The organism is Streptomyces ipomoeae 91-03 (genome assembly GCF_000317595.1).
In the GTDB taxonomy this organism is placed as follows: domain Bacteria; phylum Actinomycetota; class Actinomycetes; order Streptomycetales; family Streptomycetaceae; genus Streptomyces; species Streptomyces ipomoeae.
This window is the reverse complement of the sequence record NZ_AEJC01000415.1, coordinates 1-57,146: the sequence shown is the minus strand read 5'-3', so window position 1 is coordinate 57,146 and position 57,146 is coordinate 1. Positions and strand designations below refer to the sequence as shown.

Below are 57,146 nucleotides of genomic sequence, written 5' to 3'. Positions count from 1 at the left end.
CGCCCCGCCGCCACCGACCGGCTCGCCGGGCCCACCCCGGGCGCCGAGTCCCTGTACCGAGTCGAGTGGCACAAGGCCGTCACGAACCCCATCCAGGCCGAGCCGGCCGCCGTACCCGTCGACGGCCCGCAGGACATCGCCGACCTCGCGAAGGCGACGGCCGCCGGATCACCCGCACCCGAGCTGATCGTCCTGGAAGTCGCCGGCACGACAGAGGAGACCGGCGACCGCCCCGAAACCGTGCACGCGCTCACCACGCACGTCCTCTCCGTCGTACAGGCATGGCTGGCCGAACCGTCCCTCGACGGCACCCGGCTGCTCGCCGTCACCCGGGGCGCGGTCGGTGTCGACACACACGACCCCGTCACCGACCTGGCGGCCTCGGCCGTATGGGGCCTGCTGCGGGCCGCCCAGTCCGAGCACCCCGGCCGTGTCGTCCTCGTGGACCTCGACGACGACGCGCCCGACTGGTCCACGGCGGCCGTACTGCCGGCCGCCCTGTCGACCGGAGAACCGCAAGTCGCCCTGCGCGGCGGCACGGCATACGTCCCCCGTTTCGTCCGAGGAGCCGCACACGCCCCGCACCCGCAGACCGGCGGCACCGGAACCGAGGACAACACCACCGGTACGGCCGTGACCCTCGACCCGAACGGCACCGTCCTCGTCACCGGCGGCACCGGTTCCCTCGGCGCACTCGTCGCCCGGCGCCTGGTCACCGCGCACGGCATCCGTCACCTCCTCCTGACCAGCCGCAGCGGACCGGGCGCTCCCGGAGCCGCCGAGCTCAAGGCCGAGCTGACCGAACTCGGCGCGCGGGTACGGATCGAGGCCTGTGACGCCACCGACCGCGAGGCGCTGGCGGCGCTGCTCGGCACCGTCCCGGACAGCGTGCCGCTCACCGCTGTCGTCCACACGGCCGGCGTACTCGACGACGGTGTGCTCACCGCGCTCACCCCGGAGCGGCTGTCGACCGTCCTCGCGCCGAAGGTCGACGCGGCCTGGAACCTCCATGAACTCACCAAGGACCGGGAGTTGGGCGCGTTCGTCCTGTTCTCGTCCGTGTCGGGGCTCATGGGCGGTGCCGGGCAGGGCAACTACGCGGCGGCCAACGCCTACCTCAACGCGCTCGCCCACCACCGCCGCACCGAGGGCCGGGCCGCGCTCACCCTCGCATGGGGCCTCTGGGACCAGGCGGGCGGTATGACGACCGGGCTCACCGAGACCGACCGCAAGCGGCTGGCCCGTGGCGGACTCGCGCCGCTCGGCACCGACGAGGGGCTCGCCCTGTTCGACGCCGCGCTGCGCGACGGCGACACCGCGCTCGCCGTACCCGTACGGCTCGACTACACGGCCCTGCGCGCGCAGGCGTCCGACGGCACGCTGCCGCATCTGCTGCACGGGCTCGTCCGGCGGGTACGACGCGCGGCGATCGCCCCGGCCGGCGCGGCGCCGGTCGAGGAACCGCTCGCCGTACGGCTGGCCGGGCTGTCCGCCGAGGAGCAGGAGGCGACGCTGCTGACGCTGATCAGGGGCACCGCCGCCCAGGTCCTGGGCCTGCCCGCCGCGGAGAGCTTCCCCGCCGACGCGTTCTTCTTCGAGGCGGGCTTCGACTCGCTGACCGCCGTCGAGTTGCGGAACCGGCTGAGCGAGGCCACCGCCGTACGGCTGTCGTCGACGTTCGTGTTCGACCACCCGACCGCGCAGTTGCTCGCCGAGCAACTGCGGCAGGAAATCACCCAACAGAGCACACAAAGCGCACAGAGCACACAGACCGCACAGATCGCTCAGGAGGATTAGGCGTGTTCGACGTGGATCGGTATCTGCGGACCCTCGGTCACGCGGGACCGGCGACGGCCACCCTGGAAACGCTCACCCGGCTGCACCGCGGCCATCTCCAGGCGATCCCGTACGACAACGGTCATGTCACCGAGCTCGACCTCGACAACATCGCCGTCATCGACGTCGAGAAGACGTTCGAGACGGTGGTGTGCGGCCGGAGAGGCGGCATCTGCACCCAGCTCAACGGCATGTTCCGGCGGCTGCTCGCGGAGCTGGGCTTCGAGACGGAACTCATCGCGGCCAGCACGCTGTTCCCCGGCAATGTGTTCGGCCCGTCGATCGAGCACATGCTTGTACGGGTCCGGCTCGACGGGGAGGACTGGCTGGCCGACGTCGGATTCGGCGGGCTGTCCTTCGTCGAGCCCCTGCGGGTCTGCGCCGACGTGCAGACCCAGGACGGCGTCGACTACCGGCTCGTGCGCGAGGGCGAGTACCACGTGCTGCGGTACCGCAGCCGGGACGCGGACTGGCGGACGTCGTACCGGTTCGTGCTCAAGCCGCGGAGCGTCGACGAGTGGGCGGGCGCGTTCGACGCGATGGTCGGGCCGGACGCGGGGCGGGACGCCATCGACCCCATCATCCGGCGCCGGCGTCTCGTGGGGGACGAACAGCTCACGCAGACCGGCAAGTTGTGCTCGACCGTGCGGGACGGGAAGGAACAGATCGTGCACGCCATGGTCCATCCCGCCGCGTACCGAAGTGTCGTGGCCGCCATCACCGCGCCCGAGAACCCCGTGGAATGAAACTCTTCGGCAAGAACGGACAAAGAAACGGGGGCGTTCTCTGAATTCTTTTACCCAACGGTCACGACAGCACCAAGACATGGCGACGAGGTGCTTCCTCGTGCGGAAACGCTCTTAAGGTCGTGGCTGTGGAAGAAAGCTGTCGAATCAGCGTTCATCGGCGTATCCGTGTACGGGGACGAGCAGGAACACGGAGCCGGATCGCCCCCCGCGTTCCCTGACATCCTGGAGTCCCGGGCAGCGGGAAGCGGCCCGCTCGGTTCACTGGTCGAGCGGGCGGACGCGGTGGCGATGCTCAACCGGCTTCTGGTCGACGCGGCGGCGGGCCACGGCAGGCTCGCCATCGTCCAGGGCTGCCGGGGCACGGGCAAGAGCAGACTCGTCCACGACTACCTCGACGCCGTCGCGGGCCCCGGCGTCCGCACCGTCGCCGTCACGGCCGTGGCGGACGACGCCGCGGTGCCCTTCGGGGCGCTGCGGCGGCTGCTCGCCGGAACGCCCCTGCCGCCTCCTCTGCGTGACCGGCGGGATGTGCCGTCCGAGGAGGAGATGGCGGCGGACGCCCACCGTCTCGCCGAGGAGATCACCGCGCTGGCCGAGCACGAGGTCCTGGTGATCGCGATCGACGACGCCCACCACGTCGACCCCGAGTCACTGTGCTACCTCACCCAGGTCCTCTCCCGGCTGCGGACCGCCCGTGTCCTCGGCGTCCTCACCCACGACCTGAGCCACGGTGCCACGGAACCGGGGCGCCTGCTCGCGCTCTACCGCACGCCAGGTCTGGGCCACATCACCCTGCACCCCCTGTCCCTCGACGGCGTGGCCACCCTCGCCGCACACCACTTCGGCGACACCCCCGTACACCCCCATGTGGCGGAACTGTTCCTCCGCAGCGGCGGCAACCCGCTGATCCTGCAGACCATGCTCCTCGGCAGGGCAGGGGCCGACGGCGCCCCTGGGCCGAGCCCTCGCACGGACGGCTCGCGGGCCCTTCGCACAGCGGCCACGCCGACCGTCGAGGTCGCCACCGAGGCGGCGGCGCTGCACCGGCGGACCGCCGAGTTCCTGTACGAGCGCGGGGCGTCCGCCGGGGCCGTCGCGAAGCACCTCGTCAGCGCCGCCTGGGCGAACGCCCCCTGGGCCGTGGCCACGCTGCGGGCCGCGGCGCGCGAAGCGGTGTTCGACGGGCGGGTGCCCCGGGCGCTGCGCTGCCTCGACCTGGCGCTCGGCGGCAGCGCGGACGCTCGTGAACGCGCCGCCGTGCGGGCTACCGCCGCGCAGTTGGAGTGGCGGTACTCGCCCACCACCGCCGCCCGCCATCTCGCCGACCAGCGGGCCGACTTCTTCGCCGGCCACCTCGGGGACACCGAGGTGAGCGACCTCCTGTGGCGGCTCGCCTGGTACGGGCACGCCGACGACGCGGTCGCGGTACTGGAGGCCCTGCGCGGCACCCATCCCCAGTACCGTCACCTCGCCGACTGGCTGCGGCACGTGTACCCGGAGCACGCCGCACGGCTCGACGCGCCACGGCGACCGACCTCATCGACCCTGCGGCCGGACGGCGCGGAGACCGGCGACCCCGCCGTGGTGTTCACCGCCGACCTGGTCCGGGCGATGAGGACGGGCCCGAGCCGGGCGGCGGCCTCGGTCGCCGAACTCACCCTGCAGACCACCTGCCTGGACGCGGACTCGGTGTGGAGCGGTACGGCCACGACGATCGCCGTCCTGGTCCTCATCCAGGCCGATCAGTTGGGCACCGCCCAGGCCTGGTGCGACAAACTGCTCGACGATCCGGCGCTCGACGACATCGGCACCGTCTGGCGTGCCGTGCTCACCGCGCTGCGCGCCGAAGTGGCCCTGCGCAGGGGCGATCTGACCACCGCGCACGACCACGCCCGACGCGCGCTCGACCTCGTCCCGGCGCAGGGCTGGGGCGCGCTGCTCGGCCTGCCCGTCGCATGCGCCGTCCGCGCCGCCGTCCGCCTCGGCCGGATCGATGACGCCGCCGGGTACCTGAGGACCGTCGTACCGGACGCGATGGCGCACAGCCGCCACGAACTCGGCTACCTGTACGCGCGCGGCGAGTACCGACTCGCCGCCGGCCGACCGCACGCCGCGCTGGCCGACTTCCGCGCCTGCGAGGGGCTCCTCACCCAGCTGGGCCCCGACTTCACCGGACGCGTGCCCTGGGAACTCGGCGCCGCCGTCGCATGGCTGGTCCAAGGCGACAAGAAGGAGGTGAGGGCGTTGCTGAGACCGCTGCTCGACCGGCACTCGCTGACCGGAAGGGAGCGGGGGATCGCCCTGCGCCTGCTGGGCCGAGCGGTCCGTCCCGAGCGCGGCGTCCATCTGCTCATCCGGGCGGTGGGCGTCCTGGAGGACCACGGGGACAAGTTCGAGCTGGCGGCGGCCCTGGCCGACCTCGGCGACGTGCACGAACAACTCGGCAACCAGCGCCTCGCCCGCGACACCGCCCGCAGGGCCTGGGCCCTCGCCCGGGAGGCGGGCGCGCTGTGGCTGTGCCACCGGGTCATGCCCGACGGCACGACGGCGGAGCCCTGCCGGGGGCGGGTCGCCGCGCTCACCGAACAGGAACGCCGGGTCGCGATCCTCGCCGGGGGCGGCGCCACCAACCGGGAGATATCCGAACGCCTCCACATCACCGCGAGCACGGTCGAACAGCATCTGACCCGCGTCTACCGCAAGCTGCGCATCAGCGGACGCCGCGAACTGCCCCCGTGGCTCCCGACGGACGAGCGACCAACCCCATGAGCCTCTCAGACCCCATGGATCTCATGAGCCGGAAATTCCCCGCGCCCCACGCGCCGCCTCCCCGACGAGCCGCGTGATCTCCGCGAGGTGCGGCGCCAGGAAGAAGTGCCCGCCGCTGAACGTCCGCACCTCGCACCCGGCGGTCGTGTGCGCCTTCCACGCGGCGGCCTCCTCGGCCGTCACCTTCGGGTCGCGGTCGCCGGTCAGCACGGTGATCGGGCAGGACAGCGGCTCGCCCGGGTGGTACCGGTAGGTCTCGGCGGCCCTGTAGTCGTTGCGGATCGCCGGGAGCATCATCCGCACCAGCTCCTCGTCGGGGAGCTCCATGTCGTCGCCGGCCATCCGGAACACATCGGCGACCAGGGCGTCGTCGTCGAGCAGATATGTCGACTCGTCGCGATGCGTCGACGGCGCCCGCCGCCCCGACGCGAACAGCCTCAGCGGTACGACGCCGCGTCGCCGCAGCCGGGTCGCCACCTCGAAGGCGAGCGTCGCGCCCATGCTGTGCCCGAAGAGCACCAGCGGCCGGTCGAGCCACGGCGCCAGCTCGTCCACCACGAGGTCCGCGAGCTTGCCCAGTTCGTCCACGCACGGTTCGGCATGCCGGTCCTGCCGCCCCGGGTACTGCACGGCCAACACGTCCAGCGACGGCGTCAGCGCCCGGGACAACGGAAAGTAGAAACTCGCCGAACCCCCCGCGTGCGGAAGGCACACGACGCGGGCCGTCGCCTCCTCGGCCGGATGAAATCTGCGAATCCACTGGGAACCTGCCGGCATCACGTACCTCATCACTTTCGCGCGAAACCATGCCAGCTTTCACCACCACGGCGTTCCGCGACAGGGCTCGGGGGCGAATTCACCGGTGATTAGGGGGCCGTTCGAGGGAAATCGTCCGGAACGCCCCGGCGACAAGGGGGGTGACACAGGGGCCAGGGAGATTTTCACAGGCGAGTAGGGGGTCGTTCAGGGGGGTCCGAGAGCTTGATCAATGCGAACCTGGCGGAGGTACCGGCTCGGTCGAAGAGCCGCGGCGACGGCGTGGTCCCGACGGCTCCCGGGCTTCGGTGGGCTCATTCGGTTCGGTGGGCTCGTTCGGACATCTGGCAGGTGACTCATGCGACTGGTCGAGCGGGACGACAGTGTCTTGCGGCTCCGTACCCTCTTCGAGGAGTGCGCGAGAGGACAGGGACGGCACGTACTGCTCGACGGTCCACCGGGCAGCGGCCGGACCGCGCTCCTGCTCGACCTCGTCCGGCACGCCGAGCAGTCGGGTGCCCTGGTGCTCCGTGCCGCAGCCACCCCGGTCGAGCAGTCCCTCCCGTACGGGGTGCTCACCCAGCTGTTCGACAGCCCCGGAGTACCGGCGGACATGAACGGCCTGCCGACCGTCCCTTCCGGGCGGGACGGCATCCCCGAGAGCCGTCGGGAAGTCCAGGACGCGTTCCGGCGCCTCGCCGGTGACGGACGCCCGGTCGTGATCACCATCGACGACCTCTCCACGGGCGACGAACCCTCGCTGCACTGTCTGTCGTACCTCGCCCTGAGGATCAAGACGGCGCCCGTCCTGCTGCTGGTCACCGACCACGCCGAGACCTATGCCGCCCAGAACCCGCTGTGCGCCGAGCTGTACCGGCAGCCCTTCTTCCACCGCGTTCCGCTCCGGCCGCTCACCCGGCACGGCGTACGCCAGGTGCTGGCCGCGGAACTCGGCGAGCGCGAGGCCGACCGGCTGGCCGCCGACTTCACCGACCTCAGCGGAGGCAACCTTCGGCTACTGCACGCGCTGATCTCCGACGAACGTCGTGGGAGCGCTCCCCAGCAGGCCTACGCACGCGAGTTGTTGAGCTGCGTACGGCGCGGCCAACCCGAAGGGCTCGCCGTCGCCCGGGCCCTCGCCGTCCTCGGTGACGGAGCCCGCCCCGAGCACATCGCCCGCCTCACCGGCCTGGGCGTCGGCACCACCACCGGCGCCCTCGACGCGCTGACCACGGCCGGACTGCTGGACGGCGACCGCTTCCGGCACCCCGCCGCCGCCCGCACCCTCGTCGACGACCTGCCGCCCGGGCAGACGGCCGACCTGCACCGCAAGGCCGCCGAACTGCTCCACCAGGACGGCGCCCCCGCCACCGTCGTGGCCGACCGGCTGGCCCGCGCCGGTGAGGCCGGGGAGAGCTGGGAGTGCGAAGTACTCCGCGAGGCCGCGCGCCAACTGCTCGCCGAGGGCCGGGCACGCGAGGCCGTCGACCATCTGACCATCGCCGAGGCGTCCTGCCGCGAACCCGTGCTCCGCGCGACCGTCCGCGCCGAACTCGCCGACGCCCAGTGGCAGGTCACCCCCTTCGCCGCCGCCGCACACCTCGCGTCCTCGGTCACCGCCGTACTCGCCGACCGGCTCGGCACCCGCGAGTGGACCGATGTCGTACGCCGCCTCGCCTGGCACGGCCGCGCCGACGAACTGTCCCGCGTCCTCGCCCATATGAGAAAGCGTCAGATCGTCGCGGAGGAAGAGGAGTTCCGCGACCTGTCGACCTGGCTGGCCGGAACGTACCCGGGCCTCGTCCCCCGCACCCAGCCCCGTGTCGCCGCCGACGCCCGCCGTCTCACCACCGAACCCTCCCTGTCCGCCGCCGCCGAGGTCGCCGGGCACCTCATCAGCGGACTCGACCGGGACGCCCTGCCCCGTATCGACGCCGTCATCGGCGACTTCCGCTGGGCCGGCGACTCGCCCTGGGGCGGCGAGGCCTGTCTGCTGGCCCTGCTCGCACAGCTCTACGCCGGACAGCCCCAGACGGCCCTCGACTGGTGCGACAAACTCCTCGCCGACCCGCGCTGCGGCAACACCCCGGCCTGGCAGGCCGCGCTCACCGCCGCTCGCGCCGAGGCATGCCTGCGCCTCGGTGACCTGACGCGGGCCGCCGAACAGGCCGAGAACGCGCTGTCCCTCATCACCCCGGAGAGCTGGGGCGTCGTCATCGGACTGCCGCTCGGCACCGCGATCGCCGCCGCCGTCCGCATCGGCCGCCTCGAATTCGCCGCCCGCCACGTCAACCGTCCCGTGCCCGACGCACTCCTCCAGACCCGCTACGGCCTGCACTATCTGCACGCCCGAGGCGAGTACGCCGCCGCGGCCGGCCGCCACCGGGCCGCCCTCGCCGACTTCCTGCTCTGCGGGGAGCGCATCCGGGCCTGGGGCCTGGGTGGCGCCCACATCGTGCCCTGGTGCACCAGCGCCGCCGAGGCCTGGCTGCACCTGGGCAACCGCGACCAGGCCAAGTGGCTGCTCGACGAACACCTCGCCCGGCTCGGCGGCGGCGACTCCCCGTACCGGGGCCTCGCCCTCCGCGTCGCCGCCGCCCTCGGCCCGGCGGCCCGCCGTACGAAACTGCTCGGTGAGGCCGCCGACATCCTCGGCCGGCACGGCGGCCGGTACGAACTCGCCCTCGTCCTCACCGAACTCGCCGACGCCCACACCGCGGCGGGCGAACGCCGCAGCGCCCAACGCCTCGTCCGTCGCGCCTGGCACGTCGCGAAGTCCTGCGGCGCCGAGCGACTGTGCGAGCAGCTGGTCCCCGAGGGCAACGCCGGACTGCTGGAACGGTCGGCCGCCACCGTCCTGACCATGGCCGAGCGCCGGGTCGCCGCCCTCGCCGTCGTCGGCCACACCAACCGCGAGATCGCCGCCATGCTCCACGTCACCCCCAGCACCGTGGAACAGCATCTGACCCGTGTGTTCCGCAAGCTCGACGTCAAACGCCGCGAGGACCTGCCCGCCGAACTCCACGCCCGCCACCCGGAAAGCCTGGTCGGCTGACCCGGCCCCCACCACCGCAAGCCCCCTGACCGCCACCACGGCCGCGGCCGTGCGAGGAGTACGCATGACAACCGACAAGAGCGACAAGAGCGACAAGAGCGACCATGGGACGGGAACGGGCCGGGTCCGCGTCGAACTGGGCGAGCGCTCCTACGACGTGCACATCGGTGCCGGGGTCCGCCATCGACTCGCCGAGACCGTGGACGGGCTGGGCGCGAGCCGTGCCGTGATCGTCTCGGCCCGCCCCGCCGCTCTCGTCCCGGACCCCGGCGTCCCGTACCGGCTGATCGAGGCACAGGACGGCGAACCCCACAAGACCCTGGCCACCGTCGGCGAACTGTGCCGCCGTTTCGCCGACGCCGGCCTCAGCCGCAGCGACGTCGTCGTCTCCTGCGGCGGCGGCACCACCACCGACACCGTGGGCCTGGCCGCCGCCCTCTATCACCGGGGCGTCCCGGTGATCCATCTGCCGACCTCCCTGCTCGCCCAGGTCGACGCCAGCACCGGCGGCAAGACCGCCGTCAACCTGCCCGAGGGCAAGAACCTCGTCGGCGCCTACTGGCAGCCCAAGGCCGTGTTCTGCGACACCGACCACCTCGCCACCCTGCCCGAGCGCGAATGGCGCAACGGCTACGGCGAGATCGCCCGCTGCCACTTCATCGGCGCCGGCGACCTGCGGGAGCGCACCACCGTCGAACAGATCACGGCGAGCGTGCGGCGCAAGGCCGAGATCGTCTCCGCCGACGAACGCGACACCGGACTACGGCACCTGCTCAACTACGGCCACACCCTGGCCCACGCCCTGGAGACCGAGACCGGTTTCGACCTCCGCCACGGCGAGGCGGTCGCCATCGGCACGGTCTTCGCCGGCCGCCTCGCGGGCGCCCTCGGCCGGATCGACCAGGCCCGCGTCGACGAACACCTCACCGTCGTACGGCACTACGGACTGCCCTGGCAGCTCCCGGCCACCGCCGACATCGACGACCTGATCAGCCTGATGCGGCTCGACAAGAAGGCCGCCGGGACCGCGCCGGGCCATCTCACCTTCGTCCTCGACGGCCCGAACGGCGCCGAACTCGTCCGCGATGTCCCGGAACAGCTCGTGAAGGACTGCCTGGCCGAGATGCCCCGCGGCTGACCCGGGGCGTATCGGCTCACGGCGACGCCGCCCGCGCGAGGCGTCGCCGTACGGCTTCTCCGCCGTCAGGGTGTTTCGCGCATGCCGGGGAACAGGACGCGGGCGCGGTCCGGGTCGGGCGAGACGAAGACACCGTCGGCGGTGACCAAGGGGGTGGCCGACTGCCCGTCCGTGCTGATCGAGCCCTCCACGAGGATCCTGCGGTCCTCGGTGCCCGTGACCCGGGCGACGACTCGCAGGGGCGTCTCCACCGGGACGGGCCGGTGGTAGTGCACCTGGAGGGAGGCGGTCATGGCGTGCAGACCGGCGGCGCCGCAGGCCCGGCCCATGAGTTCGTCCAGCAGCATCGCGCTCATCCCGCCGTGCACGTAGCCGGGCGGCCCCTCGTGGGCGATACCGGGGGTGCACAGTCCGACGAGGCCGCCGTCGCCCGGTGTCACGAGCATGGGCGGTGCGAGGGGACTGCCGGCGCCGGTGACGGGGCTGTACATCCGCACCTCTCCGGGGAACTCGTCCACGGCCGGGACCTCCGCCCTCGCCCGCGGTCGGCCGGTCAGCCGTCCGGTGATCCGGCGCACGCCGTCCGCCACACGGTGCAGCACCTCCGCCGGGGCCGTCGTCCGCACGGCGGCGTCCACCAGGACCCGCAGCTCATGGCCGAGCGCGGCGATCGCCGCCCGCTGCCGCTCCAGTTCTCCTTCCGTCGGTCGAGGGGTGCCGCCGTTCGTCGTCGGCGGGTCGCTGAGGGATGTGTTCATGGGGTTTCCCGGTGGGTGATGCGGTGGGCCGAAGCCCGGGGTCGGTCAGTCGGTGGTCCGAGGGGTGGCGAGTCGGTGGCCCGAGGGGCGGTGAGCCCGTGCCCGAGGGGCGGTGAGCCCGTGCCCGAGGGGCGGTCACTCCGTGGCGCGTACGAAGACGGGCTTGAGGTGCTTCTCGGGGAGCGCTTCCGGGAGTTGCTCCCAGTCGAGGACATGGGAGACGACCCGACGGGGGTCGACGTCGCCGGAGCGGGCCAGGCCGAGAGCGTCCGGGATGTGGCTGCGGACGTTGTCCCGGGCGATGCGCAGGGTGACACCGGTGAGGTACATGTCCAGCAGGGGCAGTTCGCCCGGCCGGAAGTGGTTGCCCGCCGACTCGCAGATGCCCTCCGGGGCGAGGCGCTTCAGGGCGGCGGCGAGCTGGTCCACGCGGCCGGTCGCCTCGACGGCGATGTCGAAGCCGGGCGGGACCGGGTCGACCGACTCGGCCGTGCGGGCGCCGAACCCCTCGGCCAGCTCGCGGTGCTCGGGGTCGGGGTCGACGTACAGCACATCGGAGGCGCCGAGCGCGCGGGCGATGTCGCACACGTACAGGCCTATGCTGCCGCGCGCGACGACCAGGACGCGCGCGCCGGGCCTGGCCTTGAGATGGGGTGCGACCAGCCGCCACGACAGGGACCAGTTGTCGCTGGCCGAGGCCATGGCGACCGGGTCGAGATCGGCGGGCAGCGGCACCAGCATGGCGTCCGCCCAGGGCACCCGGACCAGATCGGAGAAGAGACCGCCCCAGTCACCGCCGATCGGCGCGCCGTACATGGCCATGTAGGGAACGGCCGAGCAGTGCGCGGTCAGCCCGGCACGGCACTTGTCGCAGGTCCCGCAGTTGATGGACCAGGGCACGACCACCAGATCACCGGGGGACACGGCGGTCACCGCGTCACCGGCCTCGACGACCCGGGCCACGCACTCGTGGCCGAGGGCGAACGGCGGGTCCAGGAAGCCATGGCCTGCCAGGATCGCGGTGTCGACGTCGCACGAGGTCGCGGCCACGGGGGCGACGATCGCCTCCTGGTCCGACTGGAGTTTCGGGTCGGGTGCCTCGCGCCACTCGACGGTGTCACGGGCGACGTAGGTCAGCTCACGCATCGCCCCGCTGCCCCTTCGCCAGCGCCACGAGGTCGGCGTAGCGGATCACGGAGCCACCGGCGCCCCAGGTGCCGTCGGGCTGCTCGTGCACCAGCACCCACACGCGCAGGGCGTCGTCCTGGGAGAGCCCGGCGGCGCCGAGGACCGTCTTCGTGGCCTCCTCGACCAGCCCGGCCTTGCGCCGCTCGGACAGCGCCCCCTGCGGCACCGTCACCTCCACCAGGAACCGTGGCGCGTCGTCCTCGGCGGTGGTCTGGGCCCCCTCGGGCAGCTCCACCAGATAGCTCCACGCCTGGGCGCGGAAGAACGCCGTGTCGGGCGCCCCCTCCCAGCGCAGCAGCACACCGGCCAGCTCGCGCCGGACCTTCTCGCGGCCCTCCTCGGTCAGCGAACCAGCGGGGGCGGTGAGCCGGATCATCGGCATGACGAAGTCTCCCTCGGTCTTCCTGTGTTTCGGAGATCGTCCTATGACGATCGTTATAAGCAGCGATCACGCTAGACTATGACGGTCGATATAGCCAGAAGGGAGCACGGTCTTGGCCGAACCCAGCGCGCCGTCCCGTGAGCGCATCGTGGCCGGTGCCGCCGACATGATCAGCAGGCGCGGCCTGAACGCCACGAGCATCCGGGAGCTGGCCAAACACGCCAAGGCGCCCCTCGGCTCGACCTACCACTACTTCCCCGGGGGCAAGCAGCAGGTGGCCACCGAGGCGGTGCGCCACGGGGGCACGACCGTCGCCCGCATACTGCGCGAAGAGCTGGAAGCCGGCCCCGTCCAGGGACTGCGCGCCTTCCTCGCCCTCTGGCGCGGCATCGTCGTGAAGAGCGAGTTCCGCGCCGGCTGCCCCGTACTGGCCGTCTCCGTCGAGGAACCCCCGGCCGACGAGATCCCCCCGGCCGTCCTCGCCGCCGCCGAGGCGTTCGACAGCTGGGAGCGGCTTCTCGCCGACGCCCTGCGCGCCCACGGCGCCGACCCCGCACAGGCCCCCGCCCTCGCCACCCTCGTCGTGGCCTCGGCCGAGGGCGCCATCGCCATGTGCCGCGCCAAGCGCGACATCCGGCCCCTGGACCACGTGGCACAGCAGATGGAAGCCCTGCTCACCGCGGCGCTGAACCGCCAAGCCTGACGAGAGCGGCACTGAACCGCCCGGCCCGACGAGAGCCGACCGCCCGGGCCGCGCCCGGGCTCAGTCGGCGTGCCCCGGTCCCTCCTCGGCCAGCTCCCGTCGGTAGTCCGCGTACATGGCCCGGAGCCCGGGGCCCGGCCAGTCGGCGGGCAGGAGCTCGGTGGGCAGAACGGGGTCGGCCAGCAGGTGCCGTACGGCTGCCGCGAGGGCGGTGAAGCGGTCGGCGGGTCGGCGGGTGTGCTCGATGTGCGCGAGCAGCGCTTCGGCGGTGGCGGCCCAGGTGTCCAGGGGCCACAGGCTCGCGGCCAGCTCGTCGGCGGGCCGGCCGGGGCGGGTGGTGAAGTGCTGGACCGTCGGGCCCAGGGCCGGCGGCCGGTCGCGGCGCAGATTGACGGGGCGCAGCCAGACGCCCTCGCGCAGTTCGGCGAGCCGTAGCGCGGTCAGCCGGGCGCGGAGTTCGGCGCGCTCGGCGGCTTCGCGGCCGGTGCCGGTGACGACGACCATCTCCCAGTCGCCGTTCCACGGCAGGGTCTCGGGATGCACGGCCTCGTCCTGGCGCCGCTGGCGCTCCAGCAGCCGGTCGCTGAGGCGGTAGACGGTGTCCGTGCGCCGCAGATCCCCGGCCGACACCATCCGGCTGAGCGCCGCCCGCACGGTGGACCCGGCGACACCGAAGGGCTCCACACGGCGCACCAGCTCCTTGACCGGCAGCTCGGGCGGATGCGTGCCCAGCAGAAGACTCAGGACGACCGACCGCGCGGAAAGCGGCCGCAGTTGGAGCTCGGCCGGCCGCCGCGGTGCCTTCATCTGCATGACTCCGTACTGTACGGGCCTTCCATGCGTGTTACATGATGGCGTCAGTCGCAGAGATGGTGTAATACTCGCCGTATGGTCTCGATACTCGCGCACGACCGGCCGCAGTACGCCACGCACGACGTCACCAACCAGCCCCCGCCCCTGACCCCCTACGACGCGTCCGACGACGCGGCCCTGCTGGAGGGGCTGCGCAGGGAGGGCGCTCAGTGGGCCGAGGACGACGTCCGACGCCTGGGCCGCACCGCCGGCAGCGCCGAGGCACAGGAGTGGGCCGAGCAGGCCAACCGGTACGAACCGGAGCTGCGCACCCACGACCGCTACGGCAACCGGATCGACGAGGTCGACTTCCACCCCAGCTGGCACCATCTGATGCGGGTCGCGGTGGGCGAGGGCCTGGCGGGCGCGCCCTGGGCGGACGGCCGCCCCGGCGCGCATGTCGCCCGTATCGCGGGCGCGCTGGTCTGGGGACACACCGACGCCGGGCACAGCTGCCCCACGGCGATGACGTACGCGGTGGTGCCCGCGCTGCGCCGGCAGCCGGAGCTGGCCGCCGTGTACGAACCCCTGCTGACCGGCCGGGAGTACGACCCCGGCCTGCGGGTGCCCACCGAGAAGCGCGGGCTGCTCGCCGGGATGGGGATGACCGAGAAGCAGGGCGGCAGCGACGTCCGTACGAACACCACGACGGCCACGCCCGGCGCCGAGCCCGGCATGTACACCCTGCGCGGGCACAAGTGGTTCACGTCGGCACCCATGTGCGACCTGTTCCTCGTGCTCGCCCAGGCGCCGGACGGCCTGACCTGCTTCCTGGTGCCGCGCGTCCTGCCCGACGGCAGCCGCAACACCTTCCGCATCCAGCGCCTCAAGGACAAGCTGGGCAACCGTTCCAACGCGTCCTCGGAGCCGGAGTTCGACGGCACCGTCGCCTGGCGCGTGGGGCCCGAGGGGCAGGGGGTGAAGACCATCATCGAGATGGTCAACTGCACCCGGCTCGACTGTGTGATGGGCACGGCGGCGCTGATGCGCAAGACCCTCGTCGAGGCGGGCCACCACGCCGGCCACCGCAGTGCTTTCGGTGCCCGGCTGTTGGACCAGCCGCTGATGCGCAACGTTCTGGCCGATCTCGCGCTGGAGTCCGAGGCGGCCACGACCCTGACCCTGCGGCTGGCCGGCGCGGCCGATCGGGGTCTGCGCGGGGACGCGGGCGAGAGGATGTTCCGGCGGATCGCCACCGCCGTCGCCAAGTACTGGGTGACCAAGCGCGGCCCGGCCTTCACCGCGGAGGCCCTGGAGTGCTTCGGCGGCAACGGCTACGTCGAGGAGTCGGGCATGCCCCGCCACTACCGGGAGGCACCCCTGGCGTCGATCTGGGAGGGCTCCGGCAACGTCAACGCCCTCGACGTCCTGCGGGCGTTGACCCGTGAGCCCGGCACCGCCGACGCCCTGTTCGCCGAACTCGCGGTGCCTCAGGGCGCGGACACCCGCCTGGATGCCGCTGTGGCCCGCCTGAAGGACGAGTTGCGCGGGGCCGACCAGACGGGCGCCCGCCGCCTGGTGGAGCACATGGCCCTGACCCTGCAGGCCTCCCTGCTGGTCCGGCACGCCCCGGCCGCCGTCGCCGACGCCTTCTGCGCGACTCGACTCGGCGGCGACTGGGGCCATTCCTTCGGCACCCTGCCGAACACCGCCGACCTGAACGGGATCCTGGGGCGCGCGCTGCCGGCCTGAAGGTGACCGGGGGGTGCGCGCCGCCGGCCTGAGGGTGATCGTGGGGCGGTCGTTGTCGGCCTGAGGATGATCGTGGCCGTGCGCCACCGCCGTGCGCCACCCGCCGTGCGTCACCCGCCAGGCGCGGTGCCTCAGGCGCCGACGGCCGCCCGGATCGCCCTGGCCTTCTCCTCCGTGAACACGCCGCTGTCGAGAAGGGCCAGGACCGACAGGACGCCGCCGCTGGAACCCCAGCTCCCCTCGTCGATGGTGCGGAAGTTCACCCACCAGGTGGGCAACGGCTTCTCGACCCCGCAGGCGGCGGCCATCGCGGCCAGGACACGCTCGATGACCTCGGTCCGGACCTCCTGGCGCCAGTCCCCGTCCATGACCGCCACATCGATCATCATCACGTCGACCTCCGGCCCGGCGTCCGCCACCAGGCGACCGCCGATGGCCATCATGTCGGCCTCGCGCTCCACGAAGTGCACCTGGAACCCGGGCCGGGCGGCCGGCGCGAACTGGCCGACCTCGGGCACCAGAACGGCGTCCGTCAGGGTCTCGGCCAGCGTCCGGCGCTGCTCGGGGCTCAGACGGCCCTTCGCGGTGTTCACGGTGATGACGGTCACGGCTGCCTCCTAAGGCGATCGTTATAACCGCAGGCTACACCCTCTTATAACGATCGTTCTAACCCTGGTCGGCAGGCGCGGATCAGTCGGGATGCCGACCGCGGTGTACTCGGCGGTGGCACCTCCGCCGCAGCCCGGCCGGGGGTGAGCCGGTCAGGCCGTCGCCGGGTACGGCAGGCAGTCCTCGGGCCGGATCAGCAGGTTGATCTCCTGGCCCTCGTGCCGGACCGGGCTCCCGGCGTGGAGTCAACAGCGCCCCGGCCGGTCTCCAGGCCCGACTGGAGACGCTGGTCGCCGTGTGGATCCGGCAGAACATCCGCGAGCCCGGGGACGGCCGGCCCGGCGAGCACGAGGCCGTCCTGACGGCCGTGAGGACCAAGGACCCCGCGCCGCACGGGCCGCCGTGCCGACCCGTATGGACTCGGCGACCCGCCGGTTGCGGGCCCGGCTCGGCCGCGGCTGAGCCGGGGGCCACGCCCGGCGGTCGACCGAAAACCGGTTCACCGGTTGCTGTGTGGCTCATCGCGGAGGGATCTCCTTTCCCCGCGCACGGCGTTCACGACGAGGCGAGGGCGCGGCGGACCACGTACGGCAGGATGCCCCCGTGCCGGAGGTACTCCAGCTCCTGACGGGAGAAGACCCGCAGCCGCAGTCCCGCGGTGGTGTGCCGGCCGTCCGGTCCGCGCAGGTGGAGGGTGACGCGGTTCGTGCCCACGGTCAGGCCGTCGAGCCCTTCGAAGGAAAGCTCCCGCTCCCCGGTGAACGGGTACGACGACGCGTGGTCGCCCTCGGCGAACTCCAGCGGCAGCACACCCATGCCGATCAGATTGCTGCGGTGGATGCGCTCGTACGACTCGGCGATGACGGCCCGCACCCCCAGCAGCGCCTGGGCCTTGGCCGCCCAGTCCCGGCTGGACCCCGCCCCGTGGTTCCGCCCGGCGACGACGACCAGGTCGTGGCCCGCCTCCCGGTAGGTCGGCGCGGCCTGGTGGACGGGCAGGACGTGGGCGCCGTCCGCCGTGCGGGCGTGGCCGCCCGGCCCCGGCCGCGCAACGGAGTCGTGGTCCAGCAGCAGGTTGGTGACGGCCGCGTTGGTGAAGGCGCCGCGCAGCATGACCTCGTGGTTGCTGCGGCGCGTGGAGTACTGGTTGAGGTCGCGGCGGGCGACTCCACGCTCGGTGAGCCACTGTCCGGCCGCACTGCGGGCGGGAATGGCACCGGCGGGCGAGATGTGATCGGTGGTGACGCCGTCGCCGCAGAACTCGACGAACTTGTTCACCACGCCCGTCGCACGCAGCAGTTCGGTCAGGGTGAGGGCGAGGTCGGTGGCGCCGACGCCCTGCCGGAGCTTTCCGGTGAGGCGGACGCCGACCACGTCCGGGTAGGGGATGGTGACCGGTTCGCCCAGCATGGCGGCCTGGCCTTCGAGACCGCCGACGCCCCAGCCGACCACACCCAGGGCGTTGATCATCGGCGTGTGGCTGTCGGTGGCGACCAGCAGGTCCGGGTGCAGCATCGGCGGGCCGCCGTCGGCCGGGGTGTCCTGCCAGACGACCCGGGCCAGCGCCTCCATGTTGACCTGGTGGATGATGCCGGTTCCCGGCGGCACGACACGGAAGTTCCGCACGCTGCGCTCGGCCCACTTGACCATCTCGTACCGCTCGCCGTTGCGGCGGAAGTCGATCAGCAGATTGCGCTCGACGGCGTCGGCGCGGCCGTACTCCTCGACGATCACGGAGTGGTCGACGGTCAGATCCACGGGGATCGACGGCTGCAGCCGCTCCGGGTCGCCGCCCAGCTCCGCGACGCTGTCGCGCAGGGCGGCGAAGTCGGCGAGGGCGGGCAGACAGGTCGTGTCGTGCAGCATGATCCGGTTCGGACGCACCGGGACCTCGCACGCGCCGCTCCCGGCCCGGGCCCGGCTCACCACGCCCGCGAGTGCCTCCGGCGCCCGACGGGCCACGTTCTCCAGCAGCACGCGTATCGCGTACGGCAGTGCGTCCAGCTCCGCGGTCCGCAGGATCCGGTCGAGGGGCTGATAGCCGTACGAACGGCCCTCGACGGTGAGCACGGCGGTGCGGTCAGCGTTCATGGTCCCCTGCTGTCCTGAGGCGCGGCGAGATGCCGACGAGCTTGCGACGGCCTCATATTGTCTCAATGTGATTGTTGATACAACCGCTGGACGCGTGCTGATTCCACGAGCGGCGTGCGAGGGGATGGGCGGCCTCGGAGTGGAGCCCGGGTGTTCAGATGTCGCTGATGCCCGTCTTGATGATCCGCACCTTGTTCAGGTGCGCGCTCAGGAAGGCGGACGCCTCCTTCAGGTCCCCGCTCTCGATCAGGTCGAGGAGCCTCAGATGCTCACGGGCCTGGTTGGCGAGGCGGGAGCGGTCGACCTGGTGGCGGTACTCGATCAGACGGCGCAGCCGGTTCTGGCGGCGTACGGCGTCGAGCAGGAACTGGTTGCCGGAGCAGCCCACCACCATCTCGTGGAACGAGGCGTTGACCTGGAACAGCTCGCCCCGCGGCAGCAGCAGGATGTCCCCGCGCAACAGGGCCTCCTGCTGCTGCCGATGACGTGCGAAGGCCTCGGCGTCCACGGCGAAGCCCGGTTCGAGGAGCGCGGCGGGCTCGATGATCATCCGGAACCGGTAGCTCTGGTCGTGTGCGTCGACGCCGGCCATGGCGTGCTGGAACTCCCAGCCCCGGCCGCCCGCCTTGCGCCGTACCAGATCCTCGTTCTCCATCCGGGACAGCACCCGGTCGGCCTGACGGGGCGTGAGCCGGTAGCGGCGGCCGATGTCCGCCGCCGTGAAGGAACCGGTGAAACGCCCGCCGACGTAGTCGTCCGCGATCTCGAAGTACGCCGACTGCTCGACGTCGTCGCCTTCGCCCAGCTCCGGCCGGCCGAGGGTGCCCGCGTCCCGGGTGAGGAAGAAACCGCGGTTGGGGACCCGCTCCAGGATGCCGACCTCGGTCAGGAAGAGCATCGCCTTGCGCACCGGCGTACGGGAGACGTCCAGTTCGTCCGCCGCCCACTGCTCGGTGACATGGGCACCCTTCGTGAGGCCGCTGCGGCGCATCAGGTCGAGCAGTCGGGTGGCCATGGCGGTGGTCAGATTGGGCCGCGACATTCGTTCCTGCGCTCTTCACGTGGTGGATCGGCGAAACCTCATCCTACGAACCCCGTCGCACGAAGAGGACGCACACGGGTGAGCCGGTGCGCACCACCCCGCCCGTGGGCGTGAGCCGACCGCTCACCGCGTCGACGTCGTACATGACGACGGTGTGGCTGCGCTCGTTCGCGGCGTACAGCTTCCGGCCGTCCGGGCTCAGACAGAAGAACCGCGGCCGGATCCCCTGGGTGGACGTCCAGCCCACCGGTCGCAGCGTCCCGTCCTTCGGCGACACCCTGAACACGCCGATGGTGTCCGGCTCGGGCCCGCCGGGAGCGGAGTCCCCCGCGCCGCTGCGATTGGAGGCGTACACGAACCGACCGTCCGGGCTGACCGCGATCTCCGCGCCCCGGCTGTCGCCGGTCATGGTGGGCTCGGTGCTGGAGAGGATCTGCAGCGCAGTGAGCTCGCCCTGCCGGGCGTCCCAGTGGTACGCGGTGACCGTCGAGCGCAGTTCGTCGATCGTGTACGCGTACGGCAGGCGCGGGTGGAAGGCGATGTGCCGGGGACCGGCGGCCTCACGGGTCGCGACGGACGGGGTGGCACCGAAGCCCAGCTTCCCGGACCCGGCGTCCAGCGTCAGCGTGAAGATCCTGTCCAGCCCCTTGTCCGCCACGACGACGAAACGGCCGTCGGGTGAGAAGGGCACGTGGTGCGGCTTGGCACCGGTCTGGTCGACGCGGTGCGGTCCCGGTTCGCCGGGCAGCGACAGCAGATCGGCGACGGGGCCGAGCCGGCCGTCGTCCAGCAGGGGCAGGGTCGCCACGGTGCCGGTGGAGTGGTTGGCCAGCACCAGGAAACGGTTCGACGGGTCCACGGCCAGGTGTACGGGGTTGCGGCCACCGGTCTCCTGCCGGCCCAGGGCGGTGAGGCGCCCGCTGTCGGGGTCGATGCGGTAGGCGCTGACGTAGGTGAAGTCGCCGTGCACCGCGTACAGGAAACGCCGGGTGCGGTCGGTCGTCAGGAACGTCGGGTTGTCCAGCTCGACGGTCTGGAGCGGCGTCCAGTCCTCGCCGTCGGGGCCGACCTCGAACACCTCGATGCCCTTGCCCTTGCCTCCGCGGGCGGCGGTGGTCCGGGAGCCGACGTAGGCGACGGTCCCTCGGCGGTGGCGGGTGTGCGCGGCGGTGGGGGATGCGGCGACCGCGGAGGTGGCGTGCGCGGCGCCCAGGGCGGCGACGGGGAGGGTGACCATCGTGCGACGCGACAGCGCCGCGCTCGTCGTCGGCCGGCGGTCGGAACCGCCGGGGCTGTCGGAACTGTTGGCGGGCAGGGTCACATCGGCTCCCGTCCTCGGAGGCTGACTTGGTGTGGTGGCTGATCTGGTGTGGTGGCTGATCTGCGATAGGGATTGTATCGGGAAGTCATTTGATACAACAGTGCGGGAAGTGATACCTCAGGGAGGCCCCGATGCCCGTCACCCCGATCCCCACCGCCGACCTCTTCGACCGGTACGGCGACCAACTGCGCGTCTGCGACATGCGGTTCACCTCGTACGGAGCCGTCCGCTCCTTCGCCGGCCCCGTCCGCACCGTCTCCTGCCACGAGGACAACGCCCTGCTGCACACGCTGCTCAGGGAGCCCGGCGACGGCGCGGTCGTGGTCGTCGACGGCGGAGCCTCCCTGCGCACCGCGCTCCTCGGCGACCTCATGGCCGCCCGAGCCCGGGACAACGGCTGGGCCGGCCTCGTCATCCGCGGAGCCGTCCGGGACGCCGCGCTCCTCGCCGACGTGCGCGTCGGCGTGCGGGCCCTCGGCGCCAATCCGCGCAGGAGCGGCAAGGCCGGAAAGGGCGAGGTCGACGCCCCGGTGACCTTCGGCGGGGTCACTTTCGCCACCGGAGACATCCTGCACGCCGACGAGGACGGGGTCGTGCTGCTCCCCGGCTCCGCGTCGATCGCGAAGGCGTAGGAGGCCCGCTCGCGCACCTTGCGAGGTCTGACGCTCTATCAGGAAAGGGACGGGGACGGCTGTCTGCTCGCATCCGGCCAGGGCGACGACTCCTTCGCCCTGAATGGTGAAGGGGGAGTGGTGGTCAGTCCTCGGCGGTGCGGAGAGGGGCCTCGACGAGGTCGGCCGCGAGCCACTGCTCCACGGCGGCGACATGGACCGTCGCGGCGGAGACCGCCAGCTGCGCGTCGCGGGTGCGGAGGGCACGGAGGATCTCCTCGTGCTCCCGATGGGCGTGTTCGACGGCCCGTTCGGTGCGGGTGCCGCGGACGATGCGGGCCCGCTGGGTGCGGGTGGAGAGTACGCGGAGCAGCATCGACAGCACCGGGTTGCCGACGGCCTCGACGATGCGCAGATGGAAGGCGATGTCGTGGCCCACGAACTCCTCGACCGTGGCGGCGGCCCGGGACCGTTCGAGGACGGCGCCCAGTTCCCGCAGATCCTCCTGGGTGAGCAGCGCGGCGGCCATGCCGGTCGCCTGGGGTTCGAGGAGTCGGCGTACCTGGAGCAGTTGCAGGGCCGTCTGCCCCTGGGAGACGTCCGAGGCGAAGGAGAGCGATTCGAGCAGGAGATGGGGTTCGAGGCTGGACACGTACGTGCCGTCCCCCTGCCTTGTCACCAGGATCCGCATGGCGGTCAGCGCCCGGACCGCCTCACGCAGTGAGCTGCGGGAGAGTCCCAACTGCCCGGCGAGAACCTCCTCCTTGGGCAGCCGGGAGCCCGGTGCCAGATCGCCGGCCACGATCATCGCCTTGATCTTGTCCATCGCCTCGTCCGTCAGCGCCACAAGGGGCCCTCTCTCTGCGCGGCTACTCCTGCTTCTCGCCCGAGGCGAAGCGGGAGATGATCAGCGCGACGATGATGATGGCGCCGTTGAGGAACTGGTTCCACAGCGGCGGCACGCCCGCCAACGTCATGACGTTCACGACGAGTTGCAGTGTCAGCACACCGGTGAGCGCCCCGAACACCGAGCCCTTGCCGCCGTTGAGGCTGACCCCGCCGATGACGGTCGCGGCGAACACCTGGAAGATCCAGCCGCTGCCCTGGGTGGCGGAGATGGAGCCGTAGTGGCCGCTGTAGAGGATCCCGGCGAACGCGGCCAGCAGACTGCCGGTGATCAGCACCACCCATACGATCCGGTCGACCCGGATACCGGCGGTACGGGCCGCCTCCGCGTTGCCGCCGATCGCGTACAGCGCACGCCCGTGCCGCAACCACGCCAGCGCGCTGCCGCCGAGCGCGAAGAGCAGCGCGCAGACCCAGATGGCGGCGGGCACGCCCAGCCAGGACGCCTTGCCCAGGTAGGTGAAGGAGGAGGGCAGTTCGACGATGGACTGGCCCTCGGAGAGCGCGACTTGGAGGCCGCGCAGCATGGTGAGCATGCCGAGGGTGACGATGAACCCGTTCAGGCGCAGCTTGAGGATGAGGAAGCCGTTGACGGCGCCGATCACCACGCCGACCAGGAGGCAGAGCGGGACCGCCATCCACTCGGGGAAGATGCCGAGGCCGGTGAATCGGGCGCCGCTGGTGGGCAGCACCAGCCACACGGCGATCACGGGCGCCACGCCGATGGTGGACTCCAGGGACAGGTCCATCCGTCCGGAGATCAGGATCAGCGCGGTGGCCAGCACCAGCAGGCTGAGTTCGGTGGACTGCTGGGCCACACCGATGAGGTTGTCGGCGGTCAGGAAGGCCGGCGAGACGATGAAGCCGATCAGCCCCAGCACGAGGATGGCCGGGACCAGGGACAGCTCACGGAACCGGCCGAGATCGAGCCCACGGCGGGTGTCCCCGGCTTTCTCCGGTGCCACGCTCGCCGCGGGGTCGGTGACATCAGTGGTGGCGGACATGACTACCTTCCGTGCTCTTCGGTGACGGATACCTCGGTGTGATCGGCCACGCCCTCCATCGCGGCGACCATCTGCTCGTCCTTCCAGCCGCGGCCGAACTCGGCGACGGTCCGCCCGTGGAACATGACGACCACGCGGTCGCATGTCTTCAGGTCGTCCAGCTCGTCGGAGACGATCAGCGCGGCCTTCCCGCCGTCCGCGGCCTCGCGGATCCGGCGCAGCAGGAACTCCTTGGACTTGACGTCCACCCCGTTGGTCGGGCGGATGGCCACCAGCACATGGGGATCGGTGGCCAGGGCACGGGCGACGACGACCTTCTGCTGATTGCCGCCGGACAGCGCGGACACCGGGGTGCCGGCGCCGGGAGTCTTGATGTCGAGATCCCGGATCATGCGCTGGGCGAAGGCCCTGGTCCGGGCGGGCAGCACGGTGCCGAACGGGCCCAGCTGGTCGGTGACGGTGAGCGTCGCGTTCTCGGCCACACTGCGGTTGTCGACCAGCCCCTGGAGATGACGGTCCTCCGGCACCAGACCGACCCCGGCGGCGAGCGCCGACGGGACACTGCCGATGCGTACGCCCCGGCCGGCGACCGAGATGGAGCCCTCCTCGGCGCGGTGCAGTCCGGCGACGGCTTCCCCCACCCGTACGTTCCCGCTGGCCGCCGCCCCGGCGAGGCCGACCACCTCGCCCGCGTGGACCGTCAGCGACAGCTCACGGCAGGCGCCGGACAGCGTCAGACCCTCCACGGTGAGGAGTTCATCGGCGTCGGCCCGCACCGCCGTACGGCTGTCGACGGTCGGTGCCACGGTGCCGGTCGACTCCCCGGTCATGGCCTCCACCAGTGCCTGGTGGCCGAGTTCCGCCACGGGCGCGGTCAGGATGTGCGCCGCGTCGCGGTACACGGTGACGGTGGTGCAGAGGTCGTACACCTCCTGGAGGTGGTGCGAGATGAACAGGAAGGCGACGCCCTGCCGTCGGAGGTCGCGCAGCTTGTCGAAGAGCCGGTTGATGCCGCGGGCGTCGAGCTTCGCGGTGGGCTCGTCGAGGATGATGAAGCGGGCCCCGAACGACAGCGCCCGGGCGATCTCCACGAACTGCCGCTGCTCGACGGTGAGATCCTTCGCCCGCGCGGTGGCGTCGACGTCCACGCCGTACTCGCCGAGCAGTTCCTCGGCCCGGCCCCGCAGCCGCTTCCAGCGGATGGGCCGCAGCGGGCCGTCGCTCTGCCGGTTCAGGAAGAGGTTCTCGGCGACCGTCAGTTCCGGGATGATCGTGGAGTGCTGGTAGACGCAGGCGACCTTCGAGCGCCAGGCGTCGATGTCCCCGACGGCCGGCGCAGGTCGACCGGAGAAGCGCAGGGTGCCGGAGTCGGCGTGTTGCAGTCCGGTCAGGATGGACACGAGCGTCGACTTGCCGGCGCCGTTGCGGCCGACCAGCGCGTGCGACTCGCCCGGGGCGACGGTGATACGGGCGTCGCGCAGGGCGACCGTCGCCCCGAACCGCTTGGTGATGCCGGTGGCCTCGGCCACCGGAACGGTGTTTCCGTCGGCCGGGTTCCCGTCGCCGCTCGCCGGGGCGGTCGCGGTGTCCGCCATGGTGGATACCGTCCTTCGTGGGGTGCGTGGTCCCTTCGCGGGGTGGGTGGTCTCTCGCGGGGCGATTCGGGTCACTGGCCGACGGTGTTGCCCCACAGGGTCTTGTCGTCGACGTTGTCCTTGGTGACCAGCGGCGCGGGCAGCTGGTCCTCCAGGCCGTTGGGGATCTCGATGATCGTGGAGTCGTGGTCGGTCTTGCCCGGCTTGAAGGTCTTGCCCTCCGCCGCGGCCTTGGCGTAGTACAGCGCGTACTTGGCGTACAGGTCGGCGGGCTGGGAGACGGTGGCGTCGATCTGGCCCTTGCGGATGGCGTCGAACTCCTGCGGGATGCCGTCGTTGGAGATGATCGAGATGTGCCCCTTCTCCCCGGCCGGCTTGAGCAGGCCCTTCTGCTCAAGGAGGGCGAGGGTGGGCTGCAGGAAGACACCGCCGGCCTGCATGTAGATGCCGTTCAGATCCGGGTGCTGGGCGAGCAGGCTCTGCAGCTTGGCGGAGGCCACGTCGCCCTTCCAGTCGGTGGGCAGCTCGAACACCTTGATCTTCGGGAACTTCTCCTTCATGCACTCCGCGAACGCCTCGGAGCGGTCACGTCCGTTGATCGAGTCCAGGGCGCCCTGCAGTTCGGCGACCTTGCCCTTGCCGCCCAGCTGCTCGCCGAGGAACTCGCAGGCCTTGGTGCCGTAGGCACGGTTGTCGGCGCGGACCACCATGTAGACGTCGCCCTTGTCGGGCCGGGTGTCGACGCTGACCACGGGGATCTTCTTCGACGCCAGGGTGTCGAGGGTGGAGGCGATGGCGCCGGTGTCCTGCGGGGCCATGACGACGGCCTTGGCACCGGTGTTCTGGAACACCTGCACGTTCGCGACCAGCTTGGTGACGTCGTTCTGCGAGTTGCTGAGCGGCAGCGCGTTGATGCCGTCGGTCTTGATGTCCTTCTTCAGGTAGTCGGCGTAGGAGTTCCAGAAGTCGGAGTCGGACCGGGGCAGGTCGATGCCGATGGCGGGCTGGTCACCGCCGCCCGAGGCGGCCGATCCCGAGCTGTCGCGGTTGCACGCGGTGGCGAGGGACAGGACCGCGAGGGCGCATGCCGCTGCGGCGGTGGAGCGGGTGCGAGCGAGCTTCATGGCCGGGTTCTCTCCTTAACCAGAACGGTTCCTGACCAGAACGGGGGAGCCCCACGAGTCGACCGCGAGCGGGCATGCGCGCAGCGTCGGCGGGGGAGGGATGAGGGTCGACCGGTCGACCGGGTTACGAGAAGCGGATCGTGAAACGGCCACGACTCAGTGATGCGATTCCTCCGATGTATCTCGGGACGCGGAGGACGTTACGGCGGCTGTGACGGAGCTGACAAGAGGTCGTCCCCGACCAATTGCGTAACGGAGTCGTCTGTGCTTGCACCTGATGCTTGCAGCCGACGTGGGGCCAATGACATTCGAGGAACACGTTGTCAGGGCGCCGTCCTGCGCTTAAAGTCACGGTGCGCCATTCCTCCGATGAATGATCGACCCCATGGCAAGGGAGCTGCCCAGTGAAACTGCTACGTGTCGGCGCCCTGGGACAGGAGCGGCCCGCCGTCCGTACCGAGGACGGACGGCTGCTCGATCTGTCCTCCGTGGCCTCCGACATCGACGGCGCCTTCCTCGCTTCCGGCGGAGTCGACCGGGCCCACGCGGCGGTCGAGGCAGGGCGACTGCCCGAGATCGACACCGAAGGCCTCAGGATCGGCGCCCCCGTCGCCCGCCCCGGCAAGATCGTCTGTGTCGGGCTCAACTACCGCGACCACGCCGCCGAGACCGGCGCCCCGATCCCCGAGCGCCCCGTGATCTTCATGAAGGACCCGGGCACCGTCGTCGGCCCGTACGACGAGGTGCTGGTCCCGCGTGGCTCGGTGAAGACCGACTGGGAGGTCGAACTCGGCGTCGTCATCGGCCGCCGCGCCCGCTATCTGGAAGGCCCCGAGGAGGCGGCCGAGGTGATCGCCGGCTACGTGGTCAGCCACGACGTCTCGGAGCGCGAGTTCCAGCTGGAGTACTCCCCGCAGTGGGACCTGGGCAAGTCCTGTGAGACCTTCAACCCGCTCGGCCCCTGGCTCGTCACCGCCGACGAGATCGCCGACCCGCAGAACCTGGAACTCCGCCTCAGCGTCAACGGCGTCGAGCGGCAGCACGGGCACACCCGCGACATGATCTTCCCGGTCCACCAGGTCGTGGCCTACCTCAGCCGCTACATGGTCCTGGAGCCCGGCGACGTCATCAACACCGGTACGCCCGCAGGCGTCGCCCTCGGCCTGCCCGGCACCCCGTATCTCCGCCCCGGCGACACCGTCGAGCTGGAGATCGGCGGACTCGGAGGCCAGCGCCAGACCTTCGGCCAAGCGTGAAAGGCACCCCCTTGACTGCAACCCCCGCCCGGATCACCGCGGTCGACACCTACGACATCCGGTTCCCCACCTCGCGGGAACTGGACGGCTCCGACGCGATGAACCCGGACCCCGACTACTCCGCCGCCTACGTCGTGCTGCGCACCGACGCCGATGACGGACTCGAAGGCCACGGTTTCACCTTCACCATCGGCCGCGGCAACGATGTCCAGGTCGCCGCGATCGGAGCCCTCAGGCCCCACCTCCTGGGACGCCCGGTGGAGGAGCTGTGCGCCGACCCGGGATCGGTCAGCCGCGACCTGATCGGCGACAGCCAGCTGCGCTGGCTCGGCCCCGAGAAGGGCGTGATGCACATGGCCATCGGGGCCGTGGTCAACGCCGTGTGGGACCTGGCCGCCAAACGCGCCGGACAGCCGCTGTGGCGGCTGCTCGCCCACGCCGACCCCGAGTGGCTGGTCTCCCAGGTCGACTTCCGGTACATCGCCGACGCCCTCACCCCCGAGGACGCCCTGGAGCTGTTGCGCGAGGGGCGGAGCGGTCTCGCCGAGCGCGAGGCGAACCTGCTGGAACGCGGCTACCCCGGCTACACCACCTCACCGGGCTGGCTCGGCTACTCCGACGAGAAGCTCACCCGGCTGGCCAAGCAGGCCGTCGCCGACGGCTTCACCCAGATCAAGCTCAAGGTCGGCGCCGACCTCGACGACGACATCCGCCGGATGCGCACCGCCCGCGCCGCCGTCGGCGACGGCATCCGCATCGCCATCGACGCCAACCAGCGCTGGAACGTCGACGAGGCGATCGAGTGGACCCGCGCCCTCGCCGACTTCGACCCGTACTGGATCGAGGAACCCACCAGCCCCGACGACATCCTCGGCCACGCGACCGTCCGCCAAGGGGTCGCCCCGGTGAAGGTCGCCACCGGCGAGCACGTCCAGAACCGCGTCGTCTTCAAGCAGCTCCTCCAGGCCGGCGCCCTCGACGTCCTCCAGATCGACGCCGCCCGGGTCGGCGGCGTCAACGAGAACCTCGCGATCCTGCTGCTCGCCGCCAAGTTCGGCGTACCCGTGTGCCCGCACGCCGGCGGAGTCGGCCTGTGCGAACTCGTCCAGCATCTGTCGATGTTCGACTACCTGGCGCTCTCCGGCACCACCGAGAACCGCGTCATCGAGTACGTCGACCACCTCCACGAGCACTTCACCGCACCCGTGGTGATGCGGGAGGGCCACTACGTCGCCCCCCTGGCACCCGGATTCTCCGCCACCATGCACCCCGCGTCGCTCGCCGAATACCGTTACCCCGACGGCGAGTTCTGGGTCGCCGACCTCGCAGGACGGGAGGAAGTCGCATGACCGAACCGACAGGGCCGACAGAGCCGACAGAGCTGGCGGATCCGACAGGTCCGACGGGTCTCAGGGCGATCGTCACCGGTGGCGCGTCCGGCATCGGGCTGGCCACCGCCCGCATGCTGGCCGCCCGGGGCGCCGCCGTGGCCGTACTCGACGTCGACCCCTCCGGTGTGCCCCAGCCGGTGCTCGCCCTCAAGGCGGACGTCACCGACGACGCCTCGGTACGCGCCGGCGTCGCGGAGGCCGTCGAACGGCTCGGCGGGCTGGACATCCTCGTCAACAACGCGGGCATCGGTGCCCAGGGCACCGTCGAGGACAACCCCGACCTGCAGTGGCAGCGCGTCCTCGACGTCAACGTCCTCGGCATGGTGCGCACCAGCCGCGCCGCCCTGCCGCATCTGCGGAACTCGTCCCACGCCGCGATCGTGAACACCTGCTCGATCGCCGCCACCGCGGGCCTGCCGCAGCGCGCCCTGTACTCCGCCAGCAAGGGCGCCGTCCTCTCCCTGACCCTCGCCATGGCCGCCGACCACGTCCGGGAGGGCATCCGCGTCAACTGCGTCAACCCCGGCACCGCCGACACCCCATGGATCGGCCGGCTCCTCGACGCCGCCGACGACCCCGAGGCCGAGCGCGCCGCCCTCAACGCCCGCCAGCCCATGGGACGCCTGGTCACCGCCGACGAGGTCGCCGCGGCCATCGTCTACCTCGCGAGCCCCGCCGCCGCGTCCGTCACAGGCACCGCCCTCGCGGTGGACGGCGGCATGCAGGGGCTCCGGCTGCGCCCGGCGGCCCAGTCATGAGGACCAGCGCACTGGGCGGCACCGCCGTCCGCGCCACCGAGCTGGCGTTCGGTGCGGCGGGCATCGGCAACCTCTACCGCCCGGTCACGGACGAGGACGCCGCCGCCACCCTGGACGCCGCCTGGGACGCCGGCATCCGCACCTTCGACACGGCACCCCACTACGGCCTCGGCCTCTCCGAACGCCGCCTGGGCGCGGCGCTGCGCGACCGCCCCCGGGACTCCTACACCCTCTCCACCAAGGTCGGACGGCTCCTGGTGCCCGACGGCTCGGGCGGCGACGACCTCGCAGACGGCTTCGCCGTACCCGCGACCCTGCGCCGCGTCTGGGACTTCACCGCCGACGGCGTCCGGCGCTCCCTCGAAGCCAGCCTGGACCGCCTCGGCCTCGACCGGGTCGACATCGTCCTCCTCCACGACCCCGACGACCACGCCGAACAGGCCCTCCGCGAGGCCTACCCCGCTCTGGAACGGCTGCGGGCCGAAGGCGTCGTCGGCGCGATCGGCGTCGGCATGAACCAGTGCGCCCTCCCGGCCCGCTTCCTGCGCGAGACCGACATCGACGTCGTCCTGCTGGCCGGCCGCTACACCCTCCTCGAACAGGAAGGACTCGCCGAACTGCTGCCGGAGGCCGCCGCCCGGGGCCGGAGCGTCCTCATCGGCGGCGTCTTCAACTCCGGCCTGCTCACCGACCCTAAGCCGGGCGCCACGTACGACTACGCGCCCGCCCCGGAAGCCGTACTCCAACGGGCCCAGCGCCTGAAGACGGTCACCGAACGCCACGGCGTGCCTCTGCGCGCCGCAGCCCTGCGCTTCCCGCTCGGGCACCCGGCGGTGGCGAGCGTCCTCACCGGCGCCCGGTCCCCCGAGGAGGTACGCGACACGGTGGAGCAGCTGCGGCGGCCCGTCCCGGCCTCCCTCTGGGACGAGCTGCGGGCGGAGGGGCTGCTGGCGCCGGACGCGCCCGTGCCCACGGCCCGCCCCGAAGCCGTCGCATCCCCTGGACAAACCCCATTGCCGAAGGAGCCGTAGTGAGGGTCGCCCTGCACACCAAGGTCCGCGCCGACCGCATCGCGGAGTACGAGGCCGCGCACCGCGAGGTCCCCGAGGAACTGACCGCCGCCATCCGGGCCGCCGGGGTGAGCGAGTGGACGATCTGGCGCAGCGGTACCGACCTCTTCCACGTCCTGGAGGTCGACGACTACGCGGCGATGATCGCGGAGTTGGAGAAACTGCCGGTCAACATCGCCTGGCAGGCCCGGATGGCCGAACTGCTCGACGTCGTCCACGACTACTCCGCCGAGGGCTCCGACGCCTCACTGCCCGTGGTGTGGGAACTGTGATCGAGAGCCTGCGGGTCATCGACGCCCACCACCACGTCTGGGACCTCTCCGTCCGCGACCAGGACTGGATCAGCGGCCCCGAACTCGCCCCGCTGCGCCGCGACTTCTCCCTCCACGACCTGGAACCGGAGGCGCGCGCGGCCGGGGTCACCGCCACGGTGCTGGTGCAGACGATCACCGTGCCCGAGGAGACCCCCGAGTTCCTGGCCCTGGCCGCCGACAGTGAACTGGTCGCCGGGGTCGTCGGCTGGACCGACCTCACGGCCCCCGATGTCGACGACACCCTGGCCGAACTGCGTGAACGGCCCGGCGGCGAACACCTGGTGGGCATCCGCCACCAGGTACAGGGCGAACCCGACCCCCGCTGGCTGCTGCGCCCGGACGTCCTGCGCGGACTGGCCGCCGTAGCCGACGCCGGACTCGCCTACGACCTCCTGGTCAAACCCCACCAGCTGGCCGCCGCCGTCGAGACCGCTCGACTCGTCCCTCAACTCACCTTCGTCCTGGACCACTTGGCCAAGCCGCCCATCGCCACCGGAAAGCTGGACCCGTGGGCGGAGGAGATCCGCGCCCTGGCCGCCCTGCCGAACACCGTGTGCAAGCTCTCCGGGATGGTCACCGAGGCCGAGTGGGCCTCCTGGACCGTCGCGGACCTCCGCCCGTACGCCGACACCGTGCTGGACGCCTTCGGCCCCGACCGCCTGATGTTCGGCTCCGACTGGCCCGTCTGCCGACTCGCCGCCGACTACGCCCAGGTCCTCGACACGGCCCGCTCACTGGCACAGGACCTGAGCCCGGCCGAACAGCGGGAGGTCTTCGCGGGCACCGCCGCCCGCGCCTACGGCCTCTCCGTCTGAACCCGGCGACGGGGACACCGGCCGACATCACGGGAGGTCACCCTCCGCCGGCCGGTATCGGGGGAGAGACACGCACCCCAGCCATGGCGACCGGCTCCTTCGAAATGCGCGGACCCGGAGCCCGTCGGACAACAGCCCCTGCTCGCATGGAAGAGCCCATCACGGCCGTCCCCTGGGCCGAGCCGAGCACCGTGTGGTCGTCGCTCCGGGCGGAGGCCGCGGCATTGGATGTGCGGCTACCGCCGCGTGGGCGCGACCAGCCATGACGGCGCGGTGGACGAACAACGGCCGCGGTGCTGCGCGGAACTGCGCGACCCGCCCCGACCGCGCCGCAGTGAGCGAACGGCACATCGCGGCACTTCGAGCGGAGCGCTCACGCGGCGAGCGCGGCCGGCTCGCCCAGGTGGGTGGCCGCCGTGCGCCAGGCGGCCGTCACCGCACCGTGGGCCTGCGTCGTGCGGGCCGCACGGTCGCCGGTCAGGGTGAGCGGTGCCCCGATGTGGACGTGCAGATCCGGTCGGCGCAACGGCGCGGTCGCCAGCCCGGCCAGCTGCTTGGCCACGCTGCCCGACGTCACCCGGCGCGCCCCCGCCTGGCCGACCGGGACGACCGGCGCCCCGGTGCGTTCGGCGAGCCGGGCCAGGCCGCTGCGGAAGGCGTGGGGCGCGGCCTCGGCGGCGTCCTTGCGGAGCGGCAGCCCGCCTTCGGCGTAGATGAGGACCAGCCGGCCCTCCTCCAGGGCGGTCGCGGCGAGGTCGAGCGCCCGGGCGGCGCGCCGGTCCCAGCGGTACACGGGGATGTGCCCTTCGCGGGTGAGCGCGCCCCCGAGCACCGGGATGCGCCACAGGCCGGCCGCCGCCATGACGACCGGCCGCACACCGAGACGGTGCAGTGCGGCGAGCACCACGGCTGGGTCGGCGAGCGAGGTGTGGTTCGCGGCGATGACACTGCCCGGCGCCAACTCGGCGTCGGCCTCGGCGGTCACCGTGAGACGCCCGACGGCAGGTACCAGGACGTCGGCGAGTCGGCTGAGCATATGGGTCCCCCGGTCTCATGATGTGATCTTCATCATCGACGGGCGCGTGACAGCCGCCCTGAGTACAGGTACTCAAGTTCGCGGCCTCCCCCTACCCATCCCGCCCCGGGGGCCGTCGGCCTGACCCCGGACCTGCCGAGCCGCCGCCTCCCCCCACACGAAGCCGGCGACGGCCACGACCACCTGACCGGAACACGGCGCCGGCGCGCAGCGACCCCCGGTGTCGCGCCCATGCCTACGAAACGGTCTCGATCCGCGCCCGCGCTTGGGCGGCGTCGGCGCTCACGCAATCATGTGGCCATGCACCGGCCGTCACCGTTCCACCTCCCCACCCCCGAGTGGTTCACGGCCGACGACTCGACCCTGAACGTGGCCCTGGTGTACCCGATGCAGGGCCCCGCCGGCATCTTCGGCCCCACCTGCGGGGCGTGCGCGCGGCTGGCCGCGGAGGAGGTCAACAAGGCCGGGGGAGTGCTGGGCAAGGAGCTGCGGCTGATCGAGGTCGACGGCGGGGCCGAGCCGAGCCGGGTGGCGGAGGACGTCGAGGCCCTGGTGGCCTCGGGCGCGGTGCAGGGGGTCACCGGCTGGCACATCTCCTCGGTGCGCCAGGCCGTGGCCCCGCGGATCGCGCACCGGGTGCCATATGTGTACACCGCCCTGTACGAGGGCGGGGAGCGCACCGAGGGCGTCTTCATGACCAGCGAGACCCCCTCCTGGCAACTCCTGCCCGCGATGCGGCTGCTCGCCGAGTCGCGCGGGGTGCGCCGCTGGTTCGTCGTCGGCAACAACTACGTCTGGCCCCGGCACACCGCCCGCGCCGCCCGCGGCTACGCGCGCGCCTGCCGGGGCCGGGTGTGCGGCGAGGCGTATCTGCCGCTGGGCACCGAGGACTTCGCGCAGGTCCTGCGGCGTATCGAACGGGCGGACGCCGACGGTGTGCTGATGCTCCTGGTGGGCAGCGACGCGGTCCGCTTCAACCGCGCCTTCGCCGCCTTCGGACTCGACCGGCGCTGTCTCAGGCTGAGCACGCTGATGGACGAGAACATGCTGATGGGCAGCGGTCCCGAGGCCACTGTCGACCTCTACAGCACCGCCGGGTTCTTCGCCTCGCTCGCCGACCAGAACACCCTGGACTTCCACGGCCGGTACGCCGGCCGTTTCGGCCTGGAGGCACCCGTCCCGGGCAGCCTCGGCGAGTCCTGCTACGAGGGCGTTCTGCTGCTCGCCGCGCTCATCGAACGGGCGCGCGCCCTGGATGTGTCCGCGATCGGGGCCGCCGCCGACAGCGTCTCGTACGAGGGTCCGCGCGGACTGCTGAGGCTGGACGGCCGGCATGTGCGCCAGCGCATCTACCTGGCCCAGGCGGACGGCTACGACTTCAACGTGCTCGCCCAGCTGCGCCCTCCGCACGACCTCCGCTGACCTTCCCCCGACCCGTCACGGCCGCCCCGTCCTCCAGGGTCCGAGCCAGCCGGTCCAGCAGCAGCTCCAGCCGCTCCCCGTCCTCGTCCGCGAGCAGTGGCTCCAACTCCGCCCAGTCGGCGCGTACTTCACGGGCCAGCAGTTGCCGGCGCTCTCTGCCGCGCGGGGTGAGGTGGGCGAGGACGCGGCGTCGGTCGGTGGGGTCGACGCGCCGGAACACCAGGTTCTGGTCGACGAGTTGGTCGATCAGCTTGGTCAGGCTCGGCGCCGGCAGGAAGGCGTGGTCGGCGAGGGCCGTCATGTTGTGACCCTGTCCGTCGGAGAGCAGGTCGAGGATCCGCCACGCCTCGACGGAGCAGCCGAACTCGTCGAGTACGGACTGGACTCGGCGCACGGACAGGCGCTCGGCCCGGGTCAGCAGATGGAGCAGTTCCTGGGGCCGCCTCGCCATCGCACTCCTCGTTCCCGCATCCGCACATCCCCGCAACAGGGCTGTCTGGAGCCTACCTTCGGTCAGCGGCCCGGTGGCAGCGAGCAAAGAGGGAATCACATCCTTTCCCCAGGAAGCAATATAACGCCGTTGCTCCTCCCTTTTTCGGTCATGGAAATACTTCCCCTGGAAACTGTTCTTCAATTGCGTCGAAACGCAGGTGAAACAGTTTCCTCGCAGGCTGTGGGTGCAGTCTTCGCTCTTGAAGATTCTTCCCTTAATTTCTCCCCGATTCTTCCGCTCCTCTTCACAACGCCCTTCAGGGGCAAGGAGGTATTGCATGTCCGGGCTCAGCATCAGCAGACGCGGTCTCCTCGCGGGCGCGTCCGCGCTCGGCGCGACGGCCGCCCTCAGCGCCTGCGGCGCCAAGACCGGCAGTGCCACGTCGACCTCCGGCGCCAAGGCGGACACCTCCGGCGACACCGTCAAGGTGGGCCTGCTGAACTCGCTCTCGGGCACCATGGCCATCAGCGAGGTGACGGTCCACAACGCGCTGCTGCTCGCCGTGAAGGAGATCAACGCCGCCGGTGGCGTCCTGGGCAAGAAGCTGAAGCCCATCAGCCAGGACGGCGCCTCGGACTGGCCGACCTTCGCCGAGAAGGCGGAGGCGCTGATCACCGACGACAAGGTCGTCGCCACCTTCGGCTGCTGGACCTCCGCCAGCCGCAAGGCCGTCAAGCCGGTCTTCGAGCGCTACAAGTCGCTCCTGTTCTACCCCGTGCAGTACGAGGGGCTGGAGCAGTCCCCGTACATCTTCTACACCGGCGCCACCACCAACCAGCAGATCGTCCCCGCCCTCGACTACCTCAAGAAGCAGGGCCTGACCCGGCTCTATCTGGTGGGCAGCGACTATGTCTTCCCGCGCACCGCCAACAAGATCATCAAGGCGTACGCGAAAGCCAACGGCATGACGGTGGTCGGCGAGGACTACGCGCCGCTCGGCTCCACGGAGTTCGCCACCATCGTCAACAAGGTCAAGGACGCCGGCGCGGACGCCGTGTTCAACACCCTCAACGGTGACAGCAACGTGGCCTTCTTCAAGGAGTACAAGTCCGCCGGGCTCACCGCGAAGAGCCTGCCGGTGCTGTCGGTGTCGATCGCCGAGGAGGAGGTCAAGAGCATCGGCACCCAGTATCTGGAAGGCCAGTTGACCGCCTGGAACTACTACGAGACCACGCCGGGCGCGGCCAACGAGAAGTTCGTGAAGGCGTACCGGGCCGCGTACGGCAAGGACAAGCCGACCAGCGACCCCATGGAGGCCGCCTACATCTCCGTCTACCTGTGGAAGGAGATGGTCGAAAAGTCCGGTTCCTTTGATGTGGCGAAGGTGAAGTCGGCCTCCGACGGCATCGAACTCGACGCCCCCGAGGGCAAGGTCACCGTCGACGGTGCCACACAGCACGTCTACAAAACGGCCCGCATCGGCAAGGTCGGCGCCGACGGTCTGATCACCGAGGTCTGGAACTCGGGCAAGCCGATCAAGCCGGACCCGTATCTGAAGGGCTACGCCTGGGCCTCCGGCCTCTCCTGAACCGAACGGAGCCGGCACCCGAACGGTTCCTCGCCCCCGCCCCCAACCCGGAGCCGCTTCATGACGGTCATCCTCACCCAGTCCTTCACCGGCATCAGCATCGGTGCCGTCCTCCTGCTGATCGCCCTCGGCCTGACCCTGACCTTCGGTCAGATGGGCGTGATCAACATGGCACACGGCGAGTTCATCATGGCCGGCGCCTACACCACGTACGTGCTGCAGAAGTCCATCAGCGGCGCCGGCGTCTCCCTCCTCGTCGCCCTGCCCGTCGCCTTCCTGGTGGCCGGCGCCCTGGGCGCGCTGCTGGAGTGGCTGCTCATCCGGCGCCTGTACACCCGGCCGCTGGACACCCTGCTGGTCACCTGGGGCGTCTCCCTGATGCTCCAGCAGCTGGCCCGCGACATCTTCGGCGCCCCGAACGTCCAGACCCGCGCCCCGGACCTGCTCACCGGCAACGTCTCGGTGGGCGGCATCACCTTGGCGAACAACCGTTTGTTCATCCTCGGCCTCGCCCTGCTGTGCGTTCTCGGCCTCACTCTGATCCTGCGGCTGACGCCGCTCGGCCTCCGTATCCGGGCCGTCGTGCAGAACCGCGACCTCGCCGAGGTGTCCGGCATCGCCACCGGCCGCGTCGACCGCATGACCTTCTTCATCGGCTCGGGCCTCGCGGGCGTGGCCGGTGTCGCGCTGACCCTGGTCGGCCCGATCGGCCCGACGATGGGCACCAACTACATCGTCGACGCCTTCCTCGTCGTGGTCGTCGGCGGAGTCGCCCAGCTCAAGGGCAGCGTCATCACCGCCTTCGCGCTCGGCGTGCTCCAGTCGGTCCTGGAGTACTCGACGACCGTCAGCGTCGCCAAGGTCGCCGTCCTCGTGGCGATCGTCGCCTTCCTCCAGTGGCGACCCCAGGGCCTGTACACACTGCGCACCCGGAGCCTGGCATGACGACAACCCTCCCCCCGACGAAGACGACTCCCGCCGCACAGCCGTCGCCGTCCCGCCTCGAACGCTTCCGCGTCCCCGGCGGTTTCCTCCTCGGCGCGGTCCTGCTCATGGGCGTCGCCCCGCTCGTCCTCTCCGACTTCCGGCTCAACCTCCTCGCCAAGTACCTGTGTTACGCGATCGTCGCGGTCGGCGTCAGCCTCGCCTGGGGCCGCGGTGGACTGCTCGTCCTCGGCCAGGGCGTCTTCTTCGGCCTCGGCGGCTACGCCATGGCCATGCACCTCAAGCTCGCCGACGCCGCCGCCACCGGCCAGACCCTGCCCGACTTCATGCAGCTGTACGGCACCGGCGACACCCTGCCCTGGTGGTGGAAGCCCTTCGCCGACCCGGCCTTCGCCCTCGCCATGACCGTGCTGCTGCCCATGGCGGTCGCCGCGCTGCTCGGTTTCTTCGTCTTCCGCCGTCGGGTGAAGGGCGCGTACTTCGCGATCCTCAGCCAGGCGCTCGCGGCGGCCCTCGCCATCTGGCTCGTCGGCCAGCAGGCCACCACCGGCGGCACCAACGGCCTCACCGACATCCAGGGCTTCTTCGGCTACGACCTGGGCGACCCCGCCAACCAGCGGACCGTGTACTTCATCATCGCCGCGGCCCTGCTCCTGCTGATGGCCGCCGCCCGCCAACTGTTCGTCAGCCGCTACGGCGAACTCCTCGTCGCCGTACGGGACTCCGAGGAGCGCGTCCGCTTCCTCGGCTACGACCCCGCGAACGTCAAGCTCGTCGCCTACGTCGTCGCCGCCGGCATGGCCGGACTCGCGGGCGCCCTCTTCGTACCGGCCGTCGGGATCATCTCCCCGGCCCTGATCGGCGTCGTCCCGTCCATCGGCTTCGTCATCGGCGCGGCCGTAGGCGGCCGGGCCTCGCTCGTGGGCGCGGTACTCGGCGCCGTCGCGGTGGCCTGGGCGCAGAGCACGCTCTCCGACGCGTTCCCCGCGGCCTGGACGTACCTCCAGGGCCTGCTGTTCGTCGTGGCGGTCGGCTTCCTGCCCGGTGGCCTGGCCTCCCTGGCGAGCGTGGTGCGCGGGCGCCGTACCCCCACGACCACGACACCCACCGGAGGAACGGCATGAGCGGCGAGGGACTGACCGTCCGCGATCTGCGGGTGACGTTCGACGGGTTCAAGGCCGTCGACGGCGTCGATCTCGACATCCACCCCGGCGACCTGCGCTTCCTCATCGGCCCGAACGGCGCTGGCAAGACCACCCTCGTCGACGCCGTCACCGGCCTGGTGAAGGCGGCCGGCTCGGTCCGCTTCGGCGGCGCGGAACTCATCGGCAGACCCGTGCACCGGATCGCCCGCATGGGCATCGGCCGCACCTTCCAGACGGCCACGGTCTTCGAGGAACTGACGGTTCTGCAGAACCTCGACATCGCGGCCGGCGCCGGCCGCGGCGCGTGGACGATGCTGCGCCGCCGCAAGGGCGTCCCCGAGGAAGTCGTGCGCGCCCTGGAGACCACCGGCCTGACCGACCTCCGCGACCGCCCGGCGGGTGTGCTCGCCCACGGCCAGAAGCAGTGGCTGGAGATCGGCATGCTGCTCGTGCAGGACGTGAGACTGCTGCTGCTCGACGAACCGGTCGCCGGCATGAGCCACGACGAACGCGAGGCCACCGGCGAACTCCTGCAACGCATCAGCGCCGACCACACCGTCGTCGTCATCGAGCACGACATGGACTTCATGCGCTCCTTCGCCCGCAGCGTCACCGTCCTGCACGCCGGCAAGGTGCTCAGCGAGGGCACCGTCGCCGAGGTACAGGCCGACGCCAAGGTCCAGGAGGTCTACCTGGGCCGCGCCTCCGACCCCGACCCCGTTCCCTCGACCCAGGAGGCGTGACCCCCATGCTGGAGCTGAACTCCGTCCACGCCGGCTACGACCGCACGACCGTGCTGCACGGCGTCACCGTCTCCGTCCCGACCGACGGCGTCGCCACCGTCCTCGGCCACAACGGCGCCGGCAAGAGCACCCTCCTGCGCGCCGCCATGGGCCTGCTCAAGCCCAGGAGCGGCAGCGTCCTGCTGAACGGCGAGGACATCACCCACCTCGCCCCGCACCAGCGCGTCGCCAGGGGAATGGCCTACGTCCCCCAGGGCCAGCAGTCCTTCCCTCACCTCACCACCGCCGAGAACCTCCGACTCGTCGCCGACGGCCGCCCCGACGGCAAGGCGGCCGTCGCCGAGGCCCTTGACCTCTTCCCCGTCCTGCGCGAACTCTCCGGCCGCCGCGCCGGTCTGCTCTCCGGCGGCCAGCGCCAGCAACTCGCCATCGCCCGCGCCCTGATCACCCGCCCGAAACTCCTCCTCCTCGACGAACCGACCGAGGGCATCCAGCCCTCCGTCGTCACCGAGATCGAGGAAACGATCCTCGCCCTGACCGGCCGAGGGGGCCTCTCCGTCCTCCTCGTCGAACAACACGTGGGCTTCGCCATGCGGGCGGCCCAGCGGTACTACGTCCTCGAAGCGGGCCGGGTCACCTCCTCGGGAGAGGGAGGCACCGGCGCCGAGCAGACGGTACGGGCGGCCCTGAGCGTCTGACCTTCGGGCCGGGGCGCACAGCCCGCCCCGGCCCGCTGATTGCGGGGCCTCGCCCCGGCCCGCCGGACCGCGCGGCCCTACGACCGCGCGTGCAGACCGTCCGCCGGCGGCCCGTGGCTGTGCCGCCAGCCCGTCGGTACACGGAGGGCACCCACGAGATGGGGGTGGCCGAGGGGAAGGTCGGCGTGCACATGGGGCACGGGCCGTGAAGGCCAGAGCCGTACGGCCAGCAGGGCGGCGGCCAGCGCGATCGAACCCAGGGCGAGTACCGCCCAGTCGAGGCCGGCCGCCGCTCCGAGCCAGCCGGCCAGGGGGTACGTCAGCAGCCAGCAGCCGTGGGACAGGGAGAACTGGGCGGCGAACGCGGCCGTCCGCTCCCCGGGCTCCACCGAGCGGCGGATGAGCCGCCCGGTCGGGGTGAGCACAGCCGAGCACGCGGCACCGAACGCCGCCCAGAGGCCCAGCAGCACCGGCAGCCGCCAACTCCCGCCCGACGCCGCGGTGACGACCCCCGACCCGGCGAAGACGACAACCAGCGACAGCGCGCCCGGCAACATCACCGCCCGGTCCGGCACCTTGTCCAGCACCCGCGGCAGAACCAGGGCCACGACCATCGACCCGGCCCCGTACGCCCCGAGCGCCAGCGGCACGGCGCCCTCCGACAACCCCAGGACGTCACGGACGTAGACGACGGAGTTGACGGTCACCATCGCACCGGCCGCCGCGACCGCGAGGTTGAGGGCGAGCAGGGATCGCAGCTGGGGGACGGCGAGGAAGACACGGGAGCCCACGCGGGTACGCCGGCCGGCGCACGGTGCGACACGGGCGGCCCGCTCGGGCAGCACGGTGGTCGCCACCAGCGCGGCCGAGGCGAGGAAACCGAACACGGTCCCGGTGAACAGCCGGCTGTAAGTCATGACCGACAACAAAGCGGCTGCCAACGCGGGGGAGAACAGACTCTCCAGGTCGTAAGCGAGCCGCGACAGCGACAAGGCCCGCGTGTACTCGCGCTCCTCGGGCAGTACATCGGGGATGACGGCCTGGAACGTGGGCGTGAACGCGGCCGAGGCGGACTGGAGAAGGAAGACCAGGACATACACCTGCCAGATCTGGTCGACGAACGGCAGGAACACGGCCACCCCGGCGCGGATCAGATCCGCCGACACCATGAGCGCCCGACGCGGCAACCGATCGGCGACCGCGCCGACGGCCGGGGCCATCGCCACATACGCCACCATCTTGATCGCGAGTGCGGTACCGAGCACCGAACCGGCGTCGGCGCCCGCGAGGTCGTACGCCAGCAGACCGAGCGCGACGGTCGCGAGTCCGGTGCCGACCAGGGCGATGACCTGGGCGGCGAAGAGGTGCCGGTAGGCGCGATGGCGGAGAACGGTGAGCATGGGAAACGGCTCCCCTCGGCACGACGGGTCCGGGCTGATATCGACGAGTGTAGCCATCATGTGCGCAAGTGCGCACATTATGGCTGGAGTGGGTGTGCTGCCATCCCATGGCTCTAGGCTGGGCGCATGCCCGAACGCCACGCCGTGTCAGCTGCATCCGGTGCGCATCTGCGCGCCCCCGACAGCGCGCGGCTCACCGAGGCGACCGGAGTGTTCGCGATGCTCTCCGACGTCACCCGGCTGCATCTCCTCTGGCTCCTCGCCCAGGGCGAGTCCGACGTCGGTTCCCTCGCCGAACGCTGCGAGGCCTCCCGCACCGCGGTCAGCCAGCACCTGGCCAAGCTGCGGCTCGCCGGGCTCGTGGACACCCGCCGGGAGGGGCGCCACATCCACTACCGCCTCAGCGACGGGCACCTGCGCCGCCTGGTCCTCGAAGCACTCAGCCACGCCGACCACCGGGTGAGCGGGCAGGCGCCGCACGACTGACACGATCGACCGTGTTAAGCCTGGGAACGTGACCGCTGATTTCTCGCTCCGGCAGTTGGAGTACTTCGTCGCCGTGGCCGCCACCGGCTCGATGAGCGCGGCTGCCGTGCAGTGCCACGCCTCGCAGGCGGGGATCTCCACGGCCATCGCCGACCTGGAGCGCCGGCTGGGTGTGCAGCTGCTGGTGCGGAGGCGGGCCAAGGGCGTCTTCCTCACCGAGGCCGGCACCCGCGTCCTGGAACACGCCCAGGCCGTACTGGCCCTGGCCGAGGACCTCAGGGCCGGTGCCAAGGCGGAGAAGGGGCAGCTGGCGGGAAGGCTGACGATCGGCTGTTACGCGACCCTCTCCCCGTTCCTGATCCCACCCCTGGTCGACGGCTTCACCCGCCTTCACCCGGCCGTCGACCTGCGCTTCCTCGACGGCTCCCAGCAGGAGATCCGTCAGGCACTCCTCGAAGGCGCCTGCGACCTGGCCTTCCTGTACGAGACCGGGGCGGAGGCCGGCCTGACGTGCACGACGGTGCGGACGAGCAGACCGTATGTCATCCTCCCGCCCCGCCATCCCCTGGCCGACCGCGACACCGTTTCCCTGACCGAACTCGCCGACGAGCCCCTGATCGTCTACGCCGACCCCCCGGCCCCCGGCAACGCCGAGCGCTGGACACGCAGCGTCGGCGTGCGGCCGAACATCCGCTACAGCACCTCCAGCATCGAGGCCGTACGGAGCCTCGTCGCCCGTGGCCTCGGCTACTCCATGCTGGTGCAGCGCTGGCCCACCGAGACCAGCTTCGAGGGACTGCCGCTGGTCTCGGTGCCGCTCAGCGATGTGCTGGAGGAGGTCAAGGTCGTGATCGCCCACGCCTCCACCGTCACACCCACTCCCCGAGCACGGTCCTTCGCCCAGTACGCGCGCGAGACCCTGGCGGCCATGGATCAGCCGCCGTCCTGACTCGGGCCGGCTTGAACGACTCCGACGTCGGTACGACCTCCTTCACGCGGGGGGCGGTCCCGTCGCGCGAGCAGCAGGCCGCCCAGAGACGCCACACAGACCGAGGCCGTCATGGTGGCCGCCATCGGCAGTGCCGTCCCCTCGCCGCCCAGACCCACGAGGGGTGCCACGAGCGCGGCCAGCCCGAACTGCAGCGCGCCCAGCAGCGCCGAGGCGCTGCCCGCCGCGTGCGGGGCGCGCGCGGTGGCGAGGGCCGTGGCGTTGGCGGCCACCAGACCGAGGGAGGACGCAGTCAGATAGATCAGGACGACAGCCGGGAGGAACGGAGGCCGCCCCTTCGCCGCCAACACACACAGCACGGCGCAGCAGATCAGCATCGCCGTGAGTCCGACACGCAACAGGGCCCGGGGGCCGAAGCGGCCGACGATCCTGCGGTTGACGGCCCCGGTGGAAGTGAAACCGAAGGCGTTGACCGCGAGCGCCACTGTGTAGGCGCCGGTGGAGAGACCGTAGACGTGCTGGTACACGAAGGGCGACGCCGCGAGATAGGAGTAGAGGACGCCGAATCCGAAGCCGTACGCCAGGGCGTATCCGAGGTAGGAGCGGTCGGAGAACAGTCCGCCCATGGTGCGGAAGGTGGTCGTGAGGCCGCCGCCGTGCCGCAGTCGTGGCGGAAGGGTCTCGGGTACGCGGACGAAGACCCCGCAGCAGGTCAGTACGGCCAGAGCGGTCAGCACCAGGAAGATCCCGCGCCAACCGGCGGCGCCGAGGACCGCCCCGCCGATCAGCGGGGCCACCACGGGGGCCACCCCACCGGTGATCACCAGAATCCCTGGCCCCCGGGGGCGGGGGCCCCGCTTCCCGCCGTCCCCGTCGCCCGCGTCCCCGTCTCCACGGTCCGGTCGGTGATCACCGCACGGGCGATGACGATGCCGGCGGCACCACCGAAGCCCTGGAGGAAGCGGGCCGCCGTGAGGAGTTCGACGGAGGGGGCCAGGGCGCAGAGCAGCCCGGCGAGCGCGCTCACCGCGGTGCCCGCCAGCATGGGCCGCCGCCGTCCCCAGCGGTCGGACAGCGGCCCGATCAGCAGCTGTCCGGTGGCCAGCCCGACCATGAAGGCCGTCAGCGTCAGCTGGACACCGCTGACCCCGGTGTCCAGGTCGTCGATCATCCGGGGGAAGGCCGACAGATACATGTCCGTGGCCAGCGGAGCCACCGCGTACGCCAGGGCGAGCGCCAGTAGCGTGGGCGTCGGCACTCCGGACTCGCCGTAGGCACGGGAGCCGGACCGTATGGCCCGGGAACCGCGACGTGAACGCAGAGGCATGCCGATCCCCCTTGATCGTTGCCGACGTGAGTGAGGGCAGATCTACTCGGCCGCCTTGGTGATCTCGACGGTGAGGCGGCCGAGGCCGGTGATCTCGCCTTCGAGGAGGTCGCCGGGTTTCATCCACTGGCCGGTGCCCAGGCCGACGCCGGCGGGGGTGCCGGTGGAGACCACGTCCCCGGGTTCCAGGGTCAGATGCTCGGTGATCTTCACCAGCTGCTCGGGGATGGACCAGATCATGTCCCGGGTGTTGGCGTCCTGCCTGGGCTCGCCGTTGAGCCAGAACCGCAGGCGCAGGTCGTTCTCGTCGACGAACCGGGCCGGGACGACGGCCGGGCCCAGCGGGCAGCTGTCGTCGAAGGCCTTGCCGCCGAACAGGTCGAACTTCACCAGGTGCTTGGGGTGGCGCTGCCAGTCCCGGGCGGACAGATCGATCGCGATCGTGTACCCGGCCACGTACTCCATCGCGTTGTCCAACGTCAGATGACGGCCCCTCTTGCCGATCACCACCGCCAGCTCCAACTCGTAGTCGAACTTCTCCGACTGCTCCGGATACCGCACCGTCTTCCCCGGCCCGACCAGAGACGTGGTCGGGGGCTTGAAGAAGAACAGGGGGATCTTCTTGTCCTTCTCCCAGTCGGTGTGACCGCCGTCCTTCTCCATGTGGTCGTAGTAGTTCGCCCCCGTCATCACCACCTTGCGGGGGTACTGGAGGGGAGTGAGCACGTCTTCGAGGGCGGCCGGGGCGGGGAGCGGCCGGGTGGTGTCCGTGCCGTCGGCGAGGCGTTCGGCGGCCTCGACGAGGATCGGCTCGGTCCGCTCCCAGTGGTCGAACACGTTCATCAGACCGCGCGCGGGCTCCGGCCGCAGGGCCTCCGGGGCGACGTCCGCGAGGGCCCAGTGACGGCCGTCGACGGACAGGACCGGCGTGGGGGTGCCGTCCACGCGGTGGGTGGCGAGAGAAAAGGTCATGGCAAGGGTCTCCGTCATTCAGCGGTGTACGACCTTCGGGGGATACGACCCGCACGGGGTACGAGGGGTCGTACGTACGGCTACGCGCGGCCGGTGAGCGCCCTGAGCATGCCCGGACCGCCCTGTACGGCGGTGCGCTGCATGTGGTGCAGGACTCCGCGGATGCCGCCCATCTCCTCACCGCCGCCGGCCCGGCCGGGGCCGCCGTGGATCAGCGCGGGCAGCGGGGAGCCATGGCCGGTGGACGCCTTGGCCGACTCGGTGTCCAGGACGAGGACCCGGCCGTGCCAGGGGGCGAGACCGACGACCACCTCGCGGGCGAACGCCGGGTCACCGGTGACCACGGACGCGGCGAGGCTGCCCCGGCCCTGGGCCGCCAGGAAGACGGCGTGCTCCGGCGAGGTGTACGGAATGAGCGTGCTGACCGGGCCGAACGCCTCCACCTCGTGCGGGGCGGTGGCACCGGGGTCGTCGCAGCGCAGCAGCAGGGGAGTGAGGAACGCGCCGCGCTCGGAGTCGGCGCCGACCGGGTCCACCCGGTCCGGGTCGCCCGAGACCAGCCGCGCCGAGTCGAGCAGCGTCTTCACACACCGGCGCACCTCCTCGCGCTGGCCGAGGCTCGCCAGGGCGCCCATGGTCACGGTCGGGTCCGTCGGGTTGCCGACGACCACCTCGGCGAGGCGTGCGGCGGCGGCCTCGCTCACCGCGTCCATCAGCTCGGCGGGGACGATCGCGCGGCGGATCGCCGTGCACTTCTGCCCCGCCTTCACGGTCATCTCGGTGACCAACTGGTCGACGTACAGTTCGAATTCGGGGGTGCCGGGCGTGGCGTCGGGGCCGAGGACCGAGCAGTTCACCGAGTCCGCCTCGGCGTTGAACCGCACGGCCTGCCGTACGACGGCCGGATGCGTGCGCAGCCGCTGGGCGGTGGCCGCCGAGCCGGTGAAGGACACCAGGTCCTGTTCGGTGACGTGGTCGAGGAGGTCGCCCGCGCTGCCGCAGATGAACTGCAGGCTGCCCGGCGGCAACAGGCCCGACTCCACGACGAGTTCCATGAGGCGGCTGGTGAGCCGGCAGGTCTGGGTCGCGGGCTTGACGAGGCTCGGCACACCGGCCAGCAGCGCCGGGGCCAGCTTCTCCAGGGGTGCCCACACGGGGAAGTTGTAGGCGTTGATCTGGATCGCCGCGCCCCGCAGCGGGGTGAGGATGTGGCCGCCGAGGAAACTGCCGTCCCGGCTCAGGCCCTCCTGGGCACCCTCGACGTGGACCAGTCCCTCGTCGCCGCCCGGCAGTTCGCGCTCGCCCAGGGCCGCGTAGTGCTGGACGACGCGGATGCCGCCGTCGATGTCGTACTTCGAGTCGAAGAGCGTCGCCCCCGTGGTGCGGGACAGCGTGTACAACTCCTCGCGGTGGCCCCGCAGATACGAGGCGAGGTCCGCCAGCAGCGCTGCCCGCCGGTGGAAGGAGAGGGCGCGGAGCTCCGGGCCGCCGACCGTGCGGGCGTGGTGCAGTGCGGCGGCCATGTCGACACCGGCGGAGGAGACATGGGCGATCACCTCGCCGGTGACCGCGTCGTGGACGGGCGCTCCCTCGTCGGTGGGGGTGTGCCACCGGTCCTGTACGTAGCTGCGCAGTGCGGTCATCGGGTCGTCCCCTCGGTGGCGGGTGTGCGGACGGTGCCCACCGTCCCGGCGTATCCGTCGTCGCCGTCCGCGACGGCGTGGTGGCCCCAGATGTCGGCCGTGTAGACCCGGCTCACCCAGGTCGCGTCGTCGACCTGGCGGCCCTCGGCGCCCACCTCGATGCCGAAGCCGGCGGGGGAGCGCATGTAGAAGGAGAACATCCCGTCGTTGGAGTGCCGGCCGAGCGTCGCCATCAGCGGGACCTTGTGCTCACGGGCCCGGTCGTGGGCGCGGCCGACCTCGTCCATGCTCGACACCTCGCACAGCACATGGTGGGTGCCCTCGCGCTTGCGGGACTCCACGAAGGCGATGCTGTGGTGGCGCGGGTTGCAGCCCATGAAGTAGAAGGTGCCGCCCAGTGGCAGATGGGTCACGTCGCTGAGCCGGAAGCCCATGACGTCGCGGTAGAAGTCCACCGCCTCCATGGCCTGCGGGGACTTCAGCACCACATGGCCCATGCCCTGGTGGCCGGTCACGAAGGTGACGCCCAGCGGGGAGACGAACGGGGTCGCGGCGACGCGCCGCCCGATGAACAGCTCGGTGCGCACGGCGCACGGCCCGGCGAACCACAGCATGCGGTCCACCTGCCGGTCGGCGCACTCCTCGGCCGTCCCCTCGTGGACCTCCACGCCGTGCGCCCGCAGCCGCGCCACGACACGGTCCAGACCGGCCCGGTCGCCGACCTCCCAGCCGATGTACGTGACACCGCCGTGCTCGGCGGGCTCCACGCTGAACCGGTAGGGGTGCTCGTCAAGGCGCAGCCGCCGTTCCTCGGGGGAACCGGGCGGGCCGGCGGGCATGGTGCCGATCACGTCACTGGCGTACGCGACCCAGCCGTCCGGATCGGGCGTGCCGATACCGAGATAGCCCAGGCTGCGAATACTCATCGAAACCTCCACTGGTCGAGGCCCCGCCCGTGAGAACGCGAGGGACTGGGGGCCGCCCGCTGCCCGAAGCTAGTTGTCAGAGTTCTAATTATCAAGACTCTGACGAACTTCTCGCGAAGGATCGCAAGGCCCTTGACTGTCAGAGTTCTATCTATCTACGGTCGGGGCATCCGACGACGGCCCACCGCCGTCACGACGACGTCGGCCGACCGTCATGACGGCCCCGGCCGCCACGAAGGGCGACCCCCATGCCTGTGTCTGAGCCGCGCCTTACTCCCGTGGCGGAGAAGGACATCCCGGAGAAGGCGCTGACGGCCCTGGAGCCGTACCGCAACGCCGAGGCGGGCGGTGACATCTACGCGATCTGGACGACGCTCGCCGCGCACCCGGACGCACTGCGCCGCTTCCTCGTCTTCGGCAACCACGTCCTGGGCAAGAACACGCTGTCCGTCCGCTGGCGCGAACTGGTGATCCTGCGGGTCGCCTGGCTCGCCCAGGCCGAGTACGAGTGGCTGCAGCACGTCCGGATCGCCCGCCGCGCCGGGGTGTCCGACGACGAGATCCGCGCACTCGGCGCCCCCGAGCCCACCGGCTTCGACGACACCGAGCGGGTCCTGCTGCGGGCCACCGATCAACTGGTCGGCGGCGCGGACCTCGACGACGGCGTCTGGAAGCAGCTGCGGGACCGGCTCGGTACCGAGCAGCTCATCGACCTCGTCTACACGGTCGGCCAGTACCAGACCGTGGCGATGGCGATCAACGCCTTCCGCGTCCGGCCCGAGCCGGACATCGCCGCTCTGCGCACGGAACTCCCGCTGCCGGCGCCCACTGTGCCGTAGCCCCTCCCATCCTCGTAGGAGACAGACCTCATGAAGCTCGCCAACCTCGCCGGCCGGGCCACGATCATCGTCGGCGACCGTGCCCTCGACGTGGAGAAGGCCAGTAACGGGGCGCTCGGCCCCGACCCCGCGGTGCTCTACGACCTCAAGAACCACGACGCGCTGCGACGGCTCGTCAAGGAGGCGAACGACGCCGACCTCGCCGAGTACGACGAGAAGCTCCTCGGCCCGGTCTCCCCGCGGGCCCCGAAGATCCTCGCCGTGGCGCTCAACTACCGCGGCCACGCCGAGGAGTCGGGCATCCCCGTCCCCGACCAGCCCACCGCCTTCGGGAAGTTCACCAGCTCGCTGGCCGGACCGTACGAGCCGGTGATCGTGCCCGAGGGCATCGACAAGTGCGACTTCGAGGCCGAGGTCGTGGTCGTCATCGGAAAGGCCATGCGTGCCGTGGACCCGGCGGAGGTGTGGGAGGGCGTCGCGGGCGTGACCGCCGGCCAGGACATCACCGACCGACGTGAGCAGTGGCGCAAGCCGCTGAACCAGTTCACCTTCGCCAAGTCCTACGACACCTTCACCCCGTGCGGCCCGCTGATGGCCACCGTCGACGAGTTCGACGACCCGGACGACATCGAGATCGCGGGCTGGGTCGACGACCTGGAGGTGCAGCGCGGCCGTACCTCCGATCTGATCTTCAGCGTCCCCGAGTTGGTCTCCTGGCTCTCCCGGTACGTGACCCTGGAACCCGGCGACCTCGTCTTCACGGGAACCCCGGCCGGCTGCGGCGTCCGACGCGTCCCGCGGCTGTACCTGGAGCCCGGGATGACGCTCACGACCGAGCTGCCGGGCGTCGGTACGATGCGCAATCCGATCAGCCGGTGAGCCCGCGAGGCGCTGTTACGATGCGAGCGACGAAGGGAGCCCCCACGTGTCGGACGCCCACACAGGCGACGCCGTAGACCACCCGCGCTCCCGCGAGTTCGCCGACAAGGTACGGGCCCGTCACCAGGAGATGGGCCACACGGACCGCCAGCTCGACGGCGTCGCGCTGGTCACCCACCTCACCCGGCTCGTCGCCCGCCTCGTACAGGACTTCGAGGCCTCCGTGCACCGGCCGCTCGGGATGACCTGGGCCGGCTTCCGGATCATGAACACCCTCTGGGTCTTCGGGGACCTGGAACAGCGGGAGATCGCCCGTATCTCCGGCACCTCGCGCGCCAGCGTCTCCAGCGCCATCAACACCCTTGAGGAACGCGGCCTCGTCGAGCGACGCCGCGAGCAGGGCGACCGACGGCTCGTCCGTGTCTCGCTCACCGAGTCCGGCCTGACCATGCTCCACAAGGCCATCGAGGGCCAGACCGAGCGCGAGCACGCCTGGACGGGTGTATTGGAGGACCAGGAGATCTCCCAGCTGGTCGCCCTGCTGGGGAAGATGGTGAACCAGGAGCACCCGGCGTAGTCCGCCGTTCGACGGCTTCCGGACTGCTCACACCCTCCTGACCGGCGGTTTCGAGCTGTCCGGAGGCTCCCCTCGGGTCACACTCGGGGCATCTCCCGGCAAAATCGTAAGACTCTTGACGATTAGAACCCTGACGCTTAGGTTCTCCGCAAGTTCCACGGATTCCGCAAGTTCTCCCCGACCTGTTCCGCTTCATGGGCAATGACGCCCCGCACCCGCTGCGAGGAACGATGGACATCGGCTGTCTGTTCGCACCGACCACCGCCACCCCGGACCACATCGCGGAGGCCGAGCGACTCGGCTTCACTTACGCCTACGTGTACGACTCGCCGGCCCTGTTCGCGGACGTCTGGATGACCCTGGGCCGGGCGGCGGACCGCACCTCCCGGATCCGGCTGGGCGTCGCCGTGGTCACCCCCAAGCTGCGCCACCTCGTCGACAACGCCGCCGCCGCGGTGACCCTCGCGGCGCTCGCCCCGGGCCGGGTGGACGTCGTGGTCGGCGCCGGCTTCACCAGCGCGGCCCTGCTCGGCCGCCGGGGAGCCCGCTGGGCGGAGGTCGAGGAGTACATCGTGGCGCTGCGCGCCCTGATGGCGGGGGACGAGATCGACTGGGAAGGAGCCAGGATCGCCCTGACCTTCCCCGGCCACTCGGGGCTCGCCCCCGTCACCGACGTACCGGTCCTCGCCGCCGCGCACGGACCCAAGGGCTTCGCCGTCGCGAGCCGGGTCGCCGACGGCGTCGTCACCAACCCCAGCCACAGCTCCGAGCCGATCCCCTTCGAGGGCCGGGTCGTGGTCACCGCCTACGGCACGGTCCTCGACGAGGGCGCGGGGCTCACCGACCCCCGGGTCGTCGACGCCGCCGGACCCGGCGCCGCCCTCGCCCTGCACCTCGGCGACTTCGGCCCGCTCGCCGGCACCGACGAGGTACGTGGCTACCAGGCCTGGCTCGCCACCGTCCCGGAGCAGCGCCGGCACATCGAGACACATCGGGAGCACCTGATCGGGGTGACCCCCGAGGAGCGCCCCTTCATCACCCCGAAGGCGATCGAGGCCGCCACCGCCACCGGCACACCGGAGCAGATACGCGGGCGCCTGCGGCAACTGGAGGCCTCGGGCGCCACCACGGTCGCCTACCAGCCGGCCGGGCCCGACAACACCCGCGAACTGCGCGCCTTCGCCGAGGCCGCAGGGCTCTGAACGCCCACGAGATCACGCACCCGACAGGGCTCCCCCCATCCGACCCCGTGGGGACGCGAACGGCGGGCGAGCCCCCGGCAGACACCACCCCGCACGCTCAACGAGGAGTACGCACCATGCCCCGCAGAATCGTCACCGGTCTGGACGAGAACGGTCAGGCCGCCGTCGTCCAGGACGGCCCCGCCCCGCGCGCATACGAGCTGAAGCACACGCCGGGCTTCGCCAACTCCCTGGTCTGGTCGACACCGGCCGAGCCCACCGTCCCCTTCGACGGCATCGATCCCACACCCGCCGTGGCCTCCTACGTGCCCGCACCCGGCGAGACCCGGCTGATCCACCTGGTCATCCCGCCGGACACGGTGTACATGACCGAGGGCTTCGACTTCGCGGCAGCCGCCGCCGAGCGACTGGAGACCAGCCCCGGCCTCGCCGAGCTGTTCGAGCCGGACGCGCCCGGTATGCACACCACCGACACCGTCGACTACGGCGTCCTCCTCCAGGGCGAGATCGTCCTCGAACTCGACGCGGGCAACGAGACCACCCTCGCCCCGGGCGACATCGTCATCCAGAACGGCACCCGGCACGCCTGGCGCAACCGTTCCGACGCCCCCGCCGTCGCGCTGTTCGTCCTCATCGGCGCCCGGAGGACCGTCTGATGCCGCACCTCGACCCCACCGACGCCCTCGAACTCGACGGCGAACTCGACGACGTCGAACGGCTCATCCGCGACACCGTCAGCGCCTTCGTCAAGGACAAGGTCACCGACCGGGTGGCCGAATGGTTCGAGACGGGCACGTTCCCCACCTCCGAACTAGCCCCGGAACTAGGACAGTTGGGCCTGCTGGGCATGCACCTGGAGGGCTACGGCTGTGCCGGGGCGAGCGCCACCGCGTACGGCGTGGCCTGCCGCGAACTGGAGGCCGCCGACTCGGGGCTGCGCAGCTTCGTCTCCGTGCAGGGCTCCCTGGTGATGTTCCCCATCCACCGCTACGGCTCGGAGGAACAGAAGCAGCAGTGGCTGCCGAAGCTGGCCTCCGGTGAGGCGATCGGCTGCTTCGGGCTCACCGAACCCGACCAGGGCTCCGACCCCGGCGGCATGCGCACGGTCGCCAAGCGCGACGGCGACGACTGGGTCCTCAACGGCACCAAGATGTGGATCACCAACGGGTCCATCGCCGACATCGCGATCGTCTGGGCCCGCACCGAGGAAGGCATCCGCGGCTTCCTCGTCCCCAAGGGCACCCCCGGCTTCACCACCAGCGAGATCCACCGCAAGCTCTCCCTGCGCGCCTCGGTCACCGCCGAACTGCACCTGGAGGACGTACGACTGCCGGGCGACGCGGTGCTGCCGGGCGTCACCGGACTGCGCGGACCGCTGTCCTGCCTGTCCGAGGCCCGCTTCGGCATCCTGTGCGGAGTCGTCGGCGCCGCCCGCACCTGCTACCTCTCGGCGCTCGAATACTCCACCACCCGAGAGCAGTTCGGGCGGCCGATCGGCGGCTTCCAGCTCACCCAGGAGAAGCTGGCCCATATGCAGGTAGACCTCGTACGGTCCCAGCTGCTCGCCCTGCGCCTGAGCCGCCTCAAGGACACCGGGAAGCTCCGCCCCGAGCAGGTCAGCCTCGGCAAGCTCGCCAATGTGCGCGCCGCCCTCGACATCGCCCGCTCGGCCCGCACCGTACTCGGCGCCAACGGCATCACCACCGAGTACCCGGTGCTGCGCCACGCCAACAACCTGGAGACGGTGCTCACCTACGAGGGCACCGAGGAGATCCACACCCTGGTCGTCGGAGAGTCAGTCACGGGCCTCGCGGCGTACCGCTGAGCACCCCGGGCGGGCCGTAATCGATGGGCGGCCCGCCCGGGGAAGCACGGACGAGTCACGTACGACACCACGGGAGGCGAGCGTCGTGACGACACACGCGAAACCCGAGCACGGCCACGCGAACGACTTCGCGCGAGGCATCCGGCTCGAAGAACTCTGGGACGACCCCTACCCCATCTACCGCAGGCTCCGCGCCGAGGCCCCCGTCACCTGGGTCCCCGCCGTCGGCCGCTATCTGATCACCCGGCACGAGGACATCGTCTTCGCCGAGCAGCACCCGGAGCTCTTCAGCTCCCGTGAGAAGGACTCACTGGTCCTGAAGGTCATGGGCGCCAACATGCTCCGCGAGGACGACCCCGAGCACCGCAGGCTGCGGGCCGCCGCCGAGCCGCCGGCCCGGCCCCGCAGGGTGCGCACCGACTGGAGCCCGGTCTTCCAGCGCACCGCCGACGAACTGATCGACTCCTTCGTCGACAAGGGCGAGGCCGACCTGTTCGCCGACTTCGCGGGGCCCTTCGCCGCCGCCAACCTGGCGCATCTGCTGGGGATCCCACAGGTCCCGGCCGCGGACATGATCCGCTGGTCGCAGGACATGATGGACGGCAACAGCAACTACGCCGACATCCCCGAGGTCTGGGACCGCGCCCTCGCGGCGGCCGGCGCCGTCGAGGAGGCCGTCGACGAAGCCGTACGACGGCTGCGCGACGAACCGGACGGCTCGGTGATCTCCTCGATGCTGCACGCCGAGGACCCGCCCACCCTCCAGCAGATCAAGAACAACATCAAGGTCATCATCGGCGGCGGCATCAACGAACCCCGCGATGTGCTGACCGCCGGAGTCTGGGCGCTGCTCACCCACCCCGAGCAGCGCGCGGCGGTCGAGGCCGACCCGGCCAGATGGCGGCATGTCTTCGAGGAGACGGTCCGCTGGATCTCCCCGATCGGCATGTACCCCCGCCAGACCACCGAGGACATCGAACTCTCCGGCACCCGTGTCCCGGCCGGTTCCCGGGTCGCCCTGGTCATCGGCTCCGGCAACCGGGACGAGGACGTCTTCCCCGGTGCCGACCGCTTCGACATCGACCGCGAGCAGCGGGGCCACCTCGCCTTCGGCGGCGGACCCCACTTCTGCATGGGCACCTGGGTGGCCCGCCACGAGGTCGGCGAGATCGCCTGGCCCACCCTCTTCCGCCGGCTGCCCGGCCTGGAACTCGCCCCGCAGGAGCCGGTGAGGGCCGGCGGCTGGGTCTTCCGCGGACTGCTGAACCTTCCCGTCCGCTGGCAGCGCAAGGACCACTAGGAGCCACGTTGTCCGAGAACATCAGCCGGGCCGCCACCGGACGGACGGCCCCGCCGGGCACCTGGTTCGGCGCCCGCCTCGTCGCGAACGCGGCCGAGGCCGGCGACCGGGTCGCCCTCGTCTTCGAGGACCGGACCTGGACCTACGCGGAGCTGGACCTCGCGATCCGGCGCACGCTGGGCCGCCTCGCCGACCGCGGTGTGCGCAGGGGCGACCGCGTGGTGATGCGCGGGGAGGCCCGGCCCGAGGCCATCGTCACGATGTTCGCCGTGACGCGGATGGGCGCGGTCCTCGTACCCGTCCATCCCCAGCTGACGGGGCGTGAACTGGCCGTCGTCCGCGAGGAGACCACGCCACGTGCCGTCGTCGCCGACGGCCGGTTCCTGCAGACGCTGCCCGAGGGCCCGGGAGTCCATCTGACCTGGGAGGAGCTGAGCGCCGCAGACACACCCCCGGCGGAGGCCGACGCACCGCCCGCCGGTTCCGACGTCGCGATCATCGCGTTCACCTCCGGGACCTCCGGACGCCCCAAGGGCGCCGCGCTCACCCACGACAACCTCCACTGGAGCATGGTCAACGGGATGGCCCGGCTGCCGGTGACCGAGGACGACGTCGTCCTGGTCGCCACCCCGCTGGCCCATGTGGCCGTCCTCGGCGGGCTTCCGCAGTACACCTGGGCCGAACGCGGGACCGTCGTCCTGGCACCGAAGTTCGACGGCGACCTGTTCATCGACCTGGTCCGGGACCACGGAGTGACCGCGGCCTTCGCCGTACCGGCCATGCTGTCCCTCCTCACCCGGCACGCCCGCTTCGACGACCCCGACCTCGACTCGCTGCGCTGGGTCCTGGCGGGCGGCTCACCGGCGATGTCGGCGACCACGACCCGGCTCCTCGAACGCGGGGTCAAGGTCGTCAACTCGTACGGCCTCACCGAGTCCAGCGCCGGTGTCACCTACGCCGTGTTCGACGAGGTCGCCGACCGGCCGACGTCCGCCGGACCACCCGTGCCGCACGTCGAACTGCTCGTCGTGGACGACAAGGGCGCCGCCGCACCCGTCGACGGCGTCGGCGAGATCTGGCTGCGTGGACCGTCCGTGGCGGCCTCGTACTGGACACGCACGGGAACCCTGCCCGTCACCGACGCGGAGGGCTGGTTCCACACCGGGGACCGCGGACGGTACGACGAGCGGGGGCGGCTCGAAGTCGTCGGACGGGTCAAGGAACTGATCATCACCGGCGGCGAGAACGTCGACCCCGCCGAGGTCGAGAACGCCCTGATCGACCTGCCCGGCGTGGTCGAGGTCGCCGTCGGCGGCGCGCCGGACCCCGTCTGGGGCGAGCTCGTCACCGCATACCTCGTCGCGAACGCGCCCGAGCCGACGCTCGACGACGTCCGCCGACATCTCGACGGCCGGCTCGCCCGGCACAAGTGGCCGCGACGGCTCTGCGTCGTCCCGGCACTGCCCCGAGGGGCCACCGGAAAACTCCAGCGGCGCGCGCTCACCGAACTGGCCGCCCCTTCGGACGACACCACCAGCGACCCCACGACGACTGGCGGCAACACCACCACCGAGACTCAGCACACCCAGGAGAGACCATGACCGAGACCATGCGGGCAGCGCGGATGCACGACGTCGGAGAGCCCATGCGGATCGAGCGGGTCCCCGTGCCGGCTCCGGGCCCCGGTGACGTACGCGTGGCCGTGCACGCCGTGAACATCGTGCCGAACCTCGCCAACATCCTGACGATGTGGACGACCTGGTTCCCGCACAGCCCGCTGCCGACCCTCCCGGCGATCTTCGGTCTGGACCCGGCCGGGGTGATCGACGCGGTCGGCGAGGGAGTCGAGGGCTTCGAGGTGGGCGACCGGGTCTACGTCAACCCGGGCCGCTCCTGCGGGTCGTGCCGCTCCTGCCGCGACAACGACTCCATCAACTGCGCCAGTTACGCCTTCGCCGGCTACTTCGGCTTCTCCAAGTCGGCCGTCAACCTCCTCGACCGCTACCAGGGCGGCCTCGCCGAGTACATGGTGGCCCCGGCGTACGCGCTGGTGAAACTGCCCGAGCAGCTGTCCTTCAACGCCGCCGCCCGCTTCGGCTACATCGGCACCATGTACTCGGCGCTGCGCAAGGCCGACGCCGGGCCCGGCAAGACGATCCTCGTCAACGGCATCAGCGGCACCCTCGGCATCGCCGCCGCGCTGCTCGCGCCCGCCATGGGACTGACCCACGTCTACGGCACCGGCCGGGACCGGAACCTGCTGGAGCAGGTCGACAAACTGGCCCCCGGCCGCTTCCACCTGCACTCCCTCGACGACGGCCCGCTCGACGAGTGGGTCCGCGAGCAGACCGACGGCTATGGCGCGGACATCTACATCGACGCGCTCGGCCCGGGCGCCCCGCACGAGACGTTCCTCGCGGGCATGCGGGCGCTGGCGCGCGGCGGTATCGCGGTCAACATCGGCGCCATCGCCGGTGACGTCCCGATCGACGTCCACCGCATGATGGACCAGCAGTTGCGGCTGATCGGCTCGGCGTGGTTCACCTCCGGCGAGGGCCAGGTCATGGCGGACATGGTGGCCGCCGGGCTGCTCGACCTCAGCCCGCTCGAACACGAGGTGTACCCGCTGGAGCGCGTCAACGACGCCATCAGCGGCACGGCGCGGCGCAACGGCGGCTTCAGCAACTTCATCGTCAGCCCGGTGGCCACCGAGTAGGCGCTCCGCTGGAAACACGGTGATGAACCCGCGGGCCGGCGGGGGCTGGTCGTGCCCATGCGGCGGAGCCGCATATCGACACAGCCCCACGCCCCCAGCGCCCCTGACGCGGCGCGGTAGCGCCCTGGCCACTCCCTCACCCCCTTGCTCCGAGAGGAATACCCCGCCATGCCCAAGGTGACCTATGTGCAACAGGACGGCACGGAAACCGTGCTCGACCTGCCGCCCGGCACCACCGTGATGCGCGGCGCGGTCGCGGCCGGCGTCCGGGGCATCGTCGCCGAGTGCGGCGGCAACCTGATGTGCGCGA

52 protein-coding genes (1 of these 52 running past the window's edge) are annotated in these 57,146 nt (G+C 71.4%); 31 read left to right on the top strand and 21 right to left on the bottom strand.

Annotated features, from left to right (window positions below; translation table 11 throughout):
* From STRIP9103_RS52860 to STRIP9103_RS27740, 3 genes are all read left to right on the top strand, one after another.
* Positions 1-1,797 carry the end of a type I polyketide synthase gene (locus STRIP9103_RS52860; RefSeq protein WP_009324865.1) on the top strand. 13,998 nt of this gene lie to the left of the window's left edge, so only the last 1,797 of its 15,795 coding nucleotides appear in the window; the start codon falls outside the window, past its left edge; its stop codon occupies positions 1,795-1,797.
* Between the two features lie 2 nt (positions 1,798-1,799).
* Complete coding sequence (locus tag STRIP9103_RS27745; protein WP_009324845.1) at positions 1,800-2,582, top strand: arylamine N-acetyltransferase family protein; 783 nt, start codon at positions 1,800-1,802, stop codon at positions 2,580-2,582.
* Positions 2,583-2,750: 168 nt separating this feature from the next.
* Positions 2,751-5,354, top strand: coding sequence for a helix-turn-helix transcriptional regulator (locus STRIP9103_RS27740; protein WP_048821091.1), 2,604 nt, complete (start codon positions 2,751-2,753; stop codon positions 5,352-5,354).
* Positions 5,355-5,375: 21 nt separating this feature from the next.
* Here the strand turns inward: STRIP9103_RS27740 and STRIP9103_RS27735 are convergent, their stop codons facing one another.
* Positions 5,376-6,131, bottom strand: coding sequence for a thioesterase II family protein (locus STRIP9103_RS27735; protein WP_009324838.1), 756 nt, complete (start codon positions 6,129-6,131; stop codon positions 5,376-5,378).
* Positions 6,132-6,468: 337 nt separating this feature from the next.
* Between STRIP9103_RS27735 and STRIP9103_RS52855 the strand changes: the two genes are divergently transcribed.
* Together STRIP9103_RS52855 and STRIP9103_RS27725 are read left to right on the top strand one after the other, a co-directional pair.
* Positions 6,469-9,165, top strand: coding sequence for an AAA family ATPase (locus STRIP9103_RS52855; protein ID WP_009324905.1), 2,697 nt, complete (start codon positions 6,469-6,471; stop codon positions 9,163-9,165).
* Between the two features lie 64 nt (positions 9,166-9,229).
* The gene (locus STRIP9103_RS27725) at positions 9,230-10,303 is read left to right on the top strand and encodes a 3-dehydroquinate synthase family protein (protein WP_009324887.1); all 1,074 of its coding nucleotides are present in this window, start codon (positions 9,230-9,232) and stop codon (positions 10,301-10,303) included.
* 65 nt (positions 10,304-10,368) lie between these two features.
* Here STRIP9103_RS27725 and STRIP9103_RS27720 read toward each other — a convergent pair whose 3' ends face one another.
* From STRIP9103_RS27720 to STRIP9103_RS27710, 3 genes are all read right to left on the bottom strand, one after another.
* A complete protein-coding gene (locus STRIP9103_RS27720; RefSeq protein WP_009324834.1) occupies positions 10,369-11,061 on the bottom strand; it encodes a PaaI family thioesterase in 693 nt (230 codons plus the stop codon).
* Positions 11,062-11,196: 135 nt separating this feature from the next.
* A complete protein-coding gene (locus STRIP9103_RS27715) occupies positions 11,197-12,207 on the bottom strand; it encodes a zinc-dependent alcohol dehydrogenase (RefSeq protein ID WP_009324876.1) in 1,011 nt (336 codons plus the stop codon).
* A complete protein-coding gene (locus tag STRIP9103_RS27710) occupies positions 12,200-12,631 on the bottom strand; it encodes a tautomerase family protein (protein ID WP_009324898.1) in 432 nt (143 codons plus the stop codon). The genes STRIP9103_RS27715 and STRIP9103_RS27710 overlap by 8 nt, the downstream gene beginning before the upstream one ends.
* Positions 12,632-12,743: 112 nt before the next feature.
* On the opposite strand from STRIP9103_RS27710, the gene STRIP9103_RS27705 reads away from it, so the two are divergent.
* Complete coding sequence (locus tag STRIP9103_RS27705; protein WP_009324859.1) at positions 12,744-13,334, top strand: TetR/AcrR family transcriptional regulator; 591 nt, start codon at positions 12,744-12,746, stop codon at positions 13,332-13,334.
* A 60-nt stretch (positions 13,335-13,394) separates the two neighbouring features.
* Here STRIP9103_RS27705 and STRIP9103_RS27700 read toward each other — a convergent pair whose 3' ends face one another.
* On the bottom strand, positions 13,395-14,147 hold the full coding sequence (locus STRIP9103_RS27700; RefSeq protein ID WP_048821090.1) for a PaaX family transcriptional regulator C-terminal domain-containing protein: 753 nt from the start codon (positions 14,145-14,147) through the stop codon (positions 13,395-13,397).
* Between the two features lie 75 nt (positions 14,148-14,222).
* Here STRIP9103_RS27700 and STRIP9103_RS27695 point away from each other — a divergent pair, with 75 nt between their 5' ends.
* Positions 14,223-15,878, top strand: a complete 1,656-nt coding sequence (locus STRIP9103_RS27695; protein WP_009324889.1) for a DNA alkylation response protein — start codon at positions 14,223-14,225, stop codon at positions 15,876-15,878.
* Positions 15,879-16,009: 131 nt separating this feature from the next.
* Here the strand turns inward: STRIP9103_RS27695 and STRIP9103_RS27690 are convergent, their stop codons facing one another.
* The 4 genes from STRIP9103_RS27690 to STRIP9103_RS27675 all read right to left on the bottom strand — a co-directional run bounded on the left by STRIP9103_RS27690 (position 16,010) and on the right by STRIP9103_RS27675 (position 20,941).
* Complete coding sequence (locus STRIP9103_RS27690) at positions 16,010-16,486, bottom strand: tautomerase family protein (protein ID WP_009324841.1); 477 nt, start codon at positions 16,484-16,486, stop codon at positions 16,010-16,012.
* A gap of 556 nt (positions 16,487-17,042) precedes the next feature.
* Entirely contained in the window at positions 17,043-18,578 is a 1,536-nt protein-coding gene (locus tag STRIP9103_RS27685; protein ID WP_009324911.1) for an aconitase family protein, read from the bottom strand.
* A 154-nt stretch (positions 18,579-18,732) separates the two neighbouring features.
* Positions 18,733-19,620, bottom strand: coding sequence for a GntR family transcriptional regulator (locus tag STRIP9103_RS27680; RefSeq protein ID WP_009324861.1), 888 nt, complete (start codon positions 19,618-19,620; stop codon positions 18,733-18,735).
* Between the two features lie 43 nt (positions 19,621-19,663).
* Positions 19,664-20,941, bottom strand: coding sequence for a lactonase family protein (locus tag STRIP9103_RS27675; protein WP_009324819.1), 1,278 nt, complete (start codon positions 20,939-20,941; stop codon positions 19,664-19,666).
* A gap of 131 nt (positions 20,942-21,072) precedes the next feature.
* On the opposite strand from STRIP9103_RS27675, the gene rraA reads away from it, so the two are divergent.
* Positions 21,073-21,573: a ribonuclease E activity regulator RraA gene (gene rraA / locus STRIP9103_RS27670; protein WP_009324847.1), complete on the top strand. Its 501-nt coding sequence runs from the start codon at positions 21,073-21,075 to the stop codon at positions 21,571-21,573.
* Positions 21,574-21,697: 124 nt separating this feature from the next.
* On the opposite strand, the gene STRIP9103_RS27665 is transcribed toward rraA, so the two are convergent.
* The 4 genes from STRIP9103_RS27665 to STRIP9103_RS27650 all read right to left on the bottom strand — a co-directional run bounded on the left by STRIP9103_RS27665 (position 21,698) and on the right by STRIP9103_RS27650 (position 26,181).
* Complete coding sequence (locus tag STRIP9103_RS27665) at positions 21,698-22,399, bottom strand: FadR/GntR family transcriptional regulator (RefSeq protein WP_009324874.1); 702 nt, start codon at positions 22,397-22,399, stop codon at positions 21,698-21,700.
* Positions 22,400-22,421: 22 nt separating this feature from the next.
* Positions 22,422-23,462: an ABC transporter permease gene (locus tag STRIP9103_RS27660; protein ID WP_009324908.1), complete on the bottom strand. Its 1,041-nt coding sequence runs from the start codon at positions 23,460-23,462 to the stop codon at positions 22,422-22,424.
* Between the two features lie 2 nt (positions 23,463-23,464).
* Positions 23,465-25,057, bottom strand: coding sequence for a sugar ABC transporter ATP-binding protein (locus tag STRIP9103_RS27655; protein WP_009324910.1), 1,593 nt, complete (start codon positions 25,055-25,057; stop codon positions 23,465-23,467).
* Positions 25,058-25,128: 71 nt separating this feature from the next.
* Entirely contained in the window at positions 25,129-26,181 is a 1,053-nt protein-coding gene (locus STRIP9103_RS27650) for a sugar ABC transporter substrate-binding protein (protein ID WP_009324926.1), read from the bottom strand.
* A 404-nt stretch (positions 26,182-26,585) separates the two neighbouring features.
* Between STRIP9103_RS27650 and STRIP9103_RS27645 the strand changes: the two genes are divergently transcribed.
* The 6 genes from STRIP9103_RS27645 to STRIP9103_RS27620 are packed head-to-tail and all read left to right on the top strand — an operon-like array spanning position 26,586 to position 31,785.
* Positions 26,586-27,437, top strand: a complete 852-nt coding sequence (locus STRIP9103_RS27645) for a fumarylacetoacetate hydrolase family protein (protein WP_009324922.1) — start codon at positions 26,586-26,588, stop codon at positions 27,435-27,437.
* An 11-nt stretch (positions 27,438-27,448) separates the two neighbouring features.
* A complete protein-coding gene (locus STRIP9103_RS27640) occupies positions 27,449-28,786 on the top strand; it encodes an L-fuconate dehydratase (RefSeq protein ID WP_009324927.1) in 1,338 nt (445 codons plus the stop codon).
* Complete coding sequence (locus STRIP9103_RS27635; protein WP_009324826.1) at positions 28,783-29,586, top strand: SDR family NAD(P)-dependent oxidoreductase; 804 nt, start codon at positions 28,783-28,785, stop codon at positions 29,584-29,586. Before STRIP9103_RS27640 ends, STRIP9103_RS27635 begins: the two co-directional genes overlap by 4 nt.
* Entirely contained in the window at positions 29,583-30,617 is a 1,035-nt protein-coding gene (locus STRIP9103_RS27630; RefSeq protein WP_009324903.1) for an aldo/keto reductase, read from the top strand. Before STRIP9103_RS27635 ends, STRIP9103_RS27630 begins: the two co-directional genes overlap by 4 nt.
* The gene (locus STRIP9103_RS27625; RefSeq protein WP_009324913.1) at positions 30,617-30,928 is read left to right on the top strand and encodes an L-rhamnose mutarotase; all 312 of its coding nucleotides are present in this window, start codon (positions 30,617-30,619) and stop codon (positions 30,926-30,928) included. Before STRIP9103_RS27630 ends, STRIP9103_RS27625 begins: the two co-directional genes overlap by 1 nt.
* Positions 30,925-31,785 carry an amidohydrolase family protein gene (locus STRIP9103_RS27620; RefSeq protein ID WP_009324849.1) on the top strand — a complete coding sequence of 287 codons (861 nt, stop codon included), beginning with the start codon at positions 30,925-30,927 and terminating at the stop codon, positions 31,783-31,785. The genes STRIP9103_RS27625 and STRIP9103_RS27620 overlap by 4 nt, the downstream gene beginning before the upstream one ends.
* A gap of 373 nt (positions 31,786-32,158) precedes the next feature.
* Here STRIP9103_RS27620 and STRIP9103_RS27615 read toward each other — a convergent pair whose 3' ends face one another.
* A complete protein-coding gene (locus tag STRIP9103_RS27615; RefSeq protein ID WP_009324855.1) occupies positions 32,159-32,821 on the bottom strand; it encodes a lysophospholipid acyltransferase family protein in 663 nt (220 codons plus the stop codon).
* A 300-nt stretch (positions 32,822-33,121) separates the two neighbouring features.
* Between STRIP9103_RS27615 and STRIP9103_RS27610 the strand changes: the two genes are divergently transcribed.
* Entirely contained in the window at positions 33,122-34,243 is a 1,122-nt protein-coding gene (locus STRIP9103_RS27610; RefSeq protein ID WP_009324836.1) for a substrate-binding domain-containing protein, read from the top strand.
* Here the strand turns inward: STRIP9103_RS27610 and STRIP9103_RS27605 are convergent.
* Complete coding sequence (locus tag STRIP9103_RS27605) at positions 34,200-34,694, bottom strand: MarR family winged helix-turn-helix transcriptional regulator (RefSeq protein WP_009324869.1); 495 nt, start codon at positions 34,692-34,694, stop codon at positions 34,200-34,202. The genes STRIP9103_RS27610 and STRIP9103_RS27605 overlap by 44 nt on opposite strands.
* Before the next feature lie 319 nt (positions 34,695-35,013).
* On the opposite strand from STRIP9103_RS27605, the gene urtA reads away from it, so the two are divergent.
* From urtA to urtE, 5 genes are read left to right on the top strand one after another with little or no spacing between them, the layout of a single operon-like run.
* The gene (urtA, locus tag STRIP9103_RS27600; protein WP_009324821.1) at positions 35,014-36,264 is read left to right on the top strand and encodes an urea ABC transporter substrate-binding protein; all 1,251 of its coding nucleotides are present in this window, start codon (positions 35,014-35,016) and stop codon (positions 36,262-36,264) included.
* Positions 36,265-36,324: 60 nt separating this feature from the next.
* Entirely contained in the window at positions 36,325-37,209 is an 885-nt protein-coding gene (gene urtB, locus STRIP9103_RS27595) for an urea ABC transporter permease subunit UrtB (RefSeq protein WP_009324843.1), read from the top strand.
* On the top strand, positions 37,206-38,333 hold the full coding sequence (urtC, locus tag STRIP9103_RS27590; protein ID WP_009324828.1) for an urea ABC transporter permease subunit UrtC: 1,128 nt from the start codon (positions 37,206-37,208) through the stop codon (positions 38,331-38,333). Before urtB ends, urtC begins: the two co-directional genes overlap by 4 nt.
* Positions 38,330-39,097, top strand: coding sequence for an urea ABC transporter ATP-binding protein UrtD (urtD, locus tag STRIP9103_RS27585; RefSeq protein ID WP_009324857.1), 768 nt, complete (start codon positions 38,330-38,332; stop codon positions 39,095-39,097). The genes urtC and urtD overlap by 4 nt, the downstream gene beginning before the upstream one ends.
* Positions 39,098-39,102: 5 nt before the next feature.
* Positions 39,103-39,795, top strand: a complete 693-nt coding sequence (gene urtE / locus STRIP9103_RS27580) for an urea ABC transporter ATP-binding subunit UrtE (protein WP_009324871.1) — start codon at positions 39,103-39,105, stop codon at positions 39,793-39,795.
* 77 nt (positions 39,796-39,872) lie between these two features.
* On the opposite strand, the gene STRIP9103_RS27575 is transcribed toward urtE, so the two are convergent.
* Positions 39,873-41,195: an MFS transporter gene (locus tag STRIP9103_RS27575; protein ID WP_009324894.1), complete on the bottom strand. Its 1,323-nt coding sequence runs from the start codon at positions 41,193-41,195 to the stop codon at positions 39,873-39,875.
* Positions 41,196-41,321: 126 nt separating this feature from the next.
* On the opposite strand from STRIP9103_RS27575, the gene STRIP9103_RS27570 reads away from it, so the two are divergent.
* Both STRIP9103_RS27570 and STRIP9103_RS27565 read left to right on the top strand, forming a co-directional pair.
* The gene (locus STRIP9103_RS27570) at positions 41,322-41,681 is read left to right on the top strand and encodes an ArsR/SmtB family transcription factor (protein ID WP_009324891.1); all 360 of its coding nucleotides are present in this window, start codon (positions 41,322-41,324) and stop codon (positions 41,679-41,681) included.
* Positions 41,682-41,709: 28 nt separating this feature from the next.
* Positions 41,710-42,630 (top strand): LysR family transcriptional regulator, encoded by a 921-nt coding sequence (locus STRIP9103_RS27565; protein ID WP_009324878.1) that lies wholly within the window; start codon positions 41,710-41,712, stop codon positions 42,628-42,630.
* On the opposite strand, the gene STRIP9103_RS50815 is transcribed toward STRIP9103_RS27565, so the two are convergent.
* From STRIP9103_RS50815 to STRIP9103_RS27545, 5 genes are all read right to left on the bottom strand, one after another.
* Positions 42,615-43,454, bottom strand: coding sequence for an MFS transporter (locus tag STRIP9103_RS50815; RefSeq protein WP_009324873.1), 840 nt, complete (start codon positions 43,452-43,454; stop codon positions 42,615-42,617). The genes STRIP9103_RS27565 and STRIP9103_RS50815 overlap by 16 nt on opposite strands.
* Positions 43,451-43,957 (bottom strand): MFS transporter, encoded by a 507-nt coding sequence (locus tag STRIP9103_RS52850; RefSeq protein ID WP_009324830.1) that lies wholly within the window; start codon positions 43,955-43,957, stop codon positions 43,451-43,453. Before STRIP9103_RS52850 ends, STRIP9103_RS50815 begins: the two co-directional genes overlap by 4 nt.
* A 42-nt stretch (positions 43,958-43,999) precedes the next feature.
* Entirely contained in the window at positions 44,000-44,929 is a 930-nt protein-coding gene (locus STRIP9103_RS27555) for a fumarylacetoacetate hydrolase family protein (RefSeq protein ID WP_048821088.1), read from the bottom strand.
* An 80-nt stretch (positions 44,930-45,009) separates the two neighbouring features.
* Entirely contained in the window at positions 45,010-46,572 is a 1,563-nt protein-coding gene (paaZ, locus tag STRIP9103_RS27550; RefSeq protein ID WP_009324863.1) for a phenylacetic acid degradation bifunctional protein PaaZ, read from the bottom strand.
* Positions 46,569-47,498 (bottom strand): VOC family protein, encoded by a 930-nt coding sequence (locus STRIP9103_RS27545; RefSeq protein ID WP_009324832.1) that lies wholly within the window; start codon positions 47,496-47,498, stop codon positions 46,569-46,571. The genes paaZ and STRIP9103_RS27545 overlap by 4 nt, the downstream gene beginning before the upstream one ends.
* Before the next feature lie 248 nt (positions 47,499-47,746).
* Between STRIP9103_RS27545 and STRIP9103_RS27540 the strand changes: the two genes are divergently transcribed.
* The 9 genes from STRIP9103_RS27540 (at position 47,747) to STRIP9103_RS27500 (ending at position 56,836) form a co-directional block, all read left to right on the top strand.
* Positions 47,747-48,337, top strand: a complete 591-nt coding sequence (locus STRIP9103_RS27540) for a carboxymuconolactone decarboxylase family protein (protein WP_063747323.1) — start codon at positions 47,747-47,749, stop codon at positions 48,335-48,337.
* A gap of 30 nt (positions 48,338-48,367) precedes the next feature.
* On the top strand, positions 48,368-49,216 hold the full coding sequence (locus STRIP9103_RS27535) for a fumarylacetoacetate hydrolase family protein (RefSeq protein ID WP_009324823.1): 849 nt from the start codon (positions 48,368-48,370) through the stop codon (positions 49,214-49,216).
* Between the two features lie 46 nt (positions 49,217-49,262).
* Entirely contained in the window at positions 49,263-49,793 is a 531-nt protein-coding gene (locus tag STRIP9103_RS27530) for a MarR family winged helix-turn-helix transcriptional regulator (RefSeq protein WP_009324879.1), read from the top strand.
* Positions 49,794-49,987: 194 nt separating this feature from the next.
* On the top strand, positions 49,988-50,995 hold the full coding sequence (locus STRIP9103_RS27525; RefSeq protein WP_199790583.1) for an LLM class flavin-dependent oxidoreductase: 1,008 nt from the start codon (positions 49,988-49,990) through the stop codon (positions 50,993-50,995).
* A 116-nt stretch (positions 50,996-51,111) separates the two neighbouring features.
* Complete coding sequence (locus STRIP9103_RS27520; RefSeq protein ID WP_009324817.1) at positions 51,112-51,651, top strand: cupin domain-containing protein; 540 nt, start codon at positions 51,112-51,114, stop codon at positions 51,649-51,651.
* On the top strand, positions 51,651-52,820 hold the full coding sequence (locus STRIP9103_RS27515; protein WP_009324896.1) for an acyl-CoA dehydrogenase family protein: 1,170 nt from the start codon (positions 51,651-51,653) through the stop codon (positions 52,818-52,820). Before STRIP9103_RS27520 ends, STRIP9103_RS27515 begins: the two co-directional genes overlap by 1 nt.
* A gap of 85 nt (positions 52,821-52,905) precedes the next feature.
* Entirely contained in the window at positions 52,906-54,120 is a 1,215-nt protein-coding gene (locus tag STRIP9103_RS27510; protein ID WP_009324917.1) for a cytochrome P450, read from the top strand.
* 8 nt (positions 54,121-54,128) lie between these two features.
* Positions 54,129-55,721, top strand: coding sequence for a class I adenylate-forming enzyme family protein (locus tag STRIP9103_RS27505; RefSeq protein ID WP_009324867.1), 1,593 nt, complete (start codon positions 54,129-54,131; stop codon positions 55,719-55,721).
* Positions 55,718-56,836 carry an alcohol dehydrogenase catalytic domain-containing protein gene (locus tag STRIP9103_RS27500; RefSeq protein ID WP_009324885.1) on the top strand — a complete coding sequence of 373 codons (1,119 nt, stop codon included), beginning with the start codon at positions 55,718-55,720 and terminating at the stop codon, positions 56,834-56,836. Before STRIP9103_RS27505 ends, STRIP9103_RS27500 begins: the two co-directional genes overlap by 4 nt.
* Positions 56,837-57,146: the final 310 nt, after the last annotated feature.

Bases quoted from the DNA above. Each gene is read 5' to 3' on its own strand.
- STRIP9103_RS27735 (WP_009324838.1), bottom strand. From the start codon at position 6,131: ATGCCGGCAGGTTCCCAGTGGATTCGCAGATTTCATCCGGCCGAGGAG.
- STRIP9103_RS52855 (WP_009324905.1), top strand. From the start codon at position 6,469: ATGCGACTGGTCGAGCGGGACGACAGTGTCTTGCGGCTCCGTACCCTC.
- STRIP9103_RS27725 (WP_009324887.1), top strand. From the start codon at position 9,230: ATGACAACCGACAAGAGCGACAAGAGCGACAAGAGCGACCATGGGACG.
- STRIP9103_RS27720 (WP_009324834.1), bottom strand. From the start codon at position 11,061: ATGAACACATCCCTCAGCGACCCGCCGACGACGAACGGCGGCACCCCT.
- STRIP9103_RS27715 (WP_009324876.1), bottom strand. From the start codon at position 12,207: ATGCGTGAGCTGACCTACGTCGCCCGTGACACCGTCGAGTGGCGCGAG.
- STRIP9103_RS27710 (WP_009324898.1), bottom strand. From the start codon at position 12,631: ATGCCGATGATCCGGCTCACCGCCCCCGCTGGTTCGCTGACCGAGGAG.
- STRIP9103_RS27700 (WP_048821090.1), bottom strand. From the start codon at position 14,147: ATGCAGATGAAGGCACCGCGGCGGCCGGCCGAGCTCCAACTGCGGCCG.
- STRIP9103_RS27695 (WP_009324889.1), top strand. From the start codon at position 14,223: ATGGTCTCGATACTCGCGCACGACCGGCCGCAGTACGCCACGCACGAC.
- STRIP9103_RS27685 (WP_009324911.1), bottom strand. From the start codon at position 18,578: ATGAACGCTGACCGCACCGCCGTGCTCACCGTCGAGGGCCGTTCGTAC.
- STRIP9103_RS27680 (WP_009324861.1), bottom strand. From the start codon at position 19,620: ATGTCGCGGCCCAATCTGACCACCGCCATGGCCACCCGACTGCTCGAC.
- rraA (WP_009324847.1), top strand. From the start codon at position 21,073: ATGCCCGTCACCCCGATCCCCACCGCCGACCTCTTCGACCGGTACGGC.
- STRIP9103_RS27660 (WP_009324908.1), bottom strand. From the start codon at position 23,462: ATGTCCGCCACCACTGATGTCACCGACCCCGCGGCGAGCGTGGCACCG.
- STRIP9103_RS27655 (WP_009324910.1), bottom strand. From the start codon at position 25,057: ATGGCGGACACCGCGACCGCCCCGGCGAGCGGCGACGGGAACCCGGCC.
- STRIP9103_RS27650 (WP_009324926.1), bottom strand. From the start codon at position 26,181: ATGAAGCTCGCTCGCACCCGCTCCACCGCCGCAGCGGCATGCGCCCTC.
- STRIP9103_RS27635 (WP_009324826.1), top strand. From the start codon at position 28,783: ATGACCGAACCGACAGGGCCGACAGAGCCGACAGAGCTGGCGGATCCG.
- STRIP9103_RS27630 (WP_009324903.1), top strand. From the start codon at position 29,583: ATGAGGACCAGCGCACTGGGCGGCACCGCCGTCCGCGCCACCGAGCTG.
- STRIP9103_RS27615 (WP_009324855.1), bottom strand. From the start codon at position 32,821: ATGCTCAGCCGACTCGCCGACGTCCTGGTACCTGCCGTCGGGCGTCTC.
- STRIP9103_RS27610 (WP_009324836.1), top strand. From the start codon at position 33,122: ATGCACCGGCCGTCACCGTTCCACCTCCCCACCCCCGAGTGGTTCACG.
- STRIP9103_RS27605 (WP_009324869.1), bottom strand. From the start codon at position 34,694: ATGGCGAGGCGGCCCCAGGAACTGCTCCATCTGCTGACCCGGGCCGAG.
- urtA (WP_009324821.1), top strand. From the start codon at position 35,014: ATGTCCGGGCTCAGCATCAGCAGACGCGGTCTCCTCGCGGGCGCGTCC.
- urtB (WP_009324843.1), top strand. From the start codon at position 36,325: ATGACGGTCATCCTCACCCAGTCCTTCACCGGCATCAGCATCGGTGCC.
- urtC (WP_009324828.1), top strand. From the start codon at position 37,206: ATGACGACAACCCTCCCCCCGACGAAGACGACTCCCGCCGCACAGCCG.
- urtD (WP_009324857.1), top strand. From the start codon at position 38,330: ATGAGCGGCGAGGGACTGACCGTCCGCGATCTGCGGGTGACGTTCGAC.
- urtE (WP_009324871.1), top strand. From the start codon at position 39,103: ATGCTGGAGCTGAACTCCGTCCACGCCGGCTACGACCGCACGACCGTG.
- STRIP9103_RS27575 (WP_009324894.1), bottom strand. From the start codon at position 41,195: ATGCTCACCGTTCTCCGCCATCGCGCCTACCGGCACCTCTTCGCCGCC.
- STRIP9103_RS27570 (WP_009324891.1), top strand. From the start codon at position 41,322: ATGCCCGAACGCCACGCCGTGTCAGCTGCATCCGGTGCGCATCTGCGC.
- STRIP9103_RS52850 (WP_009324830.1), bottom strand. From the start codon at position 43,957: ATGCCTCTGCGTTCACGTCGCGGTTCCCGGGCCATACGGTCCGGCTCC.
- STRIP9103_RS27555 (WP_048821088.1), bottom strand. From the start codon at position 44,929: ATGACCTTTTCTCTCGCCACCCACCGCGTGGACGGCACCCCCACGCCG.
- paaZ (WP_009324863.1), bottom strand. From the start codon at position 46,572: ATGACCGCACTGCGCAGCTACGTACAGGACCGGTGGCACACCCCCACC.
- STRIP9103_RS27545 (WP_009324832.1), bottom strand. From the start codon at position 47,498: ATGAGTATTCGCAGCCTGGGCTATCTCGGTATCGGCACGCCCGATCCG.
- STRIP9103_RS27540 (WP_063747323.1), top strand. From the start codon at position 47,747: ATGCCTGTGTCTGAGCCGCGCCTTACTCCCGTGGCGGAGAAGGACATC.
- STRIP9103_RS27535 (WP_009324823.1), top strand. From the start codon at position 48,368: ATGAAGCTCGCCAACCTCGCCGGCCGGGCCACGATCATCGTCGGCGAC.
- STRIP9103_RS27525 (WP_199790583.1), top strand. From the start codon at position 49,988: ATGGGCAATGACGCCCCGCACCCGCTGCGAGGAACGATGGACATCGGC.
- STRIP9103_RS27520 (WP_009324817.1), top strand. From the start codon at position 51,112: ATGCCCCGCAGAATCGTCACCGGTCTGGACGAGAACGGTCAGGCCGCC.
- STRIP9103_RS27515 (WP_009324896.1), top strand. From the start codon at position 51,651: ATGCCGCACCTCGACCCCACCGACGCCCTCGAACTCGACGGCGAACTC.
- STRIP9103_RS27500 (WP_009324885.1), top strand. From the start codon at position 55,718: ATGACCGAGACCATGCGGGCAGCGCGGATGCACGACGTCGGAGAGCCC.